The sequence below is a fragment of the Streptomyces sp. NPDC041200 genome (assembly GCF_055591805.1).
In genome coordinates this window covers 169,277-225,767 of the sequence record NZ_JBVIZF010000003.1, presented here as the reverse complement: position 1 = coordinate 225,767, position 56,491 = coordinate 169,277, and the positions used below count along the sequence as shown (strand labels likewise).

Annotated in this window: 48 protein-coding genes and 2 pseudogenes (2 of these 50 cut by a window edge); 20 read left to right on the top strand and 30 right to left on the bottom strand. The window is 72.4% G+C overall.

The window, feature by feature from the left end; genetic code table 11:
- Together ACZ6CL_RS10675 and ACZ6CL_RS10670 are read left to right on the top strand one after the other, a co-directional pair.
- Positions 1–1,190, top strand: the 3' portion of a protein-coding gene (locus ACZ6CL_RS10675; RefSeq protein WP_468933884.1) for a hypothetical protein. The gene continues 979 nt to the left of window position 1, outside the view; only the last 1,190 of its 2,169 coding nucleotides appear in the window; the start codon falls outside the window, past its left edge; the stop codon is at positions 1,188–1,190.
- Positions 1,187–2,764, top strand: coding sequence for an ABC transporter substrate-binding protein (locus ACZ6CL_RS10670; protein ID WP_468933881.1), 1,578 nt, complete (start codon positions 1,187–1,189; stop codon positions 2,762–2,764). Before ACZ6CL_RS10675 ends, ACZ6CL_RS10670 begins: the two co-directional genes overlap by 4 nt.
- A gap of 6 nt (positions 2,765–2,770) precedes the next feature.
- On the opposite strand, the gene ACZ6CL_RS10665 is transcribed toward ACZ6CL_RS10670, so the two are convergent.
- The 6 genes from ACZ6CL_RS10665 to ACZ6CL_RS10640 form a co-directional block, all read right to left on the bottom strand.
- Complete coding sequence (locus tag ACZ6CL_RS10665; RefSeq protein WP_468933878.1) at positions 2,771–3,430, bottom strand: helix-turn-helix transcriptional regulator; 660 nt, start codon at positions 3,428–3,430, stop codon at positions 2,771–2,773.
- Positions 3,427–4,572, bottom strand: a complete 1,146-nt coding sequence (locus tag ACZ6CL_RS10660) for a threonine synthase (RefSeq protein ID WP_468933876.1) — start codon at positions 4,570–4,572, stop codon at positions 3,427–3,429. The genes ACZ6CL_RS10665 and ACZ6CL_RS10660 overlap by 4 nt, the downstream gene beginning before the upstream one ends.
- Before the next feature lie 128 nt (positions 4,573–4,700).
- Complete coding sequence (locus ACZ6CL_RS10655; RefSeq protein ID WP_468935185.1) at positions 4,701–5,504, bottom strand: HAD family hydrolase; 804 nt, start codon at positions 5,502–5,504, stop codon at positions 4,701–4,703.
- A 197-nt stretch (positions 5,505–5,701) separates the two neighbouring features.
- Positions 5,702–6,514, bottom strand: a complete 813-nt coding sequence (locus tag ACZ6CL_RS10650; RefSeq protein ID WP_468933874.1) for a phosphatase PAP2 family protein — start codon at positions 6,512–6,514, stop codon at positions 5,702–5,704.
- 50 nt (positions 6,515–6,564) lie between these two features.
- Entirely contained in the window at positions 6,565–7,590 is a 1,026-nt protein-coding gene (locus ACZ6CL_RS10645) for a LacI family DNA-binding transcriptional regulator (protein ID WP_468933871.1), read from the bottom strand.
- 25 nt (positions 7,591–7,615) lie between these two features.
- Positions 7,616–9,289, bottom strand: coding sequence for a glycoside hydrolase family 13 protein (locus tag ACZ6CL_RS10640; protein WP_468933868.1), 1,674 nt, complete (start codon positions 9,287–9,289; stop codon positions 7,616–7,618).
- A 268-nt stretch (positions 9,290–9,557) separates the two neighbouring features.
- On the opposite strand from ACZ6CL_RS10640, the gene ACZ6CL_RS10635 reads away from it, so the two are divergent.
- The 4 genes and pseudogenes from ACZ6CL_RS10635 to ACZ6CL_RS10620 form a co-directional block, all read left to right on the top strand.
- The gene (locus ACZ6CL_RS10635; RefSeq protein WP_468933866.1) at positions 9,558–10,835 is read left to right on the top strand and encodes an extracellular solute-binding protein; all 1,278 of its coding nucleotides are present in this window, start codon (positions 9,558–9,560) and stop codon (positions 10,833–10,835) included.
- Between the two features lie 11 nt (positions 10,836–10,846).
- Positions 10,847–11,782: a carbohydrate ABC transporter permease gene (locus ACZ6CL_RS10630; RefSeq protein WP_468933863.1), complete on the top strand. Its 936-nt coding sequence runs from the start codon at positions 10,847–10,849 to the stop codon at positions 11,780–11,782.
- A 2-nt stretch (positions 11,783–11,784) separates the two neighbouring features.
- Positions 11,785–12,615, top strand: coding sequence for a sugar ABC transporter permease (locus ACZ6CL_RS10625; protein ID WP_468933860.1), 831 nt, complete (start codon positions 11,785–11,787; stop codon positions 12,613–12,615).
- Positions 12,616–12,674: 59 nt separating this feature from the next.
- Positions 12,675–14,057 (top strand): annotated as a pseudogene (locus ACZ6CL_RS10620) (alpha-amylase); the annotation flags it as partial.
- Positions 14,058–14,139: 82 nt separating this feature from the next.
- On the opposite strand, the gene ACZ6CL_RS10615 reads toward ACZ6CL_RS10620, so the two are convergent.
- From ACZ6CL_RS10615 to ACZ6CL_RS10600, 4 genes are all read right to left on the bottom strand, one after another.
- Positions 14,140–16,113, bottom strand: coding sequence for a hypothetical protein (locus tag ACZ6CL_RS10615; RefSeq protein ID WP_468933857.1), 1,974 nt, complete (start codon positions 16,111–16,113; stop codon positions 14,140–14,142).
- Between the two features lie 99 nt (positions 16,114–16,212).
- The gene (locus ACZ6CL_RS10610; protein WP_468933855.1) at positions 16,213–19,347 is read right to left on the bottom strand and encodes an alpha-N-acetylglucosaminidase; all 3,135 of its coding nucleotides are present in this window, start codon (positions 19,345–19,347) and stop codon (positions 16,213–16,215) included.
- Between the two features lie 101 nt (positions 19,348–19,448).
- Positions 19,449–20,117, bottom strand: a complete 669-nt coding sequence (locus tag ACZ6CL_RS10605; protein WP_450872605.1) for a LuxR C-terminal-related transcriptional regulator — start codon at positions 20,115–20,117, stop codon at positions 19,449–19,451.
- 84 nt (positions 20,118–20,201) lie between these two features.
- The gene (locus ACZ6CL_RS10600) at positions 20,202–21,476 is read right to left on the bottom strand and encodes a sensor histidine kinase (protein ID WP_468933852.1); all 1,275 of its coding nucleotides are present in this window, start codon (positions 21,474–21,476) and stop codon (positions 20,202–20,204) included.
- 250 nt (positions 21,477–21,726) lie between these two features.
- Between ACZ6CL_RS10600 and ACZ6CL_RS10595 the strand changes: the two genes are divergently transcribed.
- Positions 21,727–23,925 carry an MMPL family transporter gene (locus ACZ6CL_RS10595; protein WP_468933849.1) on the top strand — a complete coding sequence of 733 codons (2,199 nt, stop codon included), beginning with the start codon at positions 21,727–21,729 and terminating at the stop codon, positions 23,923–23,925.
- 68 nt (positions 23,926–23,993) lie between these two features.
- Here ACZ6CL_RS10595 and ACZ6CL_RS10590 read toward each other — a convergent pair whose 3' ends face one another.
- Positions 23,994–24,632, bottom strand: coding sequence for a winged helix-turn-helix domain-containing protein (locus ACZ6CL_RS10590; RefSeq protein WP_468933846.1), 639 nt, complete (start codon positions 24,630–24,632; stop codon positions 23,994–23,996).
- Positions 24,633–24,997: 365 nt separating this feature from the next.
- On the opposite strand from ACZ6CL_RS10590, the gene ACZ6CL_RS10585 reads away from it, so the two are divergent.
- Complete coding sequence (locus ACZ6CL_RS10585) at positions 24,998–25,366, top strand: 5-carboxymethyl-2-hydroxymuconate Delta-isomerase (RefSeq protein WP_468933843.1); 369 nt, start codon at positions 24,998–25,000, stop codon at positions 25,364–25,366.
- 168 nt (positions 25,367–25,534) lie between these two features.
- On the top strand, positions 25,535–25,975 hold the full coding sequence (locus ACZ6CL_RS10580) for an SPW repeat protein (RefSeq protein ID WP_398301148.1): 441 nt from the start codon (positions 25,535–25,537) through the stop codon (positions 25,973–25,975).
- Positions 25,976–26,071: 96 nt separating this feature from the next.
- On the opposite strand, the gene ACZ6CL_RS10575 is transcribed toward ACZ6CL_RS10580, so the two are convergent.
- Positions 26,072–26,785: a DUF2848 domain-containing protein gene (locus ACZ6CL_RS10575; protein ID WP_468933840.1), complete on the bottom strand. Its 714-nt coding sequence runs from the start codon at positions 26,783–26,785 to the stop codon at positions 26,072–26,074.
- Positions 26,786–26,945: 160 nt separating this feature from the next.
- Here ACZ6CL_RS10575 and ACZ6CL_RS10570 point away from each other — a divergent pair, with 160 nt between their 5' ends.
- From ACZ6CL_RS10570 to ACZ6CL_RS10560, 3 genes are all read left to right on the top strand, one after another.
- The gene (locus tag ACZ6CL_RS10570; RefSeq protein ID WP_468933838.1) at positions 26,946–28,301 is read left to right on the top strand and encodes an MFS transporter; all 1,356 of its coding nucleotides are present in this window, start codon (positions 26,946–26,948) and stop codon (positions 28,299–28,301) included.
- A gap of 93 nt (positions 28,302–28,394) precedes the next feature.
- Positions 28,395–29,201, top strand: coding sequence for a carbon-nitrogen hydrolase family protein (locus ACZ6CL_RS10565; protein ID WP_468933835.1), 807 nt, complete (start codon positions 28,395–28,397; stop codon positions 29,199–29,201).
- A gap of 53 nt (positions 29,202–29,254) precedes the next feature.
- Positions 29,255–29,575 (top strand): cupin domain-containing protein, encoded by a 321-nt coding sequence (locus ACZ6CL_RS10560; RefSeq protein WP_468933832.1) that lies wholly within the window; start codon positions 29,255–29,257, stop codon positions 29,573–29,575.
- A 71-nt stretch (positions 29,576–29,646) separates the two neighbouring features.
- On the opposite strand, the gene ACZ6CL_RS10555 is transcribed toward ACZ6CL_RS10560, so the two are convergent.
- Together ACZ6CL_RS10555 and ACZ6CL_RS10550 are read right to left on the bottom strand one after the other, a co-directional pair.
- Positions 29,647–30,273, bottom strand: coding sequence for a GntR family transcriptional regulator (locus ACZ6CL_RS10555; RefSeq protein WP_468935183.1), 627 nt, complete (start codon positions 30,271–30,273; stop codon positions 29,647–29,649).
- Between the two features lie 131 nt (positions 30,274–30,404).
- Complete coding sequence (locus tag ACZ6CL_RS10550) at positions 30,405–31,454, bottom strand: medium chain dehydrogenase/reductase family protein (RefSeq protein ID WP_468933829.1); 1,050 nt, start codon at positions 31,452–31,454, stop codon at positions 30,405–30,407.
- 214 nt (positions 31,455–31,668) lie between these two features.
- Here ACZ6CL_RS10550 and ACZ6CL_RS10545 point away from each other — a divergent pair, with 214 nt between their 5' ends.
- Together ACZ6CL_RS10545 and ACZ6CL_RS10540 are read left to right on the top strand one after the other, a co-directional pair.
- Positions 31,669–32,328: a TetR/AcrR family transcriptional regulator gene (locus tag ACZ6CL_RS10545; RefSeq protein ID WP_468933826.1), complete on the top strand. Its 660-nt coding sequence runs from the start codon at positions 31,669–31,671 to the stop codon at positions 32,326–32,328.
- Between the two features lie 77 nt (positions 32,329–32,405).
- On the top strand, positions 32,406–32,894 hold the full coding sequence (locus tag ACZ6CL_RS10540) for an inorganic diphosphatase (protein WP_468933824.1): 489 nt from the start codon (positions 32,406–32,408) through the stop codon (positions 32,892–32,894).
- A gap of 20 nt (positions 32,895–32,914) precedes the next feature.
- Here ACZ6CL_RS10540 and ACZ6CL_RS10535 read toward each other — a convergent pair whose 3' ends face one another.
- On the bottom strand, positions 32,915–34,903 hold the full coding sequence (locus ACZ6CL_RS10535; protein WP_468933821.1) for an ABC transporter ATP-binding protein: 1,989 nt from the start codon (positions 34,901–34,903) through the stop codon (positions 32,915–32,917).
- Between the two features lie 200 nt (positions 34,904–35,103).
- Between ACZ6CL_RS10535 and ACZ6CL_RS10530 the strand changes: the two are divergent.
- A pseudogene (locus ACZ6CL_RS10530) lies at positions 35,104–35,787 on the top strand (phosphatase PAP2 family protein); the annotation flags it as partial.
- Here ACZ6CL_RS10530 and ACZ6CL_RS10525 read toward each other — a convergent pair.
- Entirely contained in the window at positions 35,767–36,477 is a 711-nt protein-coding gene (locus tag ACZ6CL_RS10525; protein WP_468933818.1) for a response regulator transcription factor, read from the bottom strand. The pseudogene ACZ6CL_RS10530 and the gene ACZ6CL_RS10525 sit on opposite strands and share 21 nt — an antisense overlap.
- Positions 36,461–37,870: a sensor histidine kinase gene (locus tag ACZ6CL_RS10520; protein ID WP_468933815.1), complete on the bottom strand. Its 1,410-nt coding sequence runs from the start codon at positions 37,868–37,870 to the stop codon at positions 36,461–36,463. The genes ACZ6CL_RS10525 and ACZ6CL_RS10520 overlap by 17 nt, the downstream gene beginning before the upstream one ends.
- Positions 37,871–38,289: 419 nt before the next feature.
- On the opposite strand from ACZ6CL_RS10520, the gene ACZ6CL_RS10515 reads away from it, so the two are divergent.
- The gene (locus ACZ6CL_RS10515) at positions 38,290–38,880 is read left to right on the top strand and encodes an Ig-like domain-containing protein (RefSeq protein WP_468933812.1); all 591 of its coding nucleotides are present in this window, start codon (positions 38,290–38,292) and stop codon (positions 38,878–38,880) included.
- 181 nt (positions 38,881–39,061) lie between these two features.
- On the opposite strand, the gene glnA is transcribed toward ACZ6CL_RS10515, so the two are convergent.
- A complete protein-coding gene (gene glnA / locus ACZ6CL_RS10510) occupies positions 39,062–40,471 on the bottom strand; it encodes a type I glutamate--ammonia ligase (protein ID WP_468933810.1) in 1,410 nt (469 codons plus the stop codon).
- Between the two features lie 186 nt (positions 40,472–40,657).
- Between glnA and ACZ6CL_RS10505 the strand changes: the two genes are divergently transcribed.
- Positions 40,658–41,125, top strand: coding sequence for an RDD family protein (locus tag ACZ6CL_RS10505; RefSeq protein WP_468933807.1), 468 nt, complete (start codon positions 40,658–40,660; stop codon positions 41,123–41,125).
- Between the two features lie 100 nt (positions 41,126–41,225).
- Here the strand turns inward: ACZ6CL_RS10505 and ACZ6CL_RS10500 are convergent, their stop codons facing one another.
- The 4 genes from ACZ6CL_RS10500 to lipB all read right to left on the bottom strand — a co-directional run bounded on the left by ACZ6CL_RS10500 (position 41,226) and on the right by lipB (position 44,350).
- Positions 41,226–41,906, bottom strand: coding sequence for a DUF4191 domain-containing protein (locus ACZ6CL_RS10500; protein WP_468933804.1), 681 nt, complete (start codon positions 41,904–41,906; stop codon positions 41,226–41,228).
- Positions 41,907–41,916: 10 nt separating this feature from the next.
- On the bottom strand, positions 41,917–42,114 hold the full coding sequence (locus ACZ6CL_RS10495) for an SCO2195 family GlnR-regulated protein (protein ID WP_179933831.1): 198 nt from the start codon (positions 42,112–42,114) through the stop codon (positions 41,917–41,919).
- Positions 42,115–42,416: 302 nt separating this feature from the next.
- The gene (lipA, locus tag ACZ6CL_RS10490) at positions 42,417–43,361 is read right to left on the bottom strand and encodes a lipoyl synthase (protein ID WP_385438236.1); all 945 of its coding nucleotides are present in this window, start codon (positions 43,359–43,361) and stop codon (positions 42,417–42,419) included.
- 170 nt (positions 43,362–43,531) lie between these two features.
- A complete protein-coding gene (gene lipB, locus ACZ6CL_RS10485) occupies positions 43,532–44,350 on the bottom strand; it encodes a lipoyl(octanoyl) transferase LipB (protein WP_468933800.1) in 819 nt (272 codons plus the stop codon).
- A gap of 207 nt (positions 44,351–44,557) precedes the next feature.
- Between lipB and ACZ6CL_RS10480 the strand changes: the two genes are divergently transcribed.
- Positions 44,558–46,102 (top strand): regulator, encoded by a 1,545-nt coding sequence (locus ACZ6CL_RS10480; protein WP_468933798.1) that lies wholly within the window; start codon positions 44,558–44,560, stop codon positions 46,100–46,102.
- Here the strand turns inward: ACZ6CL_RS10480 and ACZ6CL_RS10475 are convergent.
- The 4 genes from ACZ6CL_RS10475 to ACZ6CL_RS10460 all read right to left on the bottom strand — a co-directional run bounded on the left by ACZ6CL_RS10475 (position 46,099) and on the right by ACZ6CL_RS10460 (position 50,246).
- On the bottom strand, positions 46,099–46,914 hold the full coding sequence (locus ACZ6CL_RS10475; RefSeq protein ID WP_468933795.1) for an ArsR/SmtB family transcription factor: 816 nt from the start codon (positions 46,912–46,914) through the stop codon (positions 46,099–46,101). The genes ACZ6CL_RS10480 and ACZ6CL_RS10475 overlap by 4 nt on opposite strands.
- Before the next feature lie 65 nt (positions 46,915–46,979).
- Positions 46,980–47,729 carry a nucleotidyltransferase domain-containing protein gene (locus ACZ6CL_RS10470; RefSeq protein WP_468933792.1) on the bottom strand — a complete coding sequence of 250 codons (750 nt, stop codon included), beginning with the start codon at positions 47,727–47,729 and terminating at the stop codon, positions 46,980–46,982.
- 100 nt (positions 47,730–47,829) lie between these two features.
- On the bottom strand, positions 47,830–49,173 hold the full coding sequence (locus ACZ6CL_RS10465) for an NAD(P)/FAD-dependent oxidoreductase (protein ID WP_468933790.1): 1,344 nt from the start codon (positions 49,171–49,173) through the stop codon (positions 47,830–47,832).
- Between the two features lie 173 nt (positions 49,174–49,346).
- Positions 49,347–50,246, bottom strand: coding sequence for a TIGR01777 family oxidoreductase (locus ACZ6CL_RS10460; protein WP_468933787.1), 900 nt, complete (start codon positions 50,244–50,246; stop codon positions 49,347–49,349).
- A 91-nt stretch (positions 50,247–50,337) separates the two neighbouring features.
- On the opposite strand from ACZ6CL_RS10460, the gene ACZ6CL_RS10455 reads away from it, so the two are divergent.
- Positions 50,338–50,877 (top strand): GNAT family N-acetyltransferase, encoded by a 540-nt coding sequence (locus ACZ6CL_RS10455; protein WP_468933784.1) that lies wholly within the window; start codon positions 50,338–50,340, stop codon positions 50,875–50,877.
- Between the two features lie 2 nt (positions 50,878–50,879).
- Here the strand turns inward: ACZ6CL_RS10455 and ACZ6CL_RS10450 are convergent, their stop codons facing one another.
- Positions 50,880–51,398: a DUF4240 domain-containing protein gene (locus ACZ6CL_RS10450; RefSeq protein WP_468935181.1), complete on the bottom strand. Its 519-nt coding sequence runs from the start codon at positions 51,396–51,398 to the stop codon at positions 50,880–50,882.
- 152 nt (positions 51,399–51,550) lie between these two features.
- Here ACZ6CL_RS10450 and ACZ6CL_RS10445 point away from each other — a divergent pair, with 152 nt between their 5' ends.
- Positions 51,551–52,480: an SDR family oxidoreductase gene (locus tag ACZ6CL_RS10445; RefSeq protein WP_468933781.1), complete on the top strand. Its 930-nt coding sequence runs from the start codon at positions 51,551–51,553 to the stop codon at positions 52,478–52,480.
- Here ACZ6CL_RS10445 and ACZ6CL_RS10440 read toward each other — a convergent pair whose 3' ends face one another.
- From ACZ6CL_RS10440 to ACZ6CL_RS10430, 3 genes are all read right to left on the bottom strand, one after another.
- The gene (locus ACZ6CL_RS10440) at positions 52,481–53,479 is read right to left on the bottom strand and encodes a helix-turn-helix transcriptional regulator (protein ID WP_468933778.1); all 999 of its coding nucleotides are present in this window, start codon (positions 53,477–53,479) and stop codon (positions 52,481–52,483) included.
- 45 nt (positions 53,480–53,524) lie between these two features.
- Entirely contained in the window at positions 53,525–56,200 is a 2,676-nt protein-coding gene (gene aceE / locus ACZ6CL_RS10435) for a pyruvate dehydrogenase (acetyl-transferring), homodimeric type (protein ID WP_468933776.1), read from the bottom strand.
- 93 nt (positions 56,201–56,293) lie between these two features.
- Positions 56,294–56,491, bottom strand: the 3' end of a protein-coding gene (locus ACZ6CL_RS10430) for a GntR family transcriptional regulator (RefSeq protein WP_468933773.1). Its footprint extends 426 nt past the window's final position; only the last 198 of its 624 coding nucleotides appear in the window; its start codon lies beyond the right edge, outside the window — the gene reads right to left on this strand; the stop codon is at positions 56,294–56,296.

Below are 56,491 nucleotides of genomic sequence, written 5' to 3'. Positions count from 1 at the left end.
CCACCTCGCTCGGGGACGGCGCCGAGCCGAAAGCTCTCACCACCGACGCGCCCCCGTGGACGAAGCCGGAGCGGTGCCCGCCGGGCGCGTGGCTGCTGCGGCTCGGCATCCCCAAGGTCAGCGAGGCGGAGATCCGTGCGATGCTCGGCGAGGCCGACGCCGCGTACCCGCCGTCGCTGCCCACTGTCATCGCCCGGCTGAGCGGCGGACGTACGGGCGACGCCCTGCTGCTCGCCGGCGCCGCGGCGGCCCGGCTGGGCGAGCCGGGCCCCTTCGTCCTCGACGAGCTGCTGTCGCTTCCGGCGCCCGGCTCGGCCGAGCCCGTGGGGGCGCGGTTATTGGCGCGGCTGCTGCCCGACCGGGACGTACGGGAGGAGGTGTTGCGGCTCGCGCCCGCGCTGGACGGGGAGGCCGCGGCGCGGCTGCTCCGGGCCGACCGGGCCGCGCTGCCCGGCCTCAGCCCCGAGCTGCAGGTCAGACGGCTGCGGGACGCCACCCTGGAGCGGCCGCACTGGGACCACCGGCCCTGGCCCCAGGGGCGCTCCGGGCAGCTACCGCTGATCACCGACCGGGCGCTGCGCGCGCTGCTGCTGCACGGCCTGAGAACCGGGGCCGACGAGGCGCGCTGGACCCGTCTGCACGCCCTGTCGGCCGCCCGCTACAACGACGGCGATGTGCGGACCGACGACTCGGACCGGCACGACCGGCGCTATCTGCACCACGCGCTCGCCCAGGGCCGCATCGACACCCTGGTGGTGCGGGCGCTGCACTACCGGTATCTGCACCGCACCCCCGCCGAGTGGCTGGGCGACCTCAATCTGATCGCGGCCGCGCCCCCGGGGTGGGCCGGTTTCGCCCCCGAGGACCCGCCCGCCCGTGAGGCCCTGCCCAACTGCGCGTCCTGCGGGCCCGGCGCCGATCAGCGCGTCCACGCCGCGATCCGGCTGCTGCTGGCCACCGTATGGCGGCTGTCCGCGCCGCTGTCCGCGGTGCCGTCGAGCCACCGGGACGCCGACCTGGTGCAGTTGCGGACCGCGCTGGAAGCGCTGTGCTCCGACTACGGCAACAGCCCGCGCCGCGAGCGGGCGTACAACGCGTACGTCGACGCCATCGCGGACGGCGGCTGGATCGACGCCCTGGTCAGCGGGGTGCAGGCCCCTGATCTTCCAGTCAAGGGGAGTAGCCGATGACCCACGCCATGACCCGTCCCTTCCTCCGTCCCCTCAGAGCCGTCCGGGGCTGGCACTCCGCCCTTCCGCCGATCCGCCGGGTCCTGAACTGGCTCCTGGTGGGGCTGGTCGCGTGCGCGCTCGTGGCGGTGGGCATCGTCACGCTGACGCCCGACCGCTCGTGCGGCACCGGGGTCGACAAGCGCGCGGGCGACGACGAGTGCACGGGGGTCACCGACGGCGGCCACGCCTTCATGGCCGGACTGGGGCCGGTGTCGGACCGCATCAAGGCGGAGAACACGAAGGTCACCAAGAGCGGCAAGGCGTACGCGACCATCGCCCTGATGATCCCCATGACGTTCAAAGAGGACGACGTGGCGGAGCGGGCCCAGGTGGTCCGGGAGGTCCAGGGCGCCTATCTCGCGCAGTACCGGGCCAACCACGAGAGCGGCGACGAACCGGCGATCCGTCTGGTGCTCGCCAACCCCGGCCGCGACATGACCCGCTGGAAGGAGGTGTCGGACCAGCTCGCCGGGATGGCGCGGTCGGGGAAGGACCGGCTGCGCGCGGTGTTCGGGTTCAACCTCAGTGTCACCCGCACCGAGCAGACCATCGCCTATCTGACCAGGGAGAAGGGGATAGCGGTGGTGGGCGGTCCGATCACCGCGGACGATCTGGGCAACGACCGTGAGAACCCCCGCAGATACCCGGGCCTGGCGAAGATCGTGCCGTCCAACCGCGACCAGGCACGGGCGCTCACCCACCATCTGAAGGTGAAGCCGCGCGACACCTTCCTGGTGGAGGACACCCACGCGGACGACCTCTACGCGCGGTCGCTGCGCACCGCCTTCCGCGCGGAGACGAAGGGAACGCCGTATTCCGAGCAGTACGACTCGTCGGAGGCCATCCCGAACGACTTCGTCCAGATGGTCAACAACCTCTGTGACTCCCGGGCCACCACGGTCTACTTCTCCGGCCGCCCGCCCGCCCTCGCCCAGCTGATCAGGGCCCTGGGCAAGCGGGGCTGCGCGGACCAGCGCTACCGCGTGGTCACGGTCTCGGGCGCGTCGACGCTGGCGTACGACCCCACGATGGACTGGGACGCCTTCTCGTACGGCGCCGGGCTGACCGTCGAGTACGCGACCATCACCCACGAGAGCGCCTGGACCACCGGAAGCCCGCCCGCGACCGGCGGTTCGGCCGCCGACTTCCGGGGCTTGAGCACGCTCGTCGGCAGTGGAGGCAAGGCCTCCGCGGTCGGCGACATCGGCCCGACCGGGCTCGCCGACGGCCGGACGATCACCACGTACGACTCCGCGACGACGGCCATCGCGGGCATCCGCAACCGCACCACCACCAAGGGGCAGGTGCCGGACCTGGACTCCATCGCGGCGGCGTGGCCGCGGCTGCACGGGGACCAGATGGTGCGCGGGGCCAGCGGCTGGATCTGCCTCAACGGCTACGGGACGCCGTACGACAAGGCGGTGGCCATCGTGAAGCTGTCGCCCAGGAAGGACCGGCACATCGAGTTCGAGAAGCTCGCCTGGCCGGACGGCCGCCCGCCCTCCGAGCAGTGCACGGCCGCACCGGACTGAGACCGCTCACGGAGCGCGCAGATAGTTGTAGACCGTGGCGCGGGAGACGCCGAGGAGTTCGGTGACCACCTGCACCGAGTGTTTGACCTGGAGGAAGCCGCGGGTCTGGAGGGAGCGGACGAGTTCCTTCTTGGCGGCGGAGCCCAGGCCCCGTGGGGTGTGGCCACGGGCGGCGGCGAATTCCTCCACGACGGTGCGCAGTTCGGTGACGGTACGGGCCCGCAGGGTCTCGATGAGGGGCTGTTCCTGGTCGTCGGTGCGGACGAGGTTGTTGAGGCTGCGGGCGACGCTGGCGAAGAGGGAGACGTCCAGATTGAGGCAGATGGCGGCGACGTAGGTGCCCGCGCTGTTCTTGATGCCGATGGACGTGCTCTTGGCCGGGCGGCCGTCCGGGAAGCGGTTGGAGTAGTTCTGGACGATGCCGGGGAAGCCGGGGTCCTCGATGCGGGCGAGGCCGAGTTCGGTGGCCGGATCGCCGACCGACCGGCCGGAGAGGTTGGACTCGATGGCCCGGATGGCCTGGTCGGGGCGGCGCAGATCGTGCAGCACCACCTCGCACAGGCCGGGGAACATCCGGCCGATGGCGGTGACGATCTTCTCGGCCTCGCGCAGCAGCAGTTCGTCCTCGGCGCTGCCGTGCGGCTCTTCCTCAGCCGTTTCGGTCATCGTGGGTCCTCCGGCGGGAACAGGGTGCCCATCGCCGTCGCCGCCTTCAGCCCCGAGCCGGTCAGCAGGACGGCCGTCGTCTCTCCGGGGCGGATCGCGCCTCGGGCCCGGAAGACGTCGATCGCCGCGGCCGCGGTCGCGCTGGTCGGCTCGGCGTACAGCCCCATCCCGGCCAGCCTGCGCACCGCCGCGACGATGGCGTCCTCGGGGATGGCGGCCATGTCGCCGCCCGAGCGGCGGACCGCGCTCACCACCTCCGGGAGCCGGACGGGCTCCCGGATGGCCGCGCCCTCGGCGATGGTGGGCGAGAAGGCGGGGGCGGCCGTCTCGCCGTGGAACGCGGCGTGGATGGGGGCGCAGTGGGCGGGCTGGGCGACCAGCAGCCGGGGGCGGCGGGCGATCTGGCCCGAGGCCAGCAGCTCACCGAAGCCGAGGTCGCAGCCGAGCACGGTGGACCCGGCACCGGCCACCGTCACCACGGCGTCGGGGGCGGTGAAGCCGAGGTCCTCCCACAGCTCGTACGCGAGGGTCTTGGTCCCCTGGAGGAAGAAGGGGTGCCAGTTGTGGCTGGCGTAGTACGTGGCGGCCGACTGGCGCAGCGCCTCGGCGGCGGTGGCGTCCCGGTCACCGGGGACCAGATGGACGTCGGCGCCGTACGCCCTGGCCTGCAGGACCTTGGCCGGTGACGTCGACTCCGGGGCGAGGATCCGGGCTCTGATCCCGGCGGCGGCGCAGTACGCGGCGACGGACGCGCCGCCGTTGCCCGAGCTGTCCTCGATGACCTCGCGGACGCCGCGCTGGGCCAGCAGGGAGATCATCACGCTGGTGCCGCGGTCCTTGAAGCTGCCGGTTGGGCTGAACCACTCCAGCTTGAAGTGCACCCGACCCTCGCCCCAGTCCTTCTCGACCAGCGGCGTGCATCCTTCACCCAAGGACACCGGGGCGTCGATGCGCACCGGGAGGGCCGCTCGGTAGCGCCACAGCGACCGGGCCCCGGTGTCCACCTGCCCGGGGGTGATGCCGGGCAGTGCGGAGACGGTGAGCGGTGCGCCGTCGTCGCCGCACCAGCGCGGCTCGTCGATCGGATACGAGGCGCCGGAGCGCTCGTCGACGTAATGGGGTTCGGCTCGCACCTTGGACATTCTGTGCAGTTGTAAAACGACCGTCAAGGTCTCAAGAGGGGCCCCGAGGGCGACTCAAGTCAGGAACAAGGCGCGCTCAAGCGGGCGGTTCAAGCAGGGGCATCGGCGGGGCCGTTCAAGCGGGGCGCTCAGGCGGGCGCGACATGGGCGAACAGCCTTTCCAGCACCACCGCCACCCCGTCCTCGTCGTTGCGCGGTGCCACCTCGTCGGCCAGCGGGATCAGGTCCGGGTGGGCGTTGCCCATCGCGACCCCGTATCCGGCCCAGCCCAGCAGCGGGATGTCGTTCGGCATGTCGCCGAAGGCGATCGTGTCGGCGGGGGTGAACCCCATCCGCTCCGCGGCCAGCTCCAGCCCCACCGCCTTGGTGACGCCCTCGGGCAACACCTCGATCATGCCCTTCTCGGAGTGGGTCACCGACACCTCGCCCGCGCCCACCCGCGCCGCCGTCGCCGCGACCAGGTCGTCCGCCGCCTCCCGGTGACGCATCAGCACCTTCTCGATCGGCCCCGCCCACAGCGCCTCCCGGCCGACGATCCCGTGCCAGCCCGGCCGCCGCCGCAGCTCGGCGAACCCGGGCGTGACCATGAAGCGGTTCTCCGGCGCCGCGGTCACCACGGCCAGCTCCAGCGGGCCCGCGCCCAGCGCCTCCTCGGTGCGCTCCACCACCGACCGGGCCAGGCCGCGGTCGAGCGCGGCCGAGACCAGCAGCCGGTCCGCGGTCGCGTCGTAGAGCTGCGCGCCCTGTCCGCACACCGCGAGCCCCCGGTAGCCGATCGCCACCAGGAACTCCCGGCAGGACGCCGCCGGGCGGCCGGTGACGACCAGATGCCGCGCCCCGGCGTGGACGGCCGCGGCCAGCGCCGCACGGGTGCGCGGCGAGACCGTCAGATCGCCGCGCAGCAGGGTGCCGTCGAGGTCGGTGGCCACCAGCCGGAAGGGCGGACCCGCGGAGCCCGCCGAGCGGGGGTGCGGGAGCAGGGCCCCGGGGGAAGGGGTGGCGGGAGTGGAGGATGTGGCGTCGGCGATGTACACGGTGCATCAGAATGGCGGCTTCGCCGGGGACGATCAAACCGTGCAGGCAGGGCCGATCACAGGTGGCCGCTAGCGGTCAGGCCGGGCGCCAGTGGTCAGGCCGGGCGCAGCTCGCCCTCGCCGCGCTCGGGCGCCCGCCGCCGCCCGGCCACCTGCTTCGGCAGCCGGTACGGCAGCGCCCCGTACCAGGCGTACGACAGCGCGATGCCGAGGGACAGGCAGATGGTGCCGCCGACCGCGTCCATCCAGAAGTGGTTCGCCGTCGCGACGATCACCAGCAGCGTCGCCGTCGGGTACAGCAGCCCCAGGACCCGCACCCACACCGGGCGGGCCAGCGTGGCGATGGTGAGGCCGCACCACAGCGACCAGCCGATGTGCATCGAGGGCATCGCCGCGTACTGGTTGGACATGGTGGCCAGGTTTCCCGAGGCCATCGAGCCCCAGGTGTGGTGCACCACGACCGTGTCGATGAAGTGCCCGCCGTGCATGAGCCGGGGCGGGGCCAGCGGGAAGAGGTAGTAGCCGAGCAGGGCCACGCCGGTGGTCGCGAAGAGGGCCAGCCGGATGGCGGCGTAGCGGCCCGGATGCCAGTGGTAGAGCCACACCAGCACGCTGAGCGTCATGATGAAGTGGAGGGTGGCGTAGTAGTAGTTCATGCCGACGATCAGCCAGCTGACCGAGTCGCTCGCATGGTTGACGCCGCGTTCGAAGGCCATCCCGAGCCGGTGCTCCCAGTCCCAGATCCAGACGGCGTTGCGCAGCGCCTCGGCGCGCTGCTCGGGGACGGCGTTGCGGATCAGGGAGTACGTCCAGTAGCTGACCGCGAGCAGGACGATCTCGAACCAGAGCCGGGGCCGCCGCGGCGTCCGCAGCCGGTCCATCGCGGTCCGAGAAGTCGCTTCACCCATAGGGCAACAGTCTGCCAGAGATGTCCGATACGGGGTGGGGTTATGTCCTGTTACGGGCGGGCGCCGTGCGCCGCGGCGGTGGATCCGCGGACCACCAGCTCGGGCAGGAAGACGAACTCGCTGGGCGGCGCCGGAGTGCCCCCGATCTCCTCCAGCAGCGCTCGCACCGCCGCCTGCCCCATCGACTGCACCGGCTTGCGGATGGTGGTCAGCGGCGGGTCGGTGAAGGCGATCAGCGGGGAGTCGTCGAAGCCGACCACCGAGACGTCCTGGGGGACCCGCAGCTCCCTGCGGCGGGCCGCGCGTATGGCGCCCAGCGCCATCATGTCGCTCGCGCACACCACCGCCGTACAGCCCCGGTCGATCAGCGCGCCCGCCGCCGCCTGGCCGCCCTCCAGGGTGTACAGCGAATGCTGGATCAGCTCCTCGGAGTCCTCGGGCGGCACCCCCAGCCGGTCCCGCATCGCGTGCTGGAAGCCCTCGATCTTCCGCAGGACGGGGACGAACCGCCGGGGCCCGAGCGCGAGCCCGATCCGGGTGTGCCCGAGGGATACCAGATGGGTGACGGCCAGCAGCATCGCCGCCCGGTCGTCGGGGGAGATGAACGGCGCCCGCACCTTCGGCGAGAAGCCGTCCACCAGCACGAACGGCACGCCCTGGCCGCGCAGCTGGTCATAGCGCTGCATATCGGCCGAGGTGTCCGCGTGCAGCCCCGAGACGAAGATGATCCCGGCCACGCCCCGGTCCACCAGCATCTCGGTCAGCTCGTCCTCGGTCGAGCCGCCGGGGGTCTGGGTGGCCAGCACCGGGGTGTAGCCCTGCCGGGTCAGCGCTTGCCCGATCACCTGGGCGAGCGCGGGGAATATGGGGTTCTCCAGCTCGGGCGTGATCAGTCCCACCAGCCCCGCGCTGCGCTGCCGCAGCCGCACCGGCCGCTCGTAGCCGAGGACGTCCAGGGCGGCGAGGACGGACTCGCGGGTGGCCGCGGCCACCCCCGGCCTGCCGTTGAGGACGCGGCTGACGGTGGCTTCGCTGACCCCCGCCTGGGCTGCGATGTCAGCAAGCCGTGCGGTCATGGAGTGGGACCTTACCGGTCGCATGTCAGATTGCCCACCACGCGCAGGATTCGGCGGGAATGCGCACCGTGCCGGCGTCGTACGCCAGCGGCGCGGAGGACAGCAGCGCACGCCCCGGGACCGGCAGCCGGACCTCCTCCCCGAGGGTGTTGAGCGTGCACACGAGGCCCGGACGGGACAGCGCGAGCACCCCTGCCGGGGCGTTCAGCCAGTTCATCGGCCCGTCGCCCAGGCCCGGTAGCTTCCGGCGCAGCGTGAGCGCGGCGCGGTACAGCTCCAGCGTGGAGTCCGGGTCGCCGGTCTGGGCCTCCACGGAGTGGTCCGCCCAGCCGTCCGGCTGCGGCAGCCAGCTGCCGCCCGCCCCGAACCCGTACGACGGGCCCGAACGTGACCAGGGCAGCGGCACCCGGCAGCCGTCGCGGCGGCCCTCCTGACCGTCCTGGCCGTCCTGTCCGTCGGCGGAGGTACGGAAGAACGCCGGGTCCTGGCGGGCCTCGTCCGGCAGGTCGGTCACCTCGGGAAGGCCCAGCTCCTCGCCCTGGTACAGATACGCCGAACCCGGTAGCGCCAGGGTGAGCAGGGCCGCCGCCCGGGCCCGCCGCAGCCCCTGCCCGGGGCCCTTCGCGGCGTACCGGGTGGTGTGCCGGACGACGTCGTGGTTGGAGAGCACCCAGGTGGTGGGGGCGCCGACCGAGGCGGTGGCGGCCAGCGACTCGTCGATCACCTGGCGCATCGCGGCGGCGTCCCACGGGCACTTGAGGAACTGGAAGTTGAACGCCTGGTGCAGCTCGTCCGGGCGGACGTACAGCGCGAGCCGCTCGGCGCTGGGCGCCCAGGCCTCGGCGACGCCGATCCGGGCTCCCGGGTAGGAGTCCAGCAGCCGCCGCCAGCCCCGGTGGATCTCGTGCACCCCGTCCTGGTCGAAGAACGGCAGCACCTGCGAGCCGATCAGCTTGGCCTGTTCGGTGCGGCCGATGTCGGGCAGCCCCGGGGCCTTGACCATGCCGTGTGCGACGTCGATACGGAATCCGTCCACGCCCAGATCCAGCCAGAAGCGCAGCACCGAGTCGAACTCCTCGCGGACCTCCGGAGAGTCCCAGTTGAGGTCGGGCTGCTCGGGCGCGAACAGGTGGAGGTACCACTCGCCCGGGGTGCCGTCCGGGCCGGTGGTCCGCGTCCAGGCGGGGCCGCCGAAGACGGACTCCCAGTCGTTCGGCGGCAGTTCACCGTCCGCGCCCCGGCCGGGACGGAAGTGGTACCGCTCGCGGGCCGCCCCCCGAGGCCGGTCCGCGAGCGCGCTGATGAACCACGGATGGCGGTCCGAGGTGTGGTTCGGGACGACGTCGACGATCACCCGCAGCCCCAGCTCATGGGCGGTGCGCACCAGGTCGTCGGCGTCCCCGAGGGTGCCGAAGAGCGGATCGACGGCCCGGTAGTCCGCCACGTCGTAGCCGCCGTCGGCCTGCGGCGAGGCGTAGAACGGGGTCAGCCAGACGGCGTCCACGCCGAGCCGGGCGAGGTACGGCAGGCGCTCGCGCGCGCCGCGCAGATCCCCGACGCCGTCGCCGTCGCTGTCGGCGAAGGACCGGACGTACACCTGGTAGATGACGGCGTCCCGCCACCAGCCGGGCCCCTCGGGCGGGCGCGCCGACTCGGTCTGGAGGCCGGCCTTGAGGGAGGTCGTGAGCTCCTGGGTCATGCCGGGAACGTAACAGCTCTGCAATGTCTTGCGGAAGAGCTTGCAGGGGTGAGTGGCGCCCAACGGCGCACTACGGGGCCCGTATGGCGTCCCTGTCAAGCGCCTGGGCGGCTACCACGGGGACACACGGGGGTAACGATCGGGTCCGCTTGCAGAAAGTCGCCGCAAGGTTTTTCCGGCGGTCTTCCCGGGACCCCGTGGCGCTGTTACGTTCCTCCGCAATCCGGCGCCGCGCTGGTGCGGCGGGCCGGCTCGGGGAGGGGTTCAGATGCGACATGGCATGGCGGCCACCGCGCTCATCGCGGCCATCACGCTCACGGCGACCGCGTGCGGCGGCGACGGCACCGACGGCGGCGGAAAGGGATCCGACGGCAAGATCTCCGGCACGGTCACCTACTGGGACACCTCGAACGAGGCCGAGAAGGGCACGTACGAGCAGCTCGCCCTCGGCTTCCAGAAGAAGTACCCCGACGTGAAGGTGAACTACGTCAACGTCCCGTTCGGCGAGGCGCTGGCCAAGTTCAAGAACGCCGCGGGCTCCGGCGGCTCCGGCGCCCCCGACGTGCTGCGCGCCGAGGTGGCCTGGACCCAGGACCTCGCCAACATCGGCTATCTCGCCAAGCTGGACGGCACCTCCGCCCTCGCAGGCCAGTCCGACTATCTGCCCAAGGCGGCGGCCGGGACGAAGTTCAAGGGCGCGACCTATGGCGTACCGCAGGTCATCGACACCCTCGGCCTCTTCTACAACAAGAAGCTGCTGAAGGAGGCCGGGGTGCGGCCGCCCACCAGCTGGACCGGGCTGAAGGCCGCCGCGGAGAAGATCAAGCAGAAGACCGGCAAGACCGGGCTCTATCTGCGCGGCGACGACGCCTACTGGTACCTGCCCTTCCTCTACGGCGAGGGCGGCGATCTGCTCGACACCGGGAAGAAGCGGGTCACCGTCGACGACGCGCCCGGCGTCAAGGCGTTCGCCGCCGCCCGCGACCTGGTCGCCTCCGGCGCGGCGGAGACGGATGCCACCGACGGCTGGGACACCATGCAGCACGCCATCAAGAACGGCGACGTGGCGATGACCGTCAACGGGCCGTGGGCGATCGAGGACACCCTCGCGGGCAAGGCCTTCGCGGACACGTCCAACCTCGGCGTGGTCCCGGTCCCGGCGGGCAGCGGCGGCCAGGGCGCCCCGCAGGGCGGCCACAACCTCACCGTCTACGCGGGCTCGAAGAACCTCGACGCCTCGTACGCCTTCGCCCGGTACATGGGCTCGGCCGAGGTGCAGGCGAAGACCACCGAGAAGCTGAGCCTGCTGCCCACCCGCGCCTCCGTCTACCGGAACAAGGCGGTCGCGGCCAACCCCAACGTGAAGTTCTTCAAGGCCGCCGTCGACCGGGCCGTCGAGCGCCCGTGGATCCCCGAGGGCAACAGCCTCTTCCAGGCGATCCTGGTCCAGTTCCCGAACGTCCTCAGCGGCAAGACGCCGCCCGGGAAGGCCGCCGAGGCGGTCGGGGACGCGTACCGGAAGCTCCTCAAGGGCGACTGGAAGTAGGGCCGGTGTCGATGGCCGCCGGCACCAGCCGGATCCGCACCGCGCTCGCCCGCCACTGGTACGCCTGGGCCATGGTCGCGCCCGTCGTGATCGTCATCGGCCTGATCATCGGCTATCCGCTGGGCCGCGGGGTGTACCTCTCCCTCACCGACGCCAACGAGGCCAATGTCGAGCGCACCATCGGGATCAATCACCTCCCCGCCACCTATCGCTTCACCGGCCTCGACAACCTCACCGCGGTCCTGAAGGACGAGGTCTTCCTGGACCGGCTCCTGTGGACCGTGACCTGGACCGTCTCCTGCGTCGCCGCCAGCTTCGCGCTCGGCCTCGGCCTCGCCGTGCTGCTGAACCGCCGGTTCGCCGGGCGCGCCGTCTACCGCTCGCTGCTGATCCTGCCCTGGGCGGTGCCCGCGTTCGTCTCCGTCTTCGCCTGGCGGCTGCTCTACAACGAGCGGAACGGCATCCTCAACAAGCTCCTCGACGGCGGCGGCATCGACGCCGTGCCCTGGCTGAACGACCCCACCCTGGCCAAGGTCTCGGTGATCACCGTCAACGTCTGGCTCGGAGTGCCGTTCATGCTGGTCGCCCTGCTCGGCGGGCTCCAGTCCATCCCCGGAGAGCGGTACGAGGCCGCCGAGATGGACGGCGCGAACCCCTGGCAGCGGTTCCGCCACATCACCCTGCCCGGGCTGCGGCCGGTCTCCGCCACCGTGGTCCTGCTCTCCACCATCTGGACCTTCAACATGTTCCCGGTGATCTACCTGCTCACCCGGGGCGGGCCCGGCGACGCCACGGAGATCCTGGTGACGTACGCGTACCGGATCTCCTTCGTCAACAGCCCGCGCGACTACGCGGGCGCCTCCGCCTGGGGCGTCCTCATCCTGCTCGTCCTCATGCTCTTCGCGGTGGTCTACCGCCGCGCGCTCCGCAGACAGGGAGAGTGGTAGCCATGCGCGACCGGCGACGCGGCCCGCTCGCCTCGATCGGGCTGCACACGACGCTGATCCTCGCCTCGGCCATCGCGGTCTTCCCGCCGCTGTGGCTGCTGGTGACCTCGTTCAAACCGAAGGACGCGGCGTTCAGCACCGATGTGCTGAAGGACCCCACGCTGCGGAACTACACCCATGTCCTGGCCGATACGGAGTTCCTGACCTGGTTCGGCAATTCGCTGCTGGTCGTCGGCTGCACGACCGTGCTCGGCGTCTTCGTCGCGGCCACCACCGGCTACGCCGTCAGCCGCTTCCGCTTCCCCGGCATGCGGCCGCTGATGTGGCTGCTGCTGATCACCCAGATGTTCCCGGTGGCGATCCTCATCGTGCCGCTCTACACGATCATGTCGACGCTCGGCTGGCTCAATCAGCCGGTCTCGCTCGTCGTCACCTACCTGACGGTGGCCGTGCCGTTCTGCGCCTGGATGATGAAGGGCTACTTCGACACCATCCCGGCCGAGATCGACGAGTCGGGGCGGGTCGACGGGCTCACCCCCTTCGGCGCCTTCTGGCGGCTGGTCGTCCCGCTCGCCAAGCCGGGCATCGCGGTCACCGCCTTCTACACCTTCATCACCGCGTGGGCCGAAGTCGCCTACGCGTCCGCCTTCATGACCGGCGAGGAGAACCTGACGCTCGCCGCGGGGCTGCAGACCTTCATCAACCAGTACACCTCCGACTGGGGCTCGATGACCGCCGCCGCCGTCATGATCGCCGTCCCGGCGGCGCTGGTGTTCGCCTGGGTGCAGCGCCATCTGGTGGCGGGCCTCACGGCGGGGGCGACCAAGGCCTGACCTTCTTCCCGCACCCCACCCCCCACCCCCCCCACACCCTCACCCCCCACGGAGGAACGATGGCCCGCAAACCCCTTGCCGCTGCCCTGGCCCTCGTAGCCGGCGCGGCCGCGCTCGTCGGCCTGCCGGAGCAGTCGGCGCATGCCGCCCCGCCCGGCACCAAGGACGTGACCGCCGAACTCTTCGAGTGGACGTACGACTCCGTCGCCAAGGAGTGCACCAGCACCCTGGGCCCGGCCGGTTACGGCTATGTCGAGGTGTCCCCCGCCACCGAACACATCCAGGGCGGCCAGTGGTGGACCTCGTACCAGCCCGTCAGCTATCGGATCGCCGGACGGCTCGGCGACCGCACCGCCTTCAAGAACATGATCGACACCTGCCATGCGGCGGGGGTCGGGGTGGTCGCCGACGCCGTCATCAACCACATGTCCGCCGGATCGGGCACCGGCACCGGCGGCTCCCCGTACACCAAGTACACCTACCCCGGCATCTACCAGCCCCAGGACTTCGACGACTGCACCGCCCAGATCAGCGACTACCGGAACCCCTGGAACGTCCAGCACTGCGAACTGGTGGGCCTCGCCGACCTGGACACCGGCGAACCGTACATACGCGGCCGCATCGCCCAGTATCTGAACGACCTGCTGTCGCTGGGCGTGGACGGCTTCCGCGTCGACGCCGCCAAGCACATCCCGGCCGAGGACCTGGCCGCCATCAAGGCGCAGTTGAGCGACCCGGGCGTCTACTGGAAGCAGGAGGTCGTCTACGGGGCGGGCGAGGCCGTCTCGCCGAGCGAATACCTGGGGAACGGGGATGTGCAGGAGTTCCGCTACGGCCGTGACCTCAAGCGGGTCTTCCAGAGCGAGGAACTGGCCTACCTGAAGAACTTCGGCGAGGGATGGGGATACCTGGCCGGTGACCGGTCCGGTGTCTTCGTCGACAACTGGGACACCGAGCGCAACGGCTCCACGCTGACCTACAAGGACGGCGCCGACTACACCCTGGCCAACGTCTTCATGCTGGCTTGGCCCTACGGCTCCCCGGACGTCCACTCCGGCTACGAGTTCGGCGACAACGATGCCGGACCGCCGAACGGGGGCACGGTCGGCGCGTGCTGGCAGGACGGCTGGAAGTGCCAGCACAAATGGCCCGAGATCATGAGCATGGTCGCCTTCCGCAACACGGCGCGGGGCACCGGGGTCACGGACTGGTGGGACAACGGCGACAACGCGATCGCCTTCGGGCGCGGCGACCGGGCATACGTCGCCATCAACCACCAGGACTCCGCCCTGACCCGCACCTTCCAGACCTCGCTGTCGCCCGGGGACTACTGCGATGGGCAGAGCGGGAGGAGCGTCACGGTCGACGGGTCGGGGCGGTTCACGGCCACCTTGGGGGCCGATACGGCGGTGGCCCTGCGGGTGGGTGCGCGGACCTGCGGCTGAGCGCGGGCCCGCCCCGCGCCCCTTGCGGCCGCAGTCCAAGCCCCTGGCCCACCCCGCATCCGGACCCGCCTGGCCGGGGTCAGCGCAGGGCGTTCAGGTGGCCGCCGCCCGTCAGGCGGGCCTTGAGGGTGGCGTGGGCACCGGGCTTGGCGGGGGCGGTCAGGGCGCGGGTGGAGGACCGGCCCCGGACGCCCGCGCTCGCCGCGATCGCGGTCACCTGGCGGCTGCCCGCGGCCAGCAGGAACCAGCGCCCGGACCGCGCCTTCCACAGCACGCCCGCCAGGACGCGCGGTTCGCGCGGCCCGCAGGCGGGGGAGCCGTCCGACGTGGCGGCGACCGCGCCCGCGGCGCCCCGGCGGGTGGTCCAGGGCTGGAACTGGGCCAGCACCCGGCTGCCCGCGCCCCGCCAGGTCTCGGCCCGGGTGCACAGCCACGCCGCGTGGCCGCCCGCCTCGGGCAGCCGCTGGACGCCGAACCGCCAGATGTTCACCGAGCGCACCCCGCGCCCGGTCATCAGCGGCAGTCGGCACGCCGTCCGCGCCCAGCTCAGCAGGGCCTCCCGGCCCGCCACATCGCGCGGGCCGCCGCGCACGGCGGACCCGGGGTCGCCGTACGTCAGCCGGGCCGGGGCCAGTTCGCCGAGGTCCGCCACCAGGTGCGAGCCGAACCGCAGCGCGGGCCAGCCCCGGCACGGGCGCATCCGCGGCACGGTGCGCACCGGGTCCGTCACGCCGTCGGTGGTCAGCCGCACCGGGCGCGGCCGCCCGTCGGGCCGCAGCAGGTCCCGTACGGAGGCGCGGCGCACCCAGGGGGCGGTCAGGTAGCGGACGTTGCCGTCGGTGCGGCCCAGCGTGAGGGCGGTCGAGGCGGCCGCGTCCGCCGCGTCGAGGCGGGCCAGGTCCAGCGCCACCGTGCCGCCTCCGTCGCCGTTCCCCTCCGCGTACCGGGCGATCCGCAGCCCGTCGTACAGCAGCACCACCGCCGCCTGGTCCACCTCACCCGCGTACAGCAGCTGCGGCGGCCCGGACGGCGGCCCCGACTGCGTGCCCGCCGTCGCCGACACCCGTACGGCCTTCCCCGGGCGGGCCCAGACCGCCAGCGCGCGGCGCAGCAGCGCGGTGTCGCCGAGCCGGTCGCCGCGGGCGGGCCAGGACGAGAAGTCGGCGCGGGTCGCGGTGCGCCACGCGAAGGGCTCGGCGCGCGTCAACCGCTCCGGGTCCAGCGCCCGTTCGGAGGACGGGTTACGGGCGTACGAGGGCGCCGCCGCACCGGCGCGCCCCCAGCCCTCGCCCGGCATCCCGAGCAGTGACCCGCACACCACCAGCGCCACCAGGGTCACCAGCAGCGCGCGCAGATGCTGGCGGCGGCGCATCAGATCGGTGGGGCGCGCCTGGAGCGAGCACGGGTCGAACTCGGCCGACTCCAGCAGCGAGCCGTCGTCCCGGCTGCCCGCGGGCTCCGGCACCTCGTCCGCCTCGTCGAGCGCGTCCAGCGCGTCGTCCTCGTCCACCCCCGCGGCCTGCAGCAGCGCCCGCACCTCGCGGTCGTCCAGCCGCTCCAGCTCGCGCAGCACGTACGCGGCCCGGCCCGGCCCCGACAGCTCGGACAGCGCCTTGTCCAGGGCGAGTTCATCGGCCCCGCCGGACCGGGGGAACAGCCGCAGCCCCCACACCAGGGGGAGCGGGACGGCCAGCGCCCAGGGGCGGCGCGGCCGCGCGGCCCGCAGCGCGGAGCGCAGCACGCGCAGCCGCACATAGGCGTACCCCGCGTCGCCCGCCGCCCCCTTGGTGCCGCGCTGCCACGGCAGCTCGACCTCCGGGGTGTCGGGCCTGCCCTGGTTGCGCGGCAGCGCCCGCTGCGCCAGCGCGTGCGCGGCCAGCACCCGCCGGGTGCGGCCCATGCCGGGCGGCAGGATGAGGTACGCGAGCCGCACGAGCCGCGGATAGTGCTCGACGATGGCGGCCTCGGCCTGCTCGACGTCGATCGGGCCCGCGGTGTCGGGGGTGTCGTCAGTGTTGTCGTCGAGATGGGCTGTCGCCTGCTGCTGCTCCACGTGGCGTAAACGAGCGCCGGGTGGACTAGGTCACAAAGCGGGCGGCTCCGCCACCGGAGCGTGGGGTCCGGGGCGGAGCCGATGGTTCCGAAATGGTCGTCAGTTCACCCGCCAGCCGCTGAACTCCACCGTGCCGCGCGCCCCGCTGCCGCCGTGGGCCGCGCTCATGAACAGCCCGGCGTCCTGCGCGGCCGCCGCGCCCGGCACGGTCACCGTGGCCACCTTGCGCCAGGTCGCGCCGTCGTCGGTGGACAGCTCGCCGGTGTACGAGGTGGCGGAGGCGCGGGTCAGCCGCAGCAGCACCGGCGCCTTCACGCCCGTGACCCGCTGGTAGGTGTCCAGGGTGCCGTCGCCATTGGAGTCGTACGACAGCACGACGCCGTTGGCGGGCGTGACCGAGAGGTTGAGGAACCCGGGCGAGCCCGCCGTCCCCAGCGCGTTGCGGACGATGAGCCCGGCGCGGGCCCAGGGCCCGGTGACGGCCTGCGCGTCCACCTTCACCGTCACCGCCGTCCCCGTCCGCAGCGCGCCCTCCCGGTAGGCCGCGCCGAACTCCGCGGTGGCCTTCCACAGATCCTGGCCCGCCCCGTCGATCGCGAACCGCTCGCCCAGCTGACCGAAGGCCGCGCCATTGTTGGTGACCGTCTTCCAGCCGTCGGCCAGCGGACCCGCCACCCACAGGGTGCCGGTGCGCACCGCCCGCACCCGGTCCTCGCCGCGCGGTCCGTACCGCACGGCGAGTTCGTACGGATACGGCTTCAGCGGATCGTCCAGCGGGTCGTCGGGCGCGGTGGCCCGCCAGTGGACCTCGCCGCTGCCCGCCGCGGGCACCGAGGGCAGCGAGGTGGGGCCCTGCGGAGCGGGGTCGAGGCCGGTCACGGTCAGGTCGAAGTCGACCCGGCCGGTGGCCCGCAGCCCGTTGACGTTGCGCAGGGCCGCGGTGATGACCGCGGCGCCGCCCGGCGGCAGCGTCCCCGGCTCCGTGTCGACGGACAGCGTGCCCTGGTACGGGGCCGTGGCCAGCGCGTCGTACACCCGGCGCGCGGTGCGCCAGGCATCCGCCACCGGCCGGACCGGATAGCTCTTGCGCTCCCGGGTCCACGGCTCCTCGACCGCGTACCAGTCGAAGGCGCGCGGCGCGCGGTCCTGGGCGAGGGCGTCCTCCAGCTCGTCCAGGTAGGTCTGCCACTGGGGCAGGTGGAAGTCGCCGATGAGGCCGTGCCAGTCGCGGTTGGCGTAGTTGGCGAGCTTGCCGCCGTCCGCGGCGCCCCGGTCCGCCCAGGTGGTGATGAGGGCGCGCGCGGCGAACTCCAGCTGCGCGGACTCCTCCGCGCCCGAGGCCATCCGCTTGGCGTCCTCCAGCCAGGGTCCGAGGAGGAGCCGCCGGTGGGTGCCGGTCACGTCGTCGCTCAGCCGCATCAGCTTCAGCCACAGCCGGGACAGCGCCCGGAAGGTGTCCAGATCCTTGCGGGCGTAGGCGTCCGAGAGCTGCGGGGCGAGCTGCCAGGAGCGGTTGGCGAGCGCCTGCCGCGCGGTGTCGGCGAGGTCGTAGCGGTACGCGTCGCTGTCGCGCAGCCCGGCCCGTACGCCCAGCAGCCCCGCCAGGGCCGCGTCGAAGCGCGCGATGTCGAAGGCGGGGGTGTGGGTGGCGTAGTAGGTGCCCGAGCGCGCGGCGACCGAGGGCCGGGAGGCGAAGACGGAGTCGTGGGGGCGGCCGTCCTTGCTGCTGATCTGGTACGCGGTGTCGCGCAGCGCCGCGAACGCCTCGCGCGCCTTCCCGTCCCGCGCGCCGTAGCGGACGTCGGCGTAGGTACGGAACCACGCGTCCCGGTCCACCGCCTCGTCCCGCCACGCCAGCTCGCTGAACAGCTCGAACGCCGCCGGGTCGCGTTCGACCGCCTCCGGCATGTACGCCGTGCCGACGAGCTTGCTGCCCGGCTTGTCCCGCCACACGGTGAACCGGTCCGCCCAGATGTGGGTCTTGGCGCCAACCGTCGTACGGCCGCCGAAGTTGGGGATGGTGCCGAACGCGTAGGGCACCGAACCCCAGTCCTTCTCGCGGTCCGTGATCGTGTCCAGGTCCGACAGGCCGTCCACGACCAGCGTGTGGTCGTGGTCCACGGCGTCCAGGAGGTCGCGCCGGGGGTTGGCCTGCCAGCCCAGGATCACCCAGATGGCGCCGGGCCGGGCGGTCTGGAGCGCCTTCTCGACGGCGCGTGCGGCGTCCGGCACCGAAACGTCACCGGCGTTGCCGCCCTCGTGCAGCAGGTCCATCTTGAACAGGTCGCACGCGCCGAACAGGTCCTGCTGGTGGCGGTAGAAGGCCGCGGCCACCTCGCGGAACGCCTCGGTGCGCGGGTCGAGCCAGTCGGGCCGCCGCAGTCCGTTCCAGTCGCCCTGCGGGACGGTGCTCGCCCCCGGGTTGCGGTCGGCGAAGCCGTCGGGGACGGTGCCGAAGTAGCCGGGGAAGACGGGCCGCATGCCCAGCTCCCGCAGCCGGTCGGCGATGCGCCGCCCCAGGTCGGTGCGCTTCTCCATGAGCGCCGTGGACACCGGGCCGCCGTACACGCTCATGTTCTGCATCATCCACCACGGCTGGTGGGCGGGGGTGGGTAGCCAGGCGCGCACCTCCGCGTCCGTATAGCCGAAGTCCTGGAGCAGCCGGTGGTAGACGGCCTCCTGGCCCGCGGTGACCAGCAGCTCGTTGCAGCCGTGCAGGGCCGCGACGTCGATCAGGTGTTCCCAGCGGGCCCAGTCGGCGAACGGGGCGGTGTAGCCGTCGTGGGTGTCGTTGAACGCGAAACGGTGCGGCAGCGCGGTCGAGCGCTCGACGGTGCCGTGCGGCGCGGGCAGCTTCCCCGGCAGCCCCAGCTGATCACCCGCCCAGGTGATCTGGGCGTGGCAGGTGTACTTGAGGTACCAGTGGACGCCGGTGAGCAGCACCGCGGGGCTCGTCCCGGCCACGGTGATGCGCCCGGACGAACCGGTGACCTCGAACCGTTCGGTCTTCCCGTGGGAGCCGCCGGGAAGCGCCACCAGCCGGAACTGACCGGCGTGCTCCGGCAGCAGCCGCCGCAGCGCGGCGCGCGCGGGCGCGGTGGAGAAGGCGGTCACGGCGGTGTCCTGTGGCTGTTGTGGGGTGTTGGCCAGCGCGGGGGAGTGAGCCCCTAACGCGGCCCCGGCCCCGAGTGCTCCGGCGGTTCCGATCAGCGTGCGTCTGCTCAGGTCGCTCATGCGCCCCCCAACGGACAACGGCCAACGGTTGTGGTGCGCAGGGCACTTAACCAGCGATGCGGGGCGGGAGCAATGGGGCACGCGCGCCGGGGACGCGCCCGTCAGCTCCCGTTCGCCTCCGTCCGCCCCCGGTCCAGATACGCCAGCACGGCCAGCACCCGGCGGTTGTCGTCGTCGGACTGCGGCAGACCGAGCTTCCCGAAGATGTTCGAGGTGTGCTTGGCGACGGCCCGCTCGGTCACCACCAGCTGCGCCGCGATCGCCGTGTTCGACCGCCCCTGCGCCATCAGCTCCATCACCTCGCGCTCGCGCGGCGTCAGATGCCCCATCGGCTGGTCCTGGGAGCGCCGGGACAGCAGCTGCGAGATCACCTGCGGATCCATCGCCGTACCCCCCTCGGCGACCCGCCGCACCGCGTCGATGAACTGGTCCGCGTCGAAGACCCGGTCCTTGAGCAGATACCCGATGCCGCCGCTCCCGTCGGCCAGCAGCTCCCGCGCGTACAACTGCTCCACGTGCTGCGACAGCACCAGCACGGGCAGCCCCGGCCGCTCCCGGCGCGCCGCCAGCGCGCACTGCAGGCCCTCGTCGGTGAACGACGGGGGCAGCCGTACGTCCACCACGGCCACGTCCGGCTTCAGCTCCGCCAGCGCCCGCGTCAACTCCGGGCCGCTCTCGACGGCGGCCGCGATCTCGAAATCGTAGGCCTCCAGCATCCGCACCAACCCGTCCCTGAGCAGGAACAGATCCTCGGCAACGACTACGCGCACGGCGGGCTCCATGACGTCATCGGGCCCGGTACGGACTGCCGGGCCGAATGCGTCGAATGTACCGTCGTACCGCTGCCGCCGGGCTCAGACCGCCGGTCGCGGGGCGGTAGGGGTGCAGGGGATCTCCATCGTCACCATGGTCGGGCCGCCGGGCGGGCTGCTGACGGCGAGGATGCCGTCGAAGGTGCCCAGCCGCCGCTCGATCCCGCTGAGGCCACCGCCCTGGTCGACGCGGGCGCCGCCGCCGCCGTTGTCGGTGACCGCGATGCGCAGCATGCCCGCCTCGTGGTGGATGTCGAGCCACATGCGCTCGGCGCCGGAGTGCTTTGCCGCGTTGGTGAGGATCTCACTGACGGCGAAGTACGCGGCCGACTCGACCGGTTCCTCGAACCGGCCCGGAAGCTCCACCTCCGTCTCCACCGGGAGGGGCATCCGCAGGGCGAGGGCGCGCACCGCGTCACCGAGGCCCCGTTCGGCCAGGACGGGCGGGTGGATGCCGCGGACCAGGTCGCGCAGTTCGGCCAGGGCCTCGGCGGAGTTGGTGCGGGCCGCGGCGAGGAGTTCCTTGGCCTGGGCCGGGTCCTTCTCGATGAGCGCCTCGATGGTCCCCAGGCTCATGCCCATGGCGACGAGCCGGGCCTGTGCGCCGTCGTGCAGATCGCGCTCGATGCGGCGCAGCTCGGCGGCCGAGGTGTCCACGGCGTCGTGCCGGGTCTCGGTGAGCCGCTCGACGCGCGCGGCGAGGGCCATCTGCGGGGTGGGGTCGAGGAAGGCGCGGGTCAGCAGGAAGTGGGCGCGCAGCAGCACGGGGGAGGCGAACAGGCCGAGGGCGATGAAGCCGAGGCCGGTCAGGGCGGCGAGGTTCGCGGTCCCCTGCGAGGTCACGGGGACGAACGCGTACCAGTAGGTGCCGCCCGCGTCGACGATCGGCTCCCAGACCCCGGCGGCCAGGACGGAGCCCTCGACCCCGTACGGCGGGAAGGCGAAGGCCAGCAGCGCGACCACGTACCCGGCGGTCATGTCCACCTGGAGCCAGAGCAGGTCGCGCCAGGTCGCCGGGTCCTTCAGCAGGAAGGCGCACAGCTCCACCCGGCCGGTCACACCGGAGCGCCGGTCGTGGGGGAGCGGGCGGTACGGCATCCGGATCTGGACGCCGGACCACTGGGCGGCCAGCAGCCGGCGCCGATTGGCGTGGGCGCGCACCGCGCTGATCATCAACGGGGTGGTGAAGACTCCCAGGCCCAGCGGGATGAAGACGATGGACAGGATCGTCAGCACGGACAGCGTGATCGACACCAGCGCGAGAACGGATGCGCCGAGCCCCCGTAAACAGGCCAACAGTCTGCTGCGGACCTTCATCCGACGCCCTCCCGTGTGCTTCTGCCGCGGATCCCGCTGATCCGATGTCCTCAGTCTGCTGGACGCCGCATGATCGGTCACGGGGGCCGCGCTGCCTTCGGGGGTACACCTAACACCACCCCCGGGTCTCTCCTTATGTCCCGGGGATTCGGGGGTTGCCCGGCTGGGGCGGGATCGCGGCTTTTTCTAGCGTTGTGGACGTGACCGATCCGGTCCGCATTCAGTCCGTATCCCCAGTGGGAGAGACGCCATGAGCGCAACGAGGCAGGGCCTCGCCGTGCGGCTCGGTGGGTGGAGCACCCGCCACCGCAAGTCCGCGATCATCGGATGGCTGCTGTTCGTGGTCGTCGTCGCTGTTGTCGGCGGCATGTCCGGGTCGCGGCAGATGACCAATTCCGAGAACGGCGCGGGCGACTCCGCCCGCGCCCTGAAGATCCTTGAGGACGCCGGGGTCACCACACCGGCCAGTGAGATGGTGATGCTGCGCAGCGACGGCCCGGACGGCTGGCGGGCCGCGGCCGGTGATCTCACCGCCCGCTTGGAGAAGACCGGCGAGACCGCCCGGATCCAGCCACCGGTGCGCTCGGCCAGCGGCCGCGAGGGGCTGGTCACCTTCGAGCTGAAGGGCGATCCGGACACCGCGGGGGAGCGGGTGAAGCCCGTCCTGGCCGCGGTGGCGGCGACCGAGTCCGCCCACCAGGGGATCACCGCCCATGAGTTCGGCGACGCGACCGCGCAGCATGAGCTGGACGGCATGCTGGCGGACGACTTCAAGAAGGCCGAACTGACCGCCGTCCCCCTGGCGCTGGGCATCCTGCTGGTGGTCTTCGGGGCGCTGGTCGCGGCCCTGCTGCCGGTGCTGCTCGGGCTGACCGCCTGCGTCGGCACCTTCGGGCTGCTGGCCCTGGTCAGCCACAAGCTGCCGCTGTACGACTCCACCAACTCCGTGATGTTCCTGGTCGGGCTGGCCGTCGGCGTCGACTACTGCCTGTTCTACCTGCGGCGCGAGCGGGACGAGCGGGCCGCGGGCCGGGACCCGGAGACCGCGCTGCGCATCGCGGCGCAGACCAGCGGCCGGGCGGTGCTGATCTCGGGGATCACGGTCATGCTGGCGATGTCGGGCATGTTCCTGTCCGGGCTGATGCTCTTCCAGGGCTTCGCGGTCGCCACCCTGCTGGTCGTCCTGATGGCCATGCTGGGGTCGGTGACGGTTCTGCCCGCCACGCTGTCCTGGCTCGGCGACCGGATCGACAAGGGGCGGGTGCCGCTGCTGAACCGGCGTCGCCAGAAGGGCGTTCACCAGGCGAGCGGCGGGATCTCCGGCAAGCTCATGAAGCCCGTACTGGCCCGGCCGAAGCTGTTCGCCGCGATCTCGGGCGCCCTGCTGCTGGTGCTGTGCGCCCCCGCGCTCGGGATGAAGACCGAGAACCTCGGCATGGAGAAGCAGTTCGGCTCGGACGCCCCGCTGACCGTGGCGTACAAGGAGATCACCGGGGCGTTCCCGGGCGGCCCGGCCCCGGCCGAGGTGGTGCTGCGGGCCGACGACGTCTCCTCGCCCCGCTTCGGCGCGGCCGTCACCGACTTCAAGCAGCGGCTGGCCGACTCCGGCCGGTTCGGCAAGGCCGTCGAGGTCGAGCTGCACGCGAAGCAGGGCGTGGCCCGTATCGAGGTGCCCCTGGCGGGGAACGGCGAGAACGCGGAGTCGCGGCGGGCGCTGGACACCCTGCGCGACGACCTGGTGCCGGACATCCTCGGCCCGGTCTCCGATCAGGCCTACGTGGGCGGTGAGCTGGCCGGGAGCCGCGACTTCACCGACCAGCTGAAGGGCGACATCGCACCGGTCTTCGTCTTCATCGCCGCCGTGACCTTCCTGCTGATGCTGGTGTGCTTCCGCTCGCTGCCGATCGCGATCGTGTCGATCCTGCTCAACCTGCTGTCGGTGGGCGCCGCGTACGGCACCATGACCGCCGTCTTCCAGCACGGCTGGGGCGCGGAACTGCTCGGCATGGAACCGGCCGGGGCGATCGAGTCGTGGATGCCGCTGTTCGTCCTCGTCATCCTCTTCGGGCTGTCGATGGACTACCACGTGTTCGTCGTCTCGCGGATCCGTGAGGGGCGCGACCGGGGCCTGTCGACGCGCGACGCGATCCGCGAGGGCATCCGCTCGACGGCGGGCTCCGTCACCGGGGCGGCCGCCATCATGGTCGCGGTGTTCTCGGTCCTGGCGCTGCTGCGGATGCAGGACATGCAGCAGATGGGCGTCGGGCTCGCGGTCGCGGTGCTGGTGGACGCCACGCTCGTCCGGATGATGCTGCTGCCGTCGCTGATGGCGCTGCTCGGCGAGCGCAACTGGTACCTGCCGCGCGCGCTGCGGTGGCTGCCGAACGTCAGCCATGGCGAGGCTCCGGCCCCCGCGGAGTCCCGCCCGCTGGTGGGCGCCGAACGCTGAGAAGCGGCGCCCGCCGAGGAGCGCCGTACGAGCCGAGCCGCGGCCCGTACGGCGCTCCTTGCCGTGCTCTACGCGTTCGGCACGTACTTGTAGCCCACGCGCCGCACGGTCACGATCGACCCGCGGTGTTCCGCGCCCAACTTGCGGCGCAGCCGGGCGACATGGACGTCCACGGTGCGGCCGTCGCCGACGTGGCCGTACCCCCATACCGTCGTCACCAGCTGGTCGCGGGTGTGCACCCGGTGCGGGTGGGCGACGAGATGGGCCAGCAGCTCGAACTCCAGATAGGTGAGGTCGAGCGGATGCCCCGCGACCCGCACGGTCCGCTGGTCGGAGTCGATCCGCACCGGGCCGTGGTCCGTGGTGAGCGGGGTGCCGGACGGCGGCGCGGCGGGCGCGGTGGGTACGGCGGTGGCGGTGGCCGCGGCGCGTGTCCGGGGCTCCCGCTGGTCGGCCGGGACCAGCACCAGGTAGCCGATCATCGGCGGCTGTCCGGGGAGGGCGGGGACGGTGTGCGGGGGAGCGGGCAGCCAGGTGGCGCCGGGGTGCAGCAGGTCGTCGACCGGGGGCACCTCGTCCCGGGCGACGGCTCGTAGCCGCTGACGGCCGCTGAGCGGGTTACGACCGGTCGCGGCGGCGGGCGCGGTGGCGGCGGTCGCCGTGGGGGAGGTGGACGGGGAGGCGGAGAGGGTACGGACGTTCGTCATGGGAGTCAGCTCTTTCGCGCTAAGGGGCGTCGGTGGACGTCATGCGCGCGGGCTGGGCCGGGGGAGCCCCGGGCCGGGAGAGAAAAGCCCCCGGAGCCGGGCGGATGGCTGAGCGGCCGGGTGGGGCGGCGTCAGCAGCCGAGCGAGCGGGCCCGCGCAACGGATGCGCGGCAACACTCGCGGTCGAAGTGGTGCGCCTGCCGGGACGGCCAGAACGGCTCGAGGTCGAGACGACCTGTCGCGGCGTTGATGAGGCTGACCATGCCCCCTATTGAAGCAGAAGAACGGGCCGGGGCGCTCGGGTCCCGGGCAGGGTGCGACGATGCCCACTCCACTCTCGCAGAGCTGATGAGGAGTGCCCGCCCATGCCGCACATCGTCGTCGAATACTCCGACACCCTGACCGACGCCTTCGACCGCCAGGGATTCGGCACCGCCCTGCACCCGGTCGTCGCCAAGACCATCGACACCGGGGTGGCCGGGTGCAAGACCCGGTTCCGCCGGATCGAAGAGGCCGTCATCGGCGACGGGGCACCCCATCTCGCCATGATCCACATCGAGGTGGCGATCCTGTCCGGCCGGGACGCCGAGACCAAGGCGGAGCTGTCCCGCGCGGTGCTGGACGTCGCCCGCGCGCATGTGGCGCCGGTGTCTGGGCTGACCGTGCAGACCACCGTGAACATCAGCGACCTGGACCGCGCCTGGTACGCGAAGCACGAGGAGGCAACCCCGTAGTCCGCTGAGGCCTTTCGCGGGCCTCTCGGGTCTCGCGGGCCTCGCGGGCACCTCGGGTAGCGGAGCCAATCCGACATCTACCTATAAAGCAAGGCGAGGCGCACAATGGTGGTGCGGCGGTATTACCGCACTGCGCGGTCAGACTTGTGAACGAAGGAGGCGAGTCGTATGGCCGACGTCTCACGTACCCGAGGTGATCTCAAGGGCCACCCCGACGTGTCCGAGATGCGTGAGCGCTTCGCTCGCATGATGGACGCGCGGGACGTTGTCTTCCTCGACGGGCCGGTGCTGCTTGCCGGTCTGTACTTCGCCATCTCCCCCTGGGTGGTGCACTTCTCGAGCACCAGCCCCGACCTCATGGTCAACAACCTCGTCCTCGGCCTGGCCATCGCCCTGCTGGGCATCGGCCTCACATCGGCGCCGAGGAGGATGTACAGCCTGTGCTGGGCCATGTCCGCGATCGGTGTATGGATGATCATTTCTCCCTGGGTCGTTGCCAGGGGGCCGGATGCCGGAATGATCTGGAACAACGTGCTCATCGGCGCTCTCACCTGCCTGTTCGGCCTGATCGCCGCCGGCGTGGTGATGCGGAAGGGACGGGAGACCTGACCGAGAGCTGAACGACACGGAACCAGACGCTACGAGCGACAACGGACCAGGCCGACGGCCTGGTCCGTTGTCGCTCGTCGCTCGCGGCGTCTCGCGTCAGCCGATCGGCTCCGGCATCGGGACCACGTCGTAGGAGCATTCGATGGTGTCGCCGGTGGCCGGGTCGCCCAGCTCCACCCGCCAGCGGTCGGCGAACTGGTCGACACCTTCCGCCATCGGGATCGTCCCGGAGATCAGCACCGTGCCCGGCACCAGGCCGCCGCGCTCGCGCAGCACCTCGACCCAGTACGCGGGCGGCAGCAGCTCGGCCAGGGTGCCGCTCTGCACCTCGGTCTCCTCGCCGTCATGGGTGACCCAGGCCCGCAGGGTCAGTCCGTCCAGCCGCTCGGACACGTCCGCGAGGGGCCAGGCGCGGGCGCCGAGCACATCGGGGCCCGCGTTCTTGCTCCAGGCCACGCCGTGCACCTCCAGCTCCCGGTCGGTGTGGTCGCAGGCGGCGGTGAGCAGCAGCTCCCCGCCGTCGGCGACGATCAGCGCCCACTCCGCCTCGCCCGAGGTGCGGCCGTGCTGCACGCTGACCCGGCCGGTCTGCTGGGCGAGGTACGGGGAGACGGGGTAGAGGGCGGGCGTCACGCTGGGGGCGGGGACGCCCAGCTCGGCGAGTTCGGCGACATGGGCGGCCACGTCCTCCTGGCTGCGCCCGGCGTAGCCCGCGTTGAGCACCTGGGCGACCTCCACATGCCGGGTGGAGCCGTCGGGGAGCGTGAAGGTCAGGGCGGGGCGGGGGGACTGCGGGGGCTGCGTCGTCATGGGGCGTGCTCTCCAAATCGCGAGGAACTTCCCTCAGGGGGGTTGCGCATACGCTTGGTATACAACAAGTATGCCGGAAGCCCCGCATCACGCAACCACCCACCGGGCACCCTGCACCCACTCACCCCGCACCCACCCCGCACCACCCCGAGGACGAACCATGAAGCGCACCTCCCCGAGCGCACCAGAGCCCCGGGCGGACGGACCCGCGGTCCGCCGCGCCTTCGTCGCCAGCCTGACCGGAACCGCCCTGGAGTGGTACGACTTCGCCGTCTACTCCGCCGCCGCGGCACTGGTCTTCGGCGACCTCTTCTTCCCCTCCAAGGACCCGTTCACCGGCACCCTCCTGGCGTTCTCCACCTACGCCGTCGGCTATGTCTCCCGCCCGCTGGGCGGCTTCGTCTTCGGTCGTCTCGGAGACGTCATCGGCCGCAAGAAGGTACTCATCGCGACCCTGGTGCTCATCGGCGCCGCGACCCTGCTGATCGGGCTGCTGCCCACCTACGCCACCGTCGGTGTCGCGGCCCCCGCCGCCCTGGTGCTGCTGCGCTTCGCCCAGGGCGTCGGCGTGGGCGGCGAGTGGGGCGGCGCGGTGCTGCTGTCCAGCGAGTACGGCGATCCGCGGCGGCGCGGCTTCTTCGCCTCGGCCGCCCAGGTCGGGCCGCCCGCGGGCAATCTGCTCGCCAACGGGGTGCTCGCGGTACTGGGCATCGCGCTGACGGAGGACCAGTTCCTGTCCTGGGGCTGGCGGGTGGCGTTCCTCCTCTCCGGCGTGCTGGTGGTGTTCGGACTGTGGATCCGCGCCAAGCTGGAGGAGACCCCGGTCTTCCGGGCCATGGAGGCCGCGCAGGACCGCCCCGAGGCTCCGGTGCGCGAGGTGTTCACCTCCCAGCCCCGGGCGCTGGCCGCGGCGATCCTCTCCCGCATCGCCCCCGATGTGCTGTACGCGATGTTCACCGTCTTCGTGCTCACCTACGCCACCGGCGAGCTGGGTATGTCGCGCGGCTCCGCGCTGGCTGCCGTCCTCATCGGCTCCTCCCTCCAGATCTTCCTGATCCCGCTGGCCGGAGCGCTCTCCGACCGCGTCAACCGGCGGTGGCTGTACGGTCTTTCCGCCGTCGCCGCGGGTGTCTGGCCCTTCGTCTTCTTCCCGCTGGTCGCGGGCGGCAGCTGGCCGCTGCTCACCCTGGGTGTGATCGTGGCGCTGGTGATCCATTCGCTGATGTACGGACCGCAGGCGGCCTTCATCGCCGAGCAGTTCTCACCGCGGCTGCGCTATACGGGCTCCTCTCTCGCGTACACCCTGGCCGGAGTCGTCGGCGGGGCGATCGCGCCGCTGCTGTTCACGACGCTGCTCGGTACGTACCGTGCCTGGCAGCCGCTGGCGCTCTACATCGCGCTCACGGCGGTGGTCACGGTGGCCGGGCTGTGGCTGGGCCGGGACGCGGCGCCCGCGGAGGACGAGGAGCCGGACGGCCTGGCCGCACCGCACCACGCGTCCGCCGCGACCGGTTGACGCCCCCCCGCGATGGGCAGCCCCGCTCCTCCCGGGGCATCATCGCCAGATCACCACTCACCGCCGCGCCGACCAGGGAAGGCAACACACCCCATGCGCATCGCACTGAGCCAGATCACCACCGGTCCGGATCCGAAGGCGAACCTCGTCACGCTGCGCGAGCAGGCGCTGCGCGCGGCGGCCGAGGGCGCCCGGCTGGTGGTCTTCCCGGAGGCCGCCATGGCGTGCTTCGGGACCCGGCTGGGCCCGCTCGCCGAACCGCTGGACGGCCCCTGGGCCACCGAGGTCCGGCGGATCGCGCAGGACGCCGGGCTCGTGGTCGTGGCGGGCATGTTCACCCCGGCCCCCGACGGACGGGTCACCAACACCCTGCTGGCCACCGGCCCCGGGGTCGAGGCCGCGTACGACAAGATCCATCTGTATGACGCCTTCGGTTTCGCGGAGTCCAAGACCGTGGCCCCGGGCTCCCAGGTGGTCACCTTCGAACTGGACGACGTCCGGATCGGCCTCGCCACCTGCTACGACGTGCGCTTCCCGGAGCTGTTCCGGGCGCACGCCGACGCGGGCGCGGTGCTCTCGCTGCTTCCGGCCTCCTGGGGCGCGGGCCCCGGCAAGCGTGAGCAGTGGGAGCTGCTGACCCGGGCGCGGGCGCTGGACGCCACCGTATGGCTGGCCGCCGTGGGCCAGGCCGACCCGGCGGCGAGCGGCGCCGAGGTGCCCTCGACGAGCGCCCCCACCGGCATCGGATACAGCGCCCTCGTAGGCCCCGACGGGACCGTGCGCGAGCGGCTGGAGGCGGCGCCCGGACTGCTGGTGGCGGACGTCGGCACCGAGGAGGTCGCGGCGGTGCGGCGCACGGTGTCCGTCCTGGCCAACCGCAAGCTGGGCACCCAGGCATGAGCGGGCGGGCCAAACCTGAGCTGGAGTTCCACCGTCCCTCGGGAGCCTGGCAGGTGCCTGAGGGGGCCGTCCCGGGTGTCCGGGAGCAGACCCTCGCCGCGGACGGGAGCGGTGCGCGTCGCACGGCGCTCGTCCGGTGGGAGCCGGGCACCGACACCTCGCGGTCCGGAGTCGTCCGCCATGACTGCTGGGAGGAGGTCTACCTCCTCGAGGGCGACATGCGCGACCTGACGCTGGGGCGGACCTTCTCGCGGGGGGACTACGCGTGCCGCCCGCCGGGCATGCCCCATGGTCCGTGGGCCTCCGAGCACGGGGTGACGATGCTGGTGATCACCTACCCGGAAGCCGACTCCGAGACCCCGGCCGGGGCTTGAGGCGGCCCGGGCGCCTCAAGGCAGCCCGAGGGTCAAGGTGCTCCAGGACTGGCGCGGTCCCGGGGAGCGGCTCACCCCGCGAGCAGCACCTTGAGCGTCGACTCCAGGTGACCACTGATCGCGGTGCGTGCCGCCTCCGGGTCTCCGGAGGCCACCGCGTCCAGGATCGCCTGGTGCTCGGCGAGCACCGCCTGCTGGCGGCCGGTCCGGTTGTACAGCGCCACCACCCCGGCCCGGATCTGACGGCTGCGCAGCCCGTCGTAGTGCCGGTTGAGGAGAGCGTTGCCCACCGAGGCGACCATGGTCGCGTGGAAGAGGTGGTCCACGGCGATGAATTCCTTGGCGTGCTCGGGCCCGCTGAGCCCGCGCTGCCGCTCGAGCAGCTCCGTCAGCTCCTCGACCGGCACCTTCCGCTGCTCGATGGCCTGCTCCGCGGCGTAGCGCTCGACGATCCCGCGCAGCTCCATCAGCTCGGTGATCTCCCGGCCGGACAGCGGCGCGATCTGCGCACCCCGCTTGGGCACCAACTGGACCAGATCCTCGGCCGCGAGCAGCAGCAGCGCCTCGCGGATGGGGGTGCGGGAGATGCCGATCCGGTCGGCGATCTCCTGCTCGGTGAGGAACCGGCCCTGCATGTCGGGATCGGTCAGCACGGTCTCCTTGAGGAACGCGTACGCCTTTTCTCGTCCGGACTGCACTGGGCCCATGCCTCCTCGCATACCACTCGTATACGAAAATTATCACGGTGAGGAGGGTGGGGAGGGCGAGGAAGGCCAGGAGCCCGGCGCTCAAGAGGCCTTGCCGCTCAGTGCTCATGAGCCCTCGCCGGTCATGAGCCCTCGCCGGTCACGAGGATGACTTTGCCGGTGACCGTGCCGGACTCCGCCAGCCGCATCGCCCGCGCGGCCTCGGCGAGCGGAATCCGCGCGGCCACCTGGGCGGTGAGCTCACCGCTCGCGAGCAGCGCGAGGACCTGGCCCAGATCCTCCCGCACCCGCGCCTGGTAGGCGGCGCGCCGCCGCCTGCCCGCCCACAGGTTGTAGAAGTGCGCCTTCCGGCCGTTGGGCAGCAGATTCCACAGCATGAGCCGGGCGAGCAGCTTGAGGACCGGCGCCCGGGATGAGCCGGGCACGTCCCGGGTGGCCGCCGTGCCGTACGAGACGAGCGTGCCGCCGCGGGCCAGCAGCCGGAACGACTCCACGATGCCCTCGCCGCCGATGTGGTCGAAGACCGCGTCCACCCCGCCGGGTGCCAGCTCGCGCACGCGCGCGCCCAGATCGGGGTCGCGGTAGTCGACGGGGGTGGCGCCCAGCGCCCGCACCGCGTCGTGGTGGCGGGGCGACGCGGTGCCGATGACCGCGATTCCGGCCCGGCGGGCGAGCTGGACCAGGGTGGACCCCACCCCGCCGTTGGCCCCGTGGACCAGCACGGTCATCCCGGCGCGGGCCCCGGCCACCCGGTGCAGCATCTGCCACGCCGTGATCCCGTTGACCACCACCGTCTCGGCTTCGGCCGCGCCCACGCCATCCGGCACGGCGACCAGATCGCCCGCGTCGACCAGGACATGGCTGGCCCATCCGCCGACCTTGGTCAGCACGGCGAACCGCCCGCCCCGCAGCCCCGGATCAACCCCCGCGCCCGTCGCGGCGACTGTGCCCACCAGGTCGTATCCGGGCACGAAGGGGAACGGCGGCTGGTCGTAGTACTTGCCGCGGCGCATCTGCTGCTCGGCGAAGGAGATCCCGGACGCCTCGACGGCCACCAGGACCTGGCCGGGGCCGGGTTCGGGCACCGCGCGGGAGCGGAGCTGAAGCCCCTCCGGATCCACCGGACCGGGCAGGACGATTTCGGTGAGCACCTCGGTGTCGGTGAGCGGCATGGCAAGGCCTCATTTCTCGTGAGGTGGGGAGGTTCGTGAGGTCGGGAGGTTCGTGAGGTCGTGAAGGCGTGAGGTCTTCTATCGGATGTGAGAACTTCTAACGAAACAATGAGCCTGTTACCCTCGATGTGTCAAGCCCCGTTTTTACGGTCCGAGCTCCGCTCAAGGTCCGCACGAGGGCCGTACGACCGCACGAGAAGGGAAGGGCGCGCCCATGGCCACAGCACGGCGAGAGCGCTACCGGCAGCAGACGCGGGAGGAGGCCAAGGCCGTGGCCCTGACCCAGCTCGCCGAGTCGGGCACGGCGGGCATCTCGGTGAACGCGATCGCGAAGGCGATGGGCATGACCGGCCCCGCGCTCTACCGCTACTTCGCGGGCCGGGACGAGCTGCTGACCGAGCTGATCACCGACGCCTACCGCGATCTGGCCGCGGTGTCCTCCGCCGCCGTCGAGGCCGCCGCCCCCGCCGACCGCTTCCGCGTCCTCGCCCACGCCCTGCGCGACTGGGCCAAGCGGCAGCCCGACCGCTACCTGCTCATCTACGGCACCCCGGTGCCCGGATACCAGGCGCCCGCCGAGACCACCGAGATCGCCGGTTCCCTGATGCGCACCATCCTCGACGCCTGCGCCACCCTGGACCGCGCCACCGCCCCGACCCCGCTCGAAGCCGAGCTTTCGCGGCAGCTGGAGGGCGTGGGCCCCTGGGCCCCCGGCCCGGAGCCGGACGGCGAGCTGAAGAGCCGTGCCCTGGCCACCTGGACCCGGCTGCACGGGGTGATCAGCCTTGAAGTGCAGGGCCAGTTCAGCGGGATGGGCTTCGATCCGGGGGCGCTCTTCGAGGCCGAGGTCGGCGCCCTCGTACGCGGTGCGTGAACCGCCCTCGTACGCGGTGCGTGAGCCGCTCGCACGGCGCACACTGGAAGGACGCCCACCGGTGACCGGAGGTCGCGATGGAGTCCGCCGCCGAATTCGACGTCGTCGTGGAGATCCCCGAGGGGTCCCGCAACAAATACGAGATGGACCATGAGGCCGGGCGCATCCGGCTGGACCGGATGCTGTTCACCGCCACGAAATACCCGGCCGACTACGGCTATATCGACCACACCCTCGGCCGCGACGGCGACCCGCTCGACGCCCTGGTCACCGTCGGCGAGCCCACCTTCCCCGGCTGCGTGATCCTTTGCCGGGCCATCGGCATGTACTGCATGCGGGACGAGAAGGGGCCGGACGAGAAGATCCTGTGCGTGCCCGCCCACGATCCGCGCTATGTGGACGTCCAGGACATCGATGACGTGCCCGAGTTCGACCGCATGGAGATCACCCACTTCTTCGACGTCTACAAGGACCTCGAACCCGGCAAGTCCGTCGAGGGATCACACTGGGAGGGCCGCGAGGCCGCGTACGCCGAGATCGCCGCGTCCCGTGCCCGCGTGGCCTGAGGGCGGACCGCACGACACTTTCAGGACGTCCCGCCACGACGCGGGGCGGGCACCCCACGGTCGTTCTGCAGCTCCCACAACTCCCGGAAGAGGCCCGGCGATCGGGTCAGTTCCTCGAACGTGCCCTGCTGGATCACCCGGCCCCGGTCCAGCACCACGATCCGGTCGGCCACCGCGACGTTCGCCAGCCGGTGCGTGACCAGCACGACCGCGCGGTCCCGCGCCATCCGTCGCAGCCCGGCGAAGATCCGGTGCTCGGCGCGCGCGTCCAGGGCGCTGGTCGGCTCGTCCATCACCAGCAGCCCGGCGGGCCGGTGGAACGCGCGGGCCAGCGCGATCCGCTGCCACTGCCCGCCGGACAGCTCCACCCCGCCCCACCACTGCCGGGCCAGCAGTGTGTCAAGGCCGCTGCGCAGCCCGTCGACCACCTCATGCGCACCGGAGTGGACGGCCGCCGCCCGGACCGTCTCGTCCCCGCCGTGCGGCTGCCCGAGCGTGATGTTGTCGCGCGCGGACAGCGGCCAGTGCGCGTAGTCCTGCGGCACGACGGCGGTGTGCCGCCACATCGCCTGCGGCTCCAGCTCCGCGGTGCTCGTACCGTCCCAGGTCACCGCGCCCCCGGTGGGCAGGTACAGCCCGGTCAGCAGCTTGCTCAGGGTGGTCTTGCCGGAACCGTTCTCCCCGACCAGCGCCAGCACTTCGCCGCGCCGCACCTCAAGGCTCACCTCGGCGAGCGCCGGAGCGCCGGACCCCGAGGACTCCGGATAGGCGTACGTCAGCCCCTCGGCGCGGATCACCCGCGGTACCTCCGGCACCCGGCTGCCGCGGCGCATCCGGTGCCCGCCCGCCTCCTCGATGAACTCCGCCCAGTCGTCCAGGTACAGCCCCGTACGGAACAGCCGCGTCCCGTACCCGACCATCCCCTGCAGCGACGCGCCCACCGTCCGCAGCGCGAACACCGCGGTCCCCGCCGAGGCCACCGACATCTGCCCCGAGCCCAGCAGCAACGCCAGTGACGCCCACACCAGACCCGACGCGAACCCTCCGGCCAGCGCCCCCGCCACCGCGTACCGGGCGCCCCGGTGCACCGCCTTGTCGGTCGCGGCGTCCACCCGCGCGCCGATCGCCCGGTACCGCTCCAGGAGGAACGACGCCATGGTGCCGGAGCGCAGCTGATCGGCGATGTCCTTGTCCACCATGTACCAGCGCAGCAGCCCGAGCGTGCGCCGGTCCGCGCTCATCGCCCGGCTCGTCTCGTAACTCACCCGCGCGCCCTTCATCCCCGCGATGCCCTGCGGCAGCGCGGCCAGCGTCAACAGCGGCAGCAGCGCCGGATGCAGCACGGTCACCACCCCGGCCGCCGCGATCAGTGAGCACAGACACGCCATCAGCTGCTGCGACTCGACGATCAGATCCTGCGCGACCTCGGCGCCCCGGTCCGCCGCGTCCCACTTGTCGTTGAACCCGGGGTTGTCGTACGCCGCCAGCTCCGCGTTGATCGCCGCGTCCAGCATCTGGGTCTCGGCCTCCCGCGAGATCCGTGGCGAGAGCCTGCTGGAGATGTTCGACACCGCGATGCCGAGCAGCGCCCGCAGCCCCGCCGCCCCGGCCAGCACCGCGATCGACGGCAGCGCCTCCCGCAGCCGCTCGCCGATGTGCCCGGACGAGATGAGCGCCGTGATGGTGCCGGTCGTCGCCAGCAGCCCGAACGCCTCGAAGAACCCCGCGAGCGCCTGGCACAGCAGCAGCGCCACCACCGCCCGGCGGTCCACCCGCCACGCCAACCCCAGGGAGCGGCACACCAGTTGCGGCAGGCGGCGGGCCATGGCCCGGGTGGTGATCGTCTCCAGGGCCACGGGCGTGGGCGGCCGGAACCGGAACTCCTCACCGGGCTCGTCCGGTTGTCCTGCCGGTTGCTCCGGCGGCTGTTCGTCCGGCGGTTCTGCCGGTTGCTCCGGCGTCCGTTCCGGCGGTTCTGCCGGTTGCCCGGCGGTCTGCGACGCTGCCACGGGTCCCCCTGAACGATGCGGTCCAGCACGGCGGTGCGGGTCACCTTGCCGCAAAGCCGTGGGCGTCGCAGGGCGTACGACGGAGGTCCACACGATCGGGGACGCTCCTGATGCCTCCCCGTCAACCCCGACCATCGTCCAGGTCCCGCCCTGCCGTTCGGCCCGGGTTTCCGGACCGCGTCGCTCCTACGTTCGGGGTCATGCGAACCCACTCTCACTCCACCTCCCGGCTCCTGTGGGCCGCGGCGCTGCTCGCCGCGGGCGCGGGGGCGGTCGCCGGGCTCTCCCCGGGCGGGCTGGGGGACCCCGGTCCGGTCGAGGTCAGATACGGAGCCTCGGCATCCGCGTACCGTGCGCTGACCGGAGCGGTGGCCGGCGCTCCGGCGGCCCTTCTGGAGGCGGCGAGCGAGGGCACCGTGGCCGTCCTCGGACTGCTGCTGGCCTTATTGGGGTGGACGGCGCTGCGCCGTGGGGAGGCGCGCGGCATCGCCGGGACCGCCCTGGTCGGCCTCGGCACCGTGGCCGCCTACGCGCTCAGCGAGGCCCTGAAGCTGGTGGTGGACGAGGAGCGGCCCTGCCGTGCCGTGCGGTCAGCCGCGGCGATGGCCCACTGCCCCGCGCCGGGGGACTGGTCGTTCCCCAGCAACCACGCCACCCTGGCCGCTGCCCTCTCGATCGGCACGGCCGTCCTGCGGCCGCGCTGGGCCGCCCTGGCGCTGCCGACGGCCGCGGCGGCGGCGCTGCTGCGCGTCCTGGCCGGGGTGCACTATCCGCACGACGTACTCGCCGGGGCGATCCTGGGCGCGTGCGTCGTGACGGCCGCGCTGCTCGCGCTGGAGCCGCTCGCCGTACGCGTCACCTCGCTATGGCTCGGACGGCGGGGTGACGACACCGGCCTCATGCGCCACGACGGCGGCCGCGGCCCGGTTGTCCACCCCCAGCCGGGCCAGGATGGAGCTGACGTGCGCCTTGACCGTCCCCTCCACCACATGGAGACGACGGGCGATCTGCCCGTTCGACAGCCCGCCGCCGAGGAAGGCCAGCACCTCGCGCTCCCGGGCGGTGAGCGCCGCGACCCGCTCCCGGGCCGCGCCGCGCCGACCGGCTACGGCACCGGCGCCGCCCGCCGCGAGGTGCGCGACCACCCGGGCGGCGACCTTCGGTGACAGATAGGCGGCGCCGTCGGCCACCGCGCGGACCCCCGCGATCAGTTCCTCCGGCTCACCTGACTTGATCAGGAAACCGGCCGCGCCGCCGCCGAGCGCCCGCAGGATGTAGTCGTCCTCCCCGAACGTCGTCAGCATGATCACCCCGGTCTCCGGCACTGTCCTGCGGATCTCCTCTGCCGCCTCGATCCCGCCCATCACCGGCATCCGGATGTCGAGGACGGCCACCCGCGGGCGGTGCCGCCGCACCAGCTCCACGGCGTCCCGGCCGTCGGCCGCCTCGGCGACGACGTCGATGGCCGGATCGGTGGCCAGTACGGCCCGTACGCCCGCGCGGATCATCGCCTCGTCGTCGGCGACCAGCACCCGGATCACCGGCAGCCCAGGGGAATTACGGCGTGAGGGCATCGCGCGCCACCAGAACGTCCCCGCGGAAGCACAGCCGGTACGCGTCCCCGGAACGGTCGTCGAAACGGTCCGCCGTCATCGCGTAGTACTCGCATCTGATGCCCTGTCCCTCCGGTTCCGCGGCGGAGGGGCGATCGGTCATCTGACGGTCCGGCAGCACCCGCTCCACCTCGGAGCGATCCTGCCCCACCCGCAGCCGGGCGAAGTCATCCGGGTCCAGCACCGCGCGCGACGCCGTCACCCAGTCCCACCCCATCAGCGCGGCGCTCAGCCCCGCGCCGGTCACCAGCGGCACCATGACGGCCGCGATCAGCACCCGCCGCATGCGGTGGCGCGCGCGATGGTGTTCCTGGCGGGCCTCTGGAACGGTCCGTTCCGGAGGCGTATGCGGAAGCCGGGCCTCGACGGCGAAGCCGCCGCCCCGGGGGCCGTACGTGAACGAGCCCCCGGCCAGTGTCACGCGCTCCTCGAGCCCGCTGAGCCCACGCCCCCCGCTCCGCGCACGCGGACCCGTTGCGTGCCCCTCCGCGTTCTCCACCCGGACGACCGTCTCCGCCTCCCCGCACACCACCCGGACGGTCACCGCCGCACCGGGCGCGTGCTTGGCGGCGTTGGTCAGCGCCTCCTGGACGACGCGGTACGCGGTCCGCTCCACCAGCGGCGGCAGCCCCGTATCAGCCCCTTCCGCCCCTTCCGCCCCTTCCGCCCGCTCGGCGTCCTCGGCGTCCTCGGCGCCCTCGGTGCGGAGTTCGACGGCGAGCCCGGCGGCGGCAGCCTCGTCGACCAGCCGCGCGAGGGAGGCGGTGGAGGCCTCCTCGCGCAGCACCCCGATCACCTCCCCGAGCCGGTCCACCGCGACCTCCGCCCGCGCCCTGATGTCCCGCGCGGTCCGCCGGTGGCCCTCCGCCAGCCCGGGCGCCAGCTTCAGCGCGCCCGCCGACAGCGCGATCAGGCTGAGGTCATGCCCGAGGACGTCATGCATGTCCCGCGCGATCCGGGCCCGCTCCCGCAGCCTGGCGCGCTCGGCGACCAACCACCGCTCGCGCTCCGCCTGTTCGGCCCGCTCCCAGCCCGCCCGCACCAGCTCCTGGTACTGCCGCCAGAAACGTCCCGCGAACCACGGCACCATGACGCCGCACACCACCACCCCCACGAACCGGCTCCCCAGCCCGAGCAGGCTCGGCACCACCGCCGCCGCGACGACCCCCGCCGAGACCACCGCCGCGAACGCCAGCACCGCGGCCCCCGTCCGCCCGCGCCCCCTCCCCACCCGGAACGCGGCCACCGCGGTGGGCACCACCCACCACAGGCTCACCACACTCAACCCGGCCCCCACGGCCGCCCCCGCCACCGGCAGTCGGTCCCGCCCCACGACCCGCGCAATCGTCTTCACCGGCCAGACGCTACGGAACCCGGGCCCGCCCGGACACTGCCGAAAGTCCAACCTCGCCCCTCCCGTACGCGCCCCCGACGCGAACACGCACCACGCCGCACACCGCTCGCGCGGTGCGCACCGGTCAGGAAACCCGCGCATCGGCGGTACGCGCGGCGCACACGGCGCGAGTCGCTGAGCGCTGCGCCATTCAGGGCAATTCGCCCTCGCGCACCTGGCGTTGTGCCACTATCCGCGCGCCTACTGGTGCTACAGACCGGTGGGTTCCACGTCCGCCGGGGGACGGTGACGCGGGCAGGCCCCGGCGTCGATCGCCGTAAGTGTGCACCCCCTGGCACCCGATGCGCCGCCGCGCCCTGATCAAGGCGTCGGCCTGGCGACCAACGGCCTACCACTCCACCTCACTTGGAGGGCCCATCATGGCTTCCCCCACCATCACCCTGGTGACGGCATCGCCGAACCCGGCGACGTTCGGACAGTCGGTCACACTCACCGCCACCGTCATCCCGCTCGGCGCTGGCACCCCCACCGGCACCGTCACCTTCACCATCACCGGCGGCCCCATCCTGACGGGGACGCTGTCGGGCGGTACGACCTCGGTCACCGCCTCCGGGCTGAGCGCCGGTGTCCATCCCGCCGTCGCCACCTACAGCGGCGACACCAACTTCCTCTCCTCCACCGGTGCCACCGTCATCGCGGTCGTCCAGGCCTCGACGACGACCTCGGTGGCGTCCACCCCGGACCCGTCGACGCTCGGTTCCCCGGTGACGTTCACGGCCACCGTCACGCCCGTCGCACCCGGCGCGGGCGCCCCGACGGGGACGATGACCTTCGTCATCGGCGGCTCGGGCGGCGGCACCTTCATCCAGCCCGTGACGGCCGGCGTGGCCACGCTGACGCTCAGCACCCTGGGCATCGGCACCCACCCCGTGATCGCCATCTACACCGGCGACGCCAGTTTCCTGCCGTCCTCCGGCACCGACACCCACACGGTGAACCCCGCCTCCTAGCCCCCGCCAACCGGCCGACCAGCACTGAGCCCCGCCACCGCCCGAGGGGCAGTGGCGGGGCTCAGCCACCCGTCTGATCCGCGGCCTCATGGCCCTCGGCGCGACGGCCCGCTCACGGCGCCCGCACGGCGAAGGCCGCCACCCCGGAACGGGGCGGCGGCCTTCGTGCGGGATCCGCGACTTACACGTCGAAGTAGAGCTCGAACTCGTGCGGGTGCGGACGCAGCTGCAGCGGGGCGATCTCGTTCGTGCGCTTGTAGTCGATCCACGTCTCGATCAGGTCGGAGGTGAAGACACCGCCCTGGAGGAGGAACTCGTGGTCGGCCTCGAGCGCGTCGAGGACGGCCGGGAGGGAGGTCGGGACCTGGGGGACGCCCGCGTGCTCCTCGGGGGCCAGCTCGTAGAGGTCCTTGTCGATCGGCTCCGGCGGCTCGATCTTGTTCTTGATGCCGTCCAGGCCCGCGAGCAGGAGCGCGGCGAAGGCCAGGTACGGGTTGCCGGAGGAGTCCGGGGCGCGGAACTCGACGCGCTTGGCCTTCGGGTTCGAGCCCGTGATCGGGATGCGCATCGCGGCCGAGCGGTTACGCTGCGAGTACACCATGTTGACCGGCGCCTCGAAGCCCGGGACCAGACGGTGGTAGGAGTTCACCGTCGGGTTGGTGAAGGCCAGGAGCGACGGGGCGTGCTTGAGGATGCCGCCGATGTAGTAGCGGGCGGTGTCCGAGAGACCCGCGTAGCCCTGCTCGTCGTAGAAGAGCGGGATGCCGCCCTGCCACAGCGACGAGTGGACGTGCATGCCCGAGCCGTTGTCGCCGAAGATCGGCTTCGGCATGAAGGTCGCGGTCTTGCCGTTCTTCCACGCCACGTTCTTGACGATGTACTTGAACAGCATCAGGTCGTCGGCCGCGGCCAGCAGCGTGTTGAACTTGTAGTTGATCTCGGCCTGGCCGGCGGTGCCCACCTCGTGGTGCTGGCGCTCGACCTGGAGGCCGGCCTTGTCCAGCTCGAGGCTGATCTCGGCGCGCAGGTCGGCGAAGTGGTCGACCGGCGGGGTCGGGAAGTAGCCGCCCTTGTACCGGACCTTGTAGCCGCGGTTGCCCTCCAGCGCACCGGTGTTCCAGGCGCCCGCCTCGGAGTCGATGTGGTAGAAGGCCTCGTTCGCCTTGGTCTCGAAGCGCACGCTGTCGAAGACGTAGAACTCGGCCTCGGGGCCGAAGTACGCGGTGTCCGCGATGCCGGTGGAGGCGAGGTAGGCCTCGGCCTTCTTGGCGATGTTGCGCGGGTCGCGGCTGTACTGCTCGCCCGTGATCGGGTCGTGGATAAAGAAGTTGATGTTGAGCGTCTTATCGCGGCGGAAGGGGTCGATACGGGCCGTCGACAGGTCCGCACGCAGCGCCATGTCCGACTCGTGGATCGCCTGGAAGCCGCGGATCGACGAGCCGTCGAACGCCAGCTCCTCGTTCGGGTCGAACGCCTCCGCCGGTACGGTGAAGTGCTGCATGACGCCGGGAAGGTCACAGAATCGGACGTCGACGAACTTGACGTCCTCGTCCGAGATGAACTTCCGAGCGTCGTCGGCGTTCTGGAACATCCAACTCCTCCTAGCCCGGCCGCAGGGGACGGGGATTTGTTCGGTCGCGCGGTCGCACGTGGGTGGCGCGCTGTCGCCGACGATAAGCAGGCGGGATTTCCCGGGCATGACCCATTTGTTTCACCCAGGTTAACCGGGTCAGGGGCCGTTACGGGCGTATGCGGGGGGCCGCAGTAACGTATGGGCGTGGACAAGAGGCAAGCAATCGGATCCTGGCTTTCCGGCCCCCGCGCGGCCGCCGAGGAGATGGGCGTCGACCTGGGCTACCGCGGCCAGGGGCTGGGGCTGCCCGAGAGCGGACCGGGCGCGATCGCGCCGCTCGGACGCCGCTTCGGGGCGATCTTCATCGACTGGGGCCTGTGCGTGCTCGTCTCGTACGGGCTGCTGGCCGGGCGCAATCCGCAGGCCGCCGGGAACTGGGCGCTGCTCGTGTTCCTCGTGCTCAGCCTGCTGACCGTGGGCACCGTCGGCGCGACCCCCGGCAAGCTGCTGCTCAAGCTGCGGGTGGTCGGCGAGGGCGGGGCGCGGCTCAGCCTGCCGCGGGCCGTGCTGCGCAGTGTGCTGCTGGTGCTCGTCATTCCCGCGGTCGTCTTCGACCGTGACACCCGCGGGCTGCACGATCGGTTGTCGCGGGCGGTTCAGATCCGCGTCTGAGTCACCGATTGCATACGAGTCACCGATTGCATACGAAAGGCGGCCCGGGACGGAAAGTCCCGGGCCGCCTTCGTTACGTGGAGTCTCGGCGTACGGCCGCTCAGCGGCCCTTTGGCATGCGCATGCCCTTGGGCATCGGGCCCTTCGGGATCGGCATGTTGCTCATGAGGTCGCCCAGCGCGCGCAGCCGCTCGTTCACGACCGTCACCTGCGCGCCCGGCAGCACTCGCGGCAGCTTCAGCAGCGTGGTGCGGAGCTTCTTGATCTCCACCTGGCCCTCGCCGGAGCCGACGATCACGTCGTGCACCGGGACGTCCGACACGATGCGGCCCATCCGCTTCTTCTCTGCGGCCAGCATGCCCTTGAGCCGGTTCGGGTTGCCCTCGCCGACGAGCACGATGCCCGCCTTGCCGATGGCCCGGTGGATGACGTCCTGGTTGCGGTTCATCGCCACCGCAGGGGTCACCGACCAGCCGCGGCCCACGTTCTCCAGAACGGCGGCGGCCGCGCCCGGCTGGCCCTCCATCTGGCCGAAGGCCGCCCGCTCGGCGCGGCGGCCGAAAATGATCGCCATCGCGAGGAAGGCCAGGACGAAGCCCAGGATGCCCAGGAAGACGGGATGGCCGATGAGGAAGCCGATGGCGAGGAGGACACCGAAGGTGATGATCCCCACGCCGGCGACCACAAGGCCGACCTTCGAGTCGACCCGCTTGGTCATCTTGTAGGTCAGGGCGATCTGCTTCAGTCGCCCGGGGTTCTCGGATGTTTCCTTCCGCGCCATAAGGCGAAGTTTACGTGGCCTGGGAAGCCCCGGTGGACACGGCCTCCAGTACGTGCTGGGCTTCGGTCCGGTCCTTGGCGCGTCGGCGGTCCTCCAGGACCGCGGTCCAGGCGTTACGCCGGGCTGTGCGCTGGCCGCCGCGCAGCAGCAGTCCCTCCAGGGCGAGCAGCGCGTCGGTCACGGACGGGCGTACGGGCGCAGCCGGCATGGGTACCCCTCGGGAACGGCGGATTATCACGAAACACGCGGCTATGAGCGGTGCGTGGTTTTATCGTTACCCAATGGTGTTACCAGTGTGTGACCGGCCGGTCAAACACCGGTGAAGCCTTGGGTGGGGTGGAGATTGTGGCTGTGACCTGCGGTTTTGTCAGGGACGCGGAGAGCGTGGTGTGCCCGTACTCACACAGCGTGTTGCTCACGTTGACCGATGATGCCCGACAATTCATGTCCGCCGACGAGCGAACGGCGGCGCGAACCGCCCGGGTTCGCACCGCCGTTGTCGCTTCGGTTTCACACCGCCTGGGCTGCGTTCTCCCGCTGGTCGATGGCCTGCTGGTACAGCCGCCCCGCGCGGTAGGACGAACGGACGAGAGGACCGGACATGACACCGGCGTAGCCGATCTCGTCCGCCTCCTCCTTCAGCTCCACGAACTCGTGCGGCTTGACCCAGCGCTCCACCGGGTGGTGCCGGGCGGAGGGGCGCAGGTACTGGGTGATCGTGATCAGCTCGCAGCCCGCGTCGTAGAGGTCCTGCAGCGCCTCGCTGACCTCCTCGCGGGTCTCGCCCATGCCCAGGATCAGGTTGGACTTGGTGACGAGCCCCGCCTCGCGGGCCTTGGTGATGACCTCGAGCGAGCGCTCGTAGCGGAAGCCGGGGCGGATGCGCTTGAAGATCCGCGGGACCGTCTCGACGTTGTGCGCGAGCACCTCGGGACGGGACGAGAAGACCTCGGCGAGCTGGTCGGGGTCCGCGTTGAAGTCCGGGATCAGCAGCTCGACGCCGGTGTCCGGCATGAGCGAGTGGATCTGCCGCACGGTCTCGGCGTACAGCCAGGCACCGCCGTCGTCCAGGTCGTCGCGGGCGACACCGGTGATCGTCGCGTACCGCAGCTCCATCGTCCGCACGGATTCGGCCACCCGGCGCGGCTCGTCGCGGTCCAGCGGCTGCGGCTTGCCGGTGTCGATCTGGCAGAAGTCACAGCGCCGGGTGCACTGGTCGCCGCCGATGAGGAAGGTGGCCTCGCGGTCCTCCCAGCATTCGAAGATGTTGGGACAGCCCGCCTCCTGGCACACCGTGTGCAGGCCTTCCCGCTTCACCAGGCCGTGCAGCTCGGTGTACTCGGGGCCCATCTTCGCCCGCGTTTTGATCCATTCGGGCTTGCGCTCGATGGGGGTCTGGCTGTTCCGGACCTCCAGACGCAGCATCTTGCGTCCGTCGGGTGCGACTGCGGACACGTCCGGCACTCCTCTTTGCTTGGCGAGTCTGGGTGGCGCGGCTTTCGAATCGTCGGCGGTCACCAGGGTACGCCCGTCATTCGTACGGATTTACGTCCAGGGCAACCGGTGAGGTCGGGGGCCGCATTCCCCTGGGCCCGTCCCTGGGCCTCTGGGCCCATGGCCGGGCCCTACACGGCGCGGGGCAGCGGAACGGCGGACTCCAGGACCGCCCGCAGATGTTTCTCGACCACCGGGATCACCTCGGCGACCGTCACGTCCCGGCCCAGCTCCGCCGAGAGGGACGTCACTCCGGCGTCCCGGATGCCGCACGGCACGATCCGGTCGTACGAGGTGTTGTCCGGGTCGCAGTTGAACGAGAAGCCGTGCATGGTCACGCCCTTGGCGACCCGCACGCCGATCGCGCCGAGCTTGCGGTCCTCGCGGCGCTGTCCGGCGTTGGACGGGGCGTACTCCGGGCCGTTCAGCCGCGGGTCGAACTCCTCGTCCTCCACCCGCGGGTCGAAGTCCAGCGTCAGCCCGCCGAGCGCGGGCCGCTGGTCCACCGGGTCGCCCAGCACCCACACCCCGCTGCGGCCTTCCACACGGGTGGCCTCCACGCCGAAATCGGCGCAGGTCAGCAGCATGGCCTCCTCCAGCCGCCGGACATGCGCGACGACGTCCACCGGGCGCGGCAGCTTGAGGATCGGGTAGCCGACCAGCTGGCCGGGGCCATGCCAGGTGATCTTGCCGCCGCGGTCCACGTCCACCACCGGGGTGCCGTCGAGAGGGCGCTCGTTGTCGGCCGTGCGCCGCCCCGCCGTGTAGACGGCCTGGTGCTCGAGCAGCAGACAGGTGTCCGGGATCTCGTCCGCGAAGCGGGCGGCGTGCACCCGGCGCTGTTCCTGCCACGCCTCCTGGTAGTCGACGGCGTCCGCCCCGAACCCCAGATGGACGTAGCGCAGTCGCGTCTGCGAAGCGGGGGGCGTCTCCGGGGACGTTGCGGTCACGGCAAGCTCCTTTTCGGACCTCGTAACAGTGGGCGGTGCCTCCGCCACTGTACGACCGCGCACTTTCGGACCCCTATCCGGCTCGTTCTCACACGATCGGATGAAAGGAGTCCGACCAGCGCGATCAGCCCGCTACAGGGAGTTAAATTCACGCCGTTCCACAGAGCGAATCGTTCCACAGAGCGAATCAGGGAGACCGGCAGGCTGATGACGGAACGACCCCCCCAGCGCATCCCCAACCGTCAGCTCGCCGCGCTGATTTCCGAGGCAGGGTTCTCCAACGCCGGGCTGGCCCGGCGGGTGGACCAGCTCGGCATCGAGCACGGCCTCGACCTGCGGTACGACAAGACATCGGTCACCCGCTGGCTGCGTGGCCAGCAGCCGCGCGGCACCACCCCCGCGCTGATCGCGGAGGTCTTCACCCGCCGGCTGGGCCGCCGGCTGTCCGCCCAGGACCTCGGGTTGGACGCCTGTGCGCCGGTGTACGCGGGGCTGGAGTTCGCGGCCACTCCGCAGGAGGCGGTGGACATCGTCAGCGGGCTGTGGCGGAAGGACTCGGGCAGCCACGCGGAGCTGCGGAAGATCGCGTTCACCCCGGCCGGGCTGGTCGTCCCCAGCCGCGACTGGCTGATCGGCAGACCCGACGACCGGGTCGCCCGCGGTGAGCCCCCGGCGGCCGGTGGCCCGACCGTCCCCGCCCAGGGCGGCCGGGCGGCGGCCGCGGGCCGGGCGGTCCCCGCGGGCCGGACGGCCGCCGCCGGGGCCGCCCCCGCGGAGCGGGCCGTCCCCGCCGAACGGGCCCCCGTGCCCCGGCAGCGGCAGGCGGACCGGGTCCAGCGCGGGCCCGGCCACCGGGTCACCCCGGGCGACATCGCGGCGCTGCGCTCGGTCAGCGAGCTGTTCCGGACGCTGGACCAGACGTACGGCGGCGGCCACGCCCGGCAGGCCCTGGTGCGCTATCTGGAGCACGAGGGCGAGCCGATGCTGCGCGGCACCTACGGCGAGACGACGGGGCGGCGGCTGTTCGGTGCCATCGCCGACCTGACCCGGCTGGCCGGGTGGACGTCGTACGACATCGCCGCGCACGGCTTGGCCCAGCGGTATTTCGTCCAGGCGCTGCGGCTCGCGCAGGCCGCCGGGGACCGGCCGTACGGCAGCTATGTGCTGGTGACCATGAGCCGCCAGGCCGTCTACCTGGGCCACGGCCGGGAGGCCGTCCAGCTCGCCAGGGTGGCCCAGCAGGGCGTGGGCGGCGGCGCCCCGCCGGTGCTCCAGTCCCTGCTGCACGCGGTCGAGGCGCGCGGGCACGCGGTGCTCGGCGAGGTGCGGGCCTCCACCGCCTCGCTCGCCCGCGCCGAGCGGGCGCTGGAGACGTCTCGGCCGGGCGACGACGTGCCGTACTGGGCGCGTGCCTTCGACGAGGCGCAGCTGGCCGACGAGTTCGGCCACTGCCACCGGGACCTCCAGCAGTACCGGGCCGCGGCCCAGCACGCGGAGCGCTCGCTGCGGCTGCGCGGCGCCGGGTTCGCCCGCAGCCGCCTCTTCAGCCGGGTGGTGCTGGCGACCGCCCGGCTGGGCCTCGGCGAGCTGGAGCAGGCGTGCACACTGGGCGCGGAGGCGGCGCAGCAGGCCTCCGAGATGCGGTCGGCGCGGGCGCTGGACTACGTGCGTGACTTCGAACGCCGCCTGGAGCCGTACCGGGACGCGGCACCGGTCCGCGGCTACCGGGAGCGGGTCGCGGCGCTGGGCTAGGAAGTCGCCGCGTCGGGCCGGTCCGCACTCACCCCGAAGGTCCGGGCCAGGCCCGCCGCGCCCGTCTCCGTCACGTCGATCACCCGGCGCCGCGTTCCCCGGCGGATCCAGTCCAGCTCGAAGAGCCGGTCGGTGAGCGCGGCGCCGAGGGCGCCCGCCAGGTGGTGGCGCTGCTCGGTCCAGTCCACGCAGTAGCGGATCAGGGGGCGGCGGCGGGCGTGGAGCTGGTCGGTGTCCACGCCGAACGCGGCCAGCTCGGCCCGCCCCCGGTCGGTCAGCCGGTACGGGGTGTCGTTGCCGGGGGCGGAGAGCCGGTCGCGTTCGGCCGTCTCGGGGTGGTGGCGTCCGTCGCCGCCGGTCAGCACGGAGCGTTCCAGCAGGGCGGCCATCAGGGCCACGCCCAGACCGCCCGCGACATGGTCGTAGCAGGTGCGGGCCCGGCGCAGGGCGTGGGCGTGGCTGGATGCGCGCAGCGAGGTGACGGGCAGTGGGGGCGCGATCCTGGCCAGCGCCTCGATGGCCTCGCCGACGGCGGGGCCGGTCAGCCGGTAGTAGCGGTGCCGCCCCTGCTGTTCGACGCGTACGACACCGGCCTCCAGCAGCTTCGCCAGATGTCCGCTCACCGTGGACGCGCTCACTCCCGCCTCGGTGGCCAGCACGCTCGCGGGCAGCGCCCGCCCCTCCGCCAGCGCCAGCAGGATCCGGGCGCGGGAGGCGTCCGCGAGGGCGGTGGCGGCGCGGGCGATATCCGCGTCGCGGGAGGGAGCGCCGGGGGAGACGGGAGTGGCGGGGGAGGCCTGGGAGGCTGCCATGGGTTCAGCGTAGGACGCGGTCGCTTCGGCGCCCGGCGAAGTGTGGACGCGCCCCCCGGGGCCGCTCAGCGCGCCGTCCCGAACACCTCCTCCGCCTCCGCGATCGCCCGCGCCAGGGCCTCCGGCTCCGGTCGCAGCCCGGCCGTGATCATGTCGAGACGGCCCAGCCCCGCCCGCCGCAGCAGCCGCTTCTCGTTGGTGACCCATTCGCCGCGGGCCGCCAGCACCGCGTGGGCGGTCTGCATGGCGGCGGTGGCGAGCGCCCCGGCGACCTCCGTGGCCTGGCCGCGCCGGGCGTACGAGCCCCGGGCGTACGCGAGCGTCAGGGCGGCCCGTTCGCGCCAGAACGGGGGAGCCGCCGCGCGCAGCGCCTCCGGATACGCGGGGCGGGGCAGGGCGCCGCGGAGCACCTGGTTGATGCCGAGTTCGGCGACGACCAGGTAGCTGGGGATGCCCGCGAGGTGGAAGAGGAGCGGTTCCCAGTGGAAGCGGCCCTGCCGGGCCTCGGCGAGTTCGTGCTCGACGACGTCGAGGTCGCGGTAGTGGACGTCGACGCGGCGGCCGTCGATGGTGAGCCAGGCGCCGCCGTTGAAGACGCCACCGCCCCAGCCGCCGACCTCGGAGACCTCGCCCTCCCAGCCGACCGCCCGCAGCTCGGCCGGGTCGAAGCCGCCCCGGTAGTAGAGGGCCAGGTCCCAGTCGCTGTCCGGGGCGTGGGTCCGCTGGGCGCGCGAGCCGCCGAGCGTGACGGCGTGCACGGAGGGCAGGGCGGCGAGCCGGTCGGCGGCATGGTCGAGGAACGTTTCGTCGTTCATGGGGATCCGATGGTGCGCGGTGTCCGCCGTGCGCTCAAGCGGTTTTCGGCCGGTGACCGGCCTACGGAGCAGGACAGTTCGGGAGCGCCGGGCGGCGCGGTCAGGCGGCGGCCGCCGGGAGGGCGGGGGTGTTGCCGGAGCCGGGGGTGGCGCCGAAGTCCTGGAGGACCGCCCGGGCGGCGCGGCGGCCGGAGACGAGGGCGCCCTGCACGGTGCTGGCGTCGCGGTGGTCGCCGCATACGTAAAGCCCGGACAGCAGCCGCACCGGGCGCCGCAGGTCGTGCGGCGCGGGCATGGCGGGTACCGCGTGCGGGTCGTGGTGGGCGGCGAGCAGCTCCCAGCCGGCGGTGGAGGTGCCGTAGACCGCGGCGAGCTGGGTCCTGGCCCGCCGGTCGAGTTCGGCGGTCGGCAGGCCCGCGGCGGCGCCCAGCACGGTGGACGTGATCAGCACCCGGCCGCCCGGCGCGCGCGAGGGGTCGACCTCGCTCGCGACCGTGGTGTGCGCGACGGGGCCCTGGCCGTCCGCGGCGAGGATCAGCGCGGGTTCGCGCAGCGGCGGCTGGTCGGTGGTGTGGTGCAGCACGGTGACCGGGTGGAAGGCGGGCAGCCGCAGCCCGGGGAGGAGTTCGGCGGCGTCGTGCGCCCCGGTGGCCACCAGGACCGCGCGGCAGCCGATCTCGCCGTGCGCGGCGGTGGTCACGGTGGTGGTGGCGGCCGAGGTGGCGCGTACGCCGGTACGGACGGTCCCCGGCGGCAGGGTGGCGGCCAGCAGCTCGGGGACGGTGGCGGCGCCGCCCGCAGGGAGGCACAACTGCCCGCGGGCGTAGCCGCGCAGCACCAGGTCGGCGCAGCGGCTGGACGTGTTCAGGCCCGGGTCGCTCAGCAGCGAGATGAGAAGCGGGCGCAGCACGCTCTCGACGGTACGAGCGGGTAGGCCCCGCCCCGCCAGGGTCTCGTGGACCGGCCGGTCGGGGCGGGCGAGGAGGCGGTCCGCGGGCAGGGCGGCGAGCCTGCCGAGCGCGGCACCGAGTCGGGCCTGATCGAGTCCGCCGCCCAGGGGCGCGCGGGCGGCGCTTGCGAGGGCGCGTGCAGTGGTGAGTGCGCCTCTCGTGCTCCGGGAGCCGCTCCGGGGGCCGCGGAGCGCGCCGATCCGCTGCGTACGGCCGTCGCTGTGCACCAGCACCCCCTGCGAGAAGGGGCGCAGGGCGAGCGCGTCGAGCCCCGGGGTGTGCCGCAGTTCGGGGAAGGAGGTGTTCACCAGCTGCCCGGTGCGGTCCAGCCGGAAGCCGTCGACCGTATCGGTCGTCATGCGGCCGCCGACCCGGGGCGCGGCCTCCAGGACGGTGACCTCCATCCCCGCGCCGGTCAGCAACTGGGCGGCGGCCAGCCCCGCGAGTCCGGCCCCCACGATGACGACGTCCGTGCGGTGCGCGCTGGTGAGCACGTTCCCTCCCCGGGGTCGGGATGGAGCGGATCGGAACGGTCACGACGGTAAGGGCAAAAACGGTCGATGACAGACGCGCATCGACCGAGCACGGGCGCACAACGGTCGCACGCCGATCGAGTACGGCCGTTCTGGCCGCTCGGTTCCGTCACGTCCTGTTCCCCCGCGGACCGTCAGCGCCCTCCGCCCACCGCCGCCTTCAGGGCCTCGTCGACATGCGGGTAGGTGAAGGAGAACCCGGAGTCCAGGAGCTTGCGGGGGAGGGCCCGCACACTGCCGAGGATGTCGGTGGACATCTCGCCCAGCGCGATCCGCAGGGCCGGGGCGGGGACGTGGAGGAGCGTCGGGCGGCGCAGCACCCGGCCCATGGCCTCGGTCATCTCACGGTTGGTCACGGGGGAGGGGCTGGTGAGGTTGACGGGGCCGCTGAGGTCCGCCGTGTCCAGGATGTGGCGCAGCGCGGCGATGTGGTCGTGCAGGGCGATGAAGCTCCAGTACTGCCGGCCGCTGCCCATCCGCCCGCCGAGGCCCGCCTTGAACAGCGGGAAGAGGCGGCCCCACGCCCCGCCCTCGGGCGCGATCACCAGCCCGCTGCGGAGGAACACCGTGCGGACGTCAGCCTCCTGTGCCGCGGCGGTCGCCTCCTCCCAGTCCTGGCACAGGTCCGGGAGGAAACCGTGCCCAGGGGGCGCGCCCTCGTCCACCGCGCGCTCCCCCGTGTCCCCGTAGTACCCGACCGCGCTTCCACTCAGCAGCACCCGGGGCGGGGTGTCCAGGGAGGCCACGGCCTCGGAGATCGCGGCCGTGCCCAGCACCCGGCTGTCCCGCAACTCCTTCTTGTACGCGTCGGTCCAGCGGTGCTCGCCGATGCCCGCGCCCGCGAGGTGGACGACGGCCTCACACCCGATCAGTCCGGCGGTGTCCACCCACTGCCGGTGCGGATCCCACTCGACCTCCGCCTCCTCACGGGGAGTTCGCCGCACCAGCCGCACGATCTGGTGGCCGTCCCGGCGCAAGGAGTGGACGAGGGCCGTGCCGATGAGCCCGGTGGAACCGGTGACCGCGATGCGCATGGCCCCATCCTGCCCCCGATCTTCCGGGGGATGTCGGACGTGCTACCGGGGGGATGTCGGGCGTGGGGGAGTGCGTGGCAGAGTGACCCGCATGTCCGAGCCCTCCGCCCCGCCCCAGGCGTCCGCCGTGCCCGCGCCGTTCATCCGGCGCGCCGTGCTCGACGACGAGCAGGCACTGGTGGCCCTGGAGCGCCGCACCTGGTCCACGCTGCACTCCGTACTGCCGGCCCCGGAGCCGCCGTACGACGCCTTCTTCACCCACCGCAACCGCCCCGTCCACAACATGGTGGCCGAGCTGGACGGGCGCCCCGTCGGCTTCGTGCGGCTCGTCCCGCCGACGCAGCTGGCCAGCAACGCGCACGTCCGCCAGATACAGGGCCTCGCGGTGGACCCGGCGGCGCGCGGCCGGGGCGTCGCGCGGGCGCTGCTGCGCGCGGCGTACGAGGAGGCGGTCCGGCAGGGCGCGAGCCGGATGACCCTGCGGGTGCTCGGCCACAACCTCCCGGCGCGGCGGCTCTACGAGTCGGAGGGGTTCGTGGTGGAGGGCGTCCTGCCGGGGGAGTTCCTGCTGGACGGCGCGTACGTGGACGATGTGCTGATGGGACGGCCCCTCACCGGCGGCGTCTCCTGACGTCAGCCCCGGAAGCGCTCCCAGAGCCGGGGGTACCGCTCCGCCAGCGCCTTGTCGTTCTCCAGGTCGACCACCGCGCCCAGCGGCTCGTCCGGCCGCTCGGGAAGCCCCAGCTCCGGCAGGACCGCGCCGGTGAGCTGCTCGTACGCCTCGTCGGCCGCGAAGCCCAGGTCCTCGCAGTCGCCGTCCACCTGCTCGTCGAAGTCGCCGAGCAGCTCGGCCAGGGCGTCCGGATCGTGCAGCGCGCCCTCGAAGACCTCCCTGCCCTGGCCGATCAGCCAGTAGCGGAACGCCTCGAAGGCGTCGTCGCTGACGCCGCCCAGCAGCACCCAGGCGGCGCCCCACAGATCCCAGCGGTACGCGCGGTTGGCGCGGGCCTCGAAGTGCCGGGCGAAGTCCAGGACGGAGTCGGGGTCGAGCTGTGACAGCTGCTCGACGAGCAGGTCGGACTGGTCCTCGGGGTCGCCCTCGGCGGCCTCCCGAGCACCGTCGACCAGCCCCCAGAACTCCGTCTCGTCCATCATCACGGGACCAGCATCGGCCCTCGCGCCCACCGCCGCACGTGGAGCGACCCAGATGCGGCCCTCTTGTTATATGGGACAGAAGGTGTCGGGTTTCCTTGCGATCGTCGAACGCGTCACTGAGGACGGCTCCACGGAGAGGACGTACGTACGTGAGCACACAGGGCGCACAGGGGCCACTGGCGGGCAAGGTCGCACTCGTCGCGGGCGCGACACGCGGCGCGGGGCGGGCCATGGCCGTCGAGCTGGGCGCGGCGGGCGCCACCGTCTACGCGACGGGGCGCACCACCCGGGACCGGGTCAGCGAGGTCGGGCGGGCGACGGAGACCATCGAGGAGACCGCGGAACTGATCACGGCGGCGGGCGGGACGGGCATCGCGGTGCCCGTCGACCACCTGGAGCCGGAGCAGGTACGGGCGCTCATCGAGCGCGTCGACCGCGAGCAGGGGCGGCTGGACGTCCTGGTCAACGACGTCTGGGGCGGCGAGCACCTGATCGTGTTCGGCAAGAAGACCTGGGAGAACGACCTGGCCGGGGGGCTGCGGATGCTCCGGCTCGGCGTCGAGACCCATCTGATCACCAGCTACTACGCGCTGCCGCTGCTGATCCGGAACCCGGGCGGCCTGGTGATCGAGGTGACCGACGGCAACGAGGAGTTCAACAAGACCTACCGGGAGAACCTCTTCTTCGACCTCACCAAGAACGCCCCCATCCGCACCGCCTTCGGGCTGGCCGAGGAGCTGAAGGAGTACGACGGCACGGCGGTGTGCGTCTCCCCGGGCTTCCTGCGCTCCGAACAGATGCTGGACCACTTCGGGGTGACCGAGGAGAACTGGCGGGACGCGGTGGAGCGGGAGCCGCACTTCGCCATCGCCGAGACGCCGCACTTCGTCGGGCGCGCGGTCGCCGCGCTCGCCGCCGACCCGGAGCGGGCGCGGTGGAACGGACAGTCCGTCTTCAGCGGGGACCTGGCCAAGGTCTACGGCTTCACCGACCTCGACGGGTCGCGGCCGGACGTCTTCGGGTACTTCCGTGACGTCGTCTTCGGCGGCAAGGAGGGCACCGCCGCCGATTACCGGTAGCTAGCGGTAGAGGTCCGTCATCCGTCGCGCCGCCGCCGCGAACCGCTCCCGCAGCTCCGGCGGCGCCAGCACCTCCGCCTCCGGGCCGAGCGCGAGGAGCTGGCCGTACGCCACCTCGGCCGACTCCACGGGCAGGGTCACGGTGATCCGCCCCTGCCCGTCCGGCTCCCCGGCCGACAGCACGGCCTCCTCGCCCGCCGTGCGGTCCGTGACGTACGGCAGGCTGCGGGCGCCCTCGGGGGTGAGCCGCACGGTGACCTCCTCGCGGAGGATCGAGCGCGCGAACTGGGCCGCCCGCTCTTCCCAGAAGGCGGGCAGGTCGAACGTCTCGTCGCGCCGGAACCGGCCCTCGCCGGGCGCGGGCCCGACCGCGGCGAGGCGGTCCACCCGGTAGACCCGGAAGTCGCCCACGGAGCCCTTGGAATCTCCGGAAGCTCCGGCGCGGGCCGCCAGGTACCAGACGCCCGCCTTGAGGACGAGCCCGTACGGCTCCAGTTCGCGGTCCACCTCGGTGTCCCGGCGGCGGTAGCGCACCGCGAGCCGCCGGTCGTCCCACACCGCGTCGGCGACGTCCGGCAGCAGCGCGGGCGTCTGCGGCTCCTGCCACCACCCCGGGGCGTCGAGGTGGAAGCGCTGGGCGACCGTGTGGGAGGCGTCGCGCAGCTCGGGGAGGAGCGCGGCGGAGACCTTGAGACGGGCGGCGGAGGCGGCGTCGGCGAGCCCCATCTCGCGCAGTGCGGACGGCACCCCGGACAGGAACAGCGCCTCGGCCTCGGTGCGGCCGAGGCCGGTCAGCCGGGTGCGATAGCCGCCGATGAGCCGGTAGCCACCGGCCCGGCCGCGGTCCGCGTAGACCGGGACCCCGGCCTCGGAGAGCGCGGCGGCGTCGCGCGTCACCGTGCGCTCCGAAACCTCCAGCTCACGCGCCAGCTCGGCCCCCGTCATCGAGGGCCGAGCCTGGAGCAGAAGGACCATCTTGATCAGCCGCGCGGCACGCACCGCCCCATCATGCCGCGACGGGGCGGCGGCGTGTGCTCAGAGGCCTCAGAGGCCGTAGCGCTGGGCGGCCTCCTTGGGGGCCGTGCTCTTGACCGCGCCCTGCTTGGCGAGCCGGGCCAGTGCGGTGACCACGATCGACGGGACGTCCACCCCGAAGTGGCGGCGGGCCGCCTCGCGGGTGTCGGACAGGCCGAAGCCGTCGGTGCCGAGCGAGTACCAGTCCTGCTCGACCCACTGGCTGATCTGGTCCGGTACCGCCCGCATCCAGTCGCTGACCGCGAGGACCGGGCCCGGTGCGCCTGCCAGGGCACGGGTGACGTACGGGACCCGGTCTTCGCCGTTGAGCTGCGCCGCGTCACAGGACAGGGCATCGCGGCGCAGCTCGCTCCAGGAGGTGGCGGACCACACGTCGGCGGCCACGCCCCAGTCGTCGGCGAGCAGTTTCTGGGCCTCCAGCACCCAGTGGATGGCGGTGCCGGAGGCGAGGAGCTGGATACGGGGGGCGTCGGCGGCGGGCGCCTCGGCCTCCTGGAAGCGGTAGAGGCCCTTGACGATGCCTTCCTCGACGCCCTCGCGCTGCGGCATCGGCGGCTGCACCTTGGTCTCGTTGTAGACCGTGAGGTAGTAGAAGACGTCCTCGGCCTGCGGGCCGTACATCCGCCGCAGCCCGTCCCGCACGATCACGCCGACCTCGTACGCGAACGCCGGGTCGTAGGCGAGCGCCGCCGGGTTGGTGGAGGCGATCAGGTGCGAGTGGCCGTCCGCGTGCTGCAGGCCCTCACCGGTCATGGTGGTCCGGCCCGCGGTGGCGCCGATCAGGAAGCCGCGGCCGAGCTGGTCGGCGAACGCCCACATCTGGTCGGCGGTGCGCTGCCAGCCGAACATCGAGTAGAAGATGTAGAAGGGGATCATCGGCTCGCCGTGCGTCGCGTACGACGTGGCGGCGGCGGTGAAGTCGGCCATCGAACCGGCCTCGGTGATCCCCTCGTTGAGGATCTGACCGTTCTCGGCTTCCTTGTAGTAGAGGAGCTGATCGCGGTCGACCGGGTCGTAGGTCTGGCCGAGCGGGGAGTAGATCCCGGCGGTCGGGAAGAGCGACTCCATGCCGAACGTACGGGCCTCGTCGGGCACGATCGGCACCCAGCGGTGGCCGGTCTCCTTGTCCCGCATCAGGTCCTTGACCAGGCGCACGAAGGCCATGGTCGTGGCGATCTCCTGGCTGCCGGAGCCCTTGGCCAGGGCCTCGAAGGGCTTGGCCGACGGCTCGGGCAGGGCCACCGCGTGGACCTTGCGGGCCGGGGCGGGGCCGCCGAGCTCGGCGCGGCGCTCCTGGAGGTAGCGGACCTCGGGGGAGTCCGGGCCGGGGTGGGCGTACGGGACGAGGCTGTCGTCCAGCTTGCTGTCCGGGATGGGCAGCTCCAGGAGGTCGCGCATGGCGCGGAACTCCTTGCCCGTCAGCTTCTTCATCTGGTGGTTCGCGTTGCGCGACTCGAAGGTCGGGCCGAGCGTGTACCCCTTGACGGTCTGGGCGAGGACGACCGTCGGGGCGCCCTTGTGCTCCACGGCCGCGCGGTAGGCCGCGTACACCTTGCGCGGTTCGTGGCCCGCGCGGGAGGTGTGGAAACACTCGGCCAGCTTGGCGTCGGACAGCGTCTTCGCCAGCTCCGCGAGGGCCGGGTCGGCACCGAAGAAGTGCTCGCGGATGTAGCTCGCCTCGCGGGTCGCGTACGTCTGGAACTGGCCGTCGGGGACCTCGCGCAGCCGCCGCGCCAGCGCCCCGGAGGTGTCCCGGGCGAACAGCTCGTCCCAGGCGGAGCCCCACAGCGACTTGACGACGTTCCACCCGGCGGCGCGGAACTGGGCCTCCAGCTCCTGCACGATCTTGAAGTTGGCGCGCACCGGGCCGTCGAGGCGCTGCAGGTTGCAGTTGATGACGAACGTGAGGTTGTCCAGGCCTTCGCGCCCGGCCAGCGCCAGGGCGGCGGTCGACTCCGGCTCGTCCATCTCGCCGTCGCCGAGGAACGCCCAGACGTGGGAGTTCGCGGTGTCCTTGACGCCGCGGGCGGCCAGGTAGCGGTTGAAGCGGGCCTGGTAGATCGCGGAGATCGGGCCGATGCCCATCGAGACGGTGGGGAACTCCCACAGCCACGGCATCCGGCGCGGGTGCGGATAGGAGGGCAGGCCCTCGCCGCCCGCCTCACGGCGGAAGTTGTCGAGGTGCTGCTCGGTCAGCCGTCCGTCGAGGAAGGCGCGGGCGTAGATGCCGGGGGAGGCGTGGCCCTGGATGTAGAGCTGGTCGCCACTGCCGTCGGCCTCTTTGCCGTGGAAGAAGTGCTGGAAGCCCGTCTCGTAGAGCCAGGCCGCGGAGGCGAAGGTGGCGATGTGGCCACCGAGGCCGTCCGCGCTGCCACGGGTGACCATCGCGGCCGCGTTCCACCGGTTCCAGGCGGTGATCCGGCGCTCCATGGCCTCGTCACCGGGGAACGCGGGCTCCGCGGCGGTGGGGATGGTGTTGACGTAGTCCGACTCCAGCAGCGGCGGCAGCGCCAGGCCAGTGCCCTCGGCGCGCTCCAGGGTGCGGCGCATCAGGTACGAGGCGCGGTGCGGGCCGGCGGCCTGGGTGACGGCAGCGAGCGAGGCGCCCCACTCGGCGGTCTCCTCGGGGTCCCGGTCGGGGAACTGGTCGAGCGCACTCGGCTGCGTGCTTGCGAGATCGGTCATGCGATCGACTGTAAGTTCTGATCGATGATCGATCAAAGTGGATGAAGGGAAAAACTTGTCCGTACGCCGAAATTGGCATTCCGTGCCTCGAAATCAGGCACGCGGTGCACAGCCGAGGACATGGGCCTTGACCAGTTCGCCCACCCGCGGATCCCGGCGGCGGAACGCGTCCACCACCGCCTCGTGCTCCTCGGCGTACGACTGCTGCACGGTGCCCAGCCAGCGGATCGACAGCGTCGTCCAGATCTCGATGCCCAGCGACTCCCAGGTGTGCAGCAGCACGCTGTTGCC

Coding starts and splice junctions, on each gene's coding strand:
- ACZ6CL_RS10635 (WP_468933866.1), top strand. CDS start 9,558: ATGCGACATGGCATGGCGGCCACCGCGCTCATCGCGGCCATCACGCTC.
- aceE (WP_468933776.1), bottom strand. CDS start 56,200: ATGACCGATCTCGCAAGCACGCAGCCGAGTGCGCTCGACCAGTTCCCC.
- ACZ6CL_RS10670 (WP_468933881.1), top strand. CDS start 1,187: ATGACCCACGCCATGACCCGTCCCTTCCTCCGTCCCCTCAGAGCCGTC.
- ACZ6CL_RS10665 (WP_468933878.1), bottom strand. CDS start 3,430: ATGACCGAAACGGCTGAGGAAGAGCCGCACGGCAGCGCCGAGGACGAA.
- ACZ6CL_RS10645 (WP_468933871.1), bottom strand. CDS start 7,590: ATGACCGCACGGCTTGCTGACATCGCAGCCCAGGCGGGGGTCAGCGAA.
- ACZ6CL_RS10550 (WP_468933829.1), bottom strand. CDS start 31,454: ATGCCGCTCACCGACACCGAGGTGCTCACCGAAATCGTCCTGCCCGGT.
- ACZ6CL_RS10640 (WP_468933868.1), bottom strand. CDS start 9,289: ATGACCCAGGAGCTCACGACCTCCCTCAAGGCCGGCCTCCAGACCGAG.
- ACZ6CL_RS10610 (WP_468933855.1), bottom strand. CDS start 19,347: ATGAGCGACCTGAGCAGACGCACGCTGATCGGAACCGCCGGAGCACTC.
- ACZ6CL_RS10475 (WP_468933795.1), bottom strand. CDS start 46,914: ATGGCAGCCTCCCAGGCCTCCCCCGCCACTCCCGTCTCCCCCGGCGCT.
- ACZ6CL_RS10525 (WP_468933818.1), bottom strand. CDS start 36,477: ATGCCCTCACGCCGTAATTCCCCTGGGCTGCCGGTGATCCGGGTGCTG.
- ACZ6CL_RS10590 (WP_468933846.1), bottom strand. CDS start 24,632: ATGACGAACGTCCGTACCCTCTCCGCCTCCCCGTCCACCTCCCCCACG.
- ACZ6CL_RS10630 (WP_468933863.1), top strand. CDS start 10,847: ATGGCCGCCGGCACCAGCCGGATCCGCACCGCGCTCGCCCGCCACTGG.
- ACZ6CL_RS10450 (WP_468935181.1), bottom strand. CDS start 51,398: ATGGACGAGACGGAGTTCTGGGGGCTGGTCGACGGTGCTCGGGAGGCC.
- ACZ6CL_RS10650 (WP_468933874.1), bottom strand. CDS start 6,514: ATGGGTGAAGCGACTTCTCGGACCGCGATGGACCGGCTGCGGACGCCG.
- ACZ6CL_RS10570 (WP_468933838.1), top strand. CDS start 26,946: ATGAAGCGCACCTCCCCGAGCGCACCAGAGCCCCGGGCGGACGGACCC.
- ACZ6CL_RS10585 (WP_468933843.1), top strand. CDS start 24,998: ATGCCGCACATCGTCGTCGAATACTCCGACACCCTGACCGACGCCTTC.
- ACZ6CL_RS10595 (WP_468933849.1), top strand. CDS start 21,727: ATGAGCGCAACGAGGCAGGGCCTCGCCGTGCGGCTCGGTGGGTGGAGC.
- ACZ6CL_RS10580 (WP_398301148.1), top strand. CDS start 25,535: ATGGCCGACGTCTCACGTACCCGAGGTGATCTCAAGGGCCACCCCGAC.
- ACZ6CL_RS10660 (WP_468933876.1), bottom strand. CDS start 4,572: ATGTCCAAGGTGCGAGCCGAACCCCATTACGTCGACGAGCGCTCCGGC.
- ACZ6CL_RS10625 (WP_468933860.1), top strand. CDS start 11,785: ATGCGCGACCGGCGACGCGGCCCGCTCGCCTCGATCGGGCTGCACACG.
- ACZ6CL_RS10460 (WP_468933787.1), bottom strand. CDS start 50,246: ATGCGCATCGCGGTCACCGGTTCCACCGGGCTCATCGGCACGGCCCTC.
- ACZ6CL_RS10495 (WP_179933831.1), bottom strand. CDS start 42,114: ATGCCGGCTGCGCCCGTACGCCCGTCCGTGACCGACGCGCTGCTCGCC.
- ACZ6CL_RS10540 (WP_468933824.1), top strand. CDS start 32,406: ATGGAGTCCGCCGCCGAATTCGACGTCGTCGTGGAGATCCCCGAGGGG.
- glnA (WP_468933810.1), bottom strand. CDS start 40,471: ATGTTCCAGAACGCCGACGACGCTCGGAAGTTCATCTCGGACGAGGAC.
- ACZ6CL_RS10480 (WP_468933798.1), top strand. CDS start 44,558: ATGACGGAACGACCCCCCCAGCGCATCCCCAACCGTCAGCTCGCCGCG.
- ACZ6CL_RS10515 (WP_468933812.1), top strand. CDS start 38,290: ATGGCTTCCCCCACCATCACCCTGGTGACGGCATCGCCGAACCCGGCG.
- ACZ6CL_RS10545 (WP_468933826.1), top strand. CDS start 31,669: ATGGCCACAGCACGGCGAGAGCGCTACCGGCAGCAGACGCGGGAGGAG.
- ACZ6CL_RS10500 (WP_468933804.1), bottom strand. CDS start 41,906: ATGGCGCGGAAGGAAACATCCGAGAACCCCGGGCGACTGAAGCAGATC.
- ACZ6CL_RS10600 (WP_468933852.1), bottom strand. CDS start 21,476: ATGAAGGTCCGCAGCAGACTGTTGGCCTGTTTACGGGGGCTCGGCGCA.
- ACZ6CL_RS10470 (WP_468933792.1), bottom strand. CDS start 47,729: ATGAACGACGAAACGTTCCTCGACCATGCCGCCGACCGGCTCGCCGCC.
- ACZ6CL_RS10455 (WP_468933784.1), top strand. CDS start 50,338: ATGTCCGAGCCCTCCGCCCCGCCCCAGGCGTCCGCCGTGCCCGCGCCG.
- ACZ6CL_RS10575 (WP_468933840.1), bottom strand. CDS start 26,785: ATGACGACGCAGCCCCCGCAGTCCCCCCGCCCCGCCCTGACCTTCACG.
- ACZ6CL_RS10565 (WP_468933835.1), top strand. CDS start 28,395: ATGCGCATCGCACTGAGCCAGATCACCACCGGTCCGGATCCGAAGGCG.